Origin of the sequence: Paenibacillus sp. FSL R5-0701 (genome assembly GCF_037973995.1) — a bacterium.
Classification (GTDB): Bacteria; Bacillota; Bacilli; order Paenibacillales; family Paenibacillaceae; genus Paenibacillus.
In genome coordinates, this window is sequence record NZ_CP150230.1 from 6,514,649 (window position 1) to 6,572,319 (window position 57,671).

General features: G+C 47.6%; 42 protein-coding genes (2 of these 42 running past the window's edge). 6 read left to right on the forward strand and 36 right to left on the reverse strand.

Annotated elements, in window-relative coordinates; genetic code table 11:
- Both MKZ13_RS28640 and MKZ13_RS28645 read left to right on the forward strand, forming a co-directional pair.
- A protein-coding gene (locus tag MKZ13_RS28640) for an ABC transporter substrate-binding protein (protein ID WP_339180051.1) crosses the window boundary here: on the forward strand, window positions 1-444 show its end. Its footprint begins 585 nt before the window's first position; the window shows 444 of its 1,029 coding nt (coding positions 586-1,029); the start codon falls outside the window, past its left edge; it ends in the stop codon at window positions 442-444.
- 240 nt (window positions 445-684) lie between these two features.
- Window positions 685-2,397, forward strand: coding sequence for an ABC transporter ATP-binding protein (locus MKZ13_RS28645; RefSeq protein WP_339180054.1), 1,713 nt, complete (start codon window positions 685-687; stop codon window positions 2,395-2,397).
- 331 nt (window positions 2,398-2,728) lie between these two features.
- On the opposite strand, the gene MKZ13_RS28650 is transcribed toward MKZ13_RS28645, so the two are convergent.
- From MKZ13_RS28650 to MKZ13_RS28690, 9 genes are all read right to left on the reverse strand, one after another.
- Window positions 2,729-4,033, reverse strand: a complete 1,305-nt coding sequence (locus MKZ13_RS28650) for an ABC transporter substrate-binding protein (protein WP_339180057.1) — start codon at window positions 4,031-4,033, stop codon at window positions 2,729-2,731.
- On the reverse strand, window positions 4,012-5,787 hold the full coding sequence (locus MKZ13_RS28655) for a sensor histidine kinase (protein ID WP_339180059.1): 1,776 nt from the start codon (window positions 5,785-5,787) through the stop codon (window positions 4,012-4,014). Before MKZ13_RS28655 ends, MKZ13_RS28650 begins: the two co-directional genes overlap by 22 nt.
- Before the next feature lie 92 nt (window positions 5,788-5,879).
- A complete protein-coding gene (locus tag MKZ13_RS28660; protein ID WP_339180062.1) occupies window positions 5,880-7,529 on the reverse strand; it encodes an ABC transporter substrate-binding protein in 1,650 nt (549 codons plus the stop codon).
- A 27-nt stretch (window positions 7,530-7,556) separates the two neighbouring features.
- A complete protein-coding gene (locus MKZ13_RS28665) occupies window positions 7,557-8,426 on the reverse strand; it encodes a carbohydrate ABC transporter permease (protein ID WP_036667808.1) in 870 nt (289 codons plus the stop codon).
- Window positions 8,427-8,441: 15 nt separating this feature from the next.
- Entirely contained in the window at window positions 8,442-9,407 is a 966-nt protein-coding gene (locus MKZ13_RS28670; RefSeq protein ID WP_339180066.1) for an ABC transporter permease subunit, read from the reverse strand.
- A 229-nt stretch (window positions 9,408-9,636) separates the two neighbouring features.
- Window positions 9,637-11,184, reverse strand: coding sequence for a response regulator (locus MKZ13_RS28675; protein ID WP_339180069.1), 1,548 nt, complete (start codon window positions 11,182-11,184; stop codon window positions 9,637-9,639).
- A gap of 270 nt (window positions 11,185-11,454) precedes the next feature.
- Window positions 11,455-12,369, reverse strand: a complete 915-nt coding sequence (locus tag MKZ13_RS28680; RefSeq protein ID WP_339180071.1) for a class I SAM-dependent methyltransferase — start codon at window positions 12,367-12,369, stop codon at window positions 11,455-11,457.
- A gap of 206 nt (window positions 12,370-12,575) precedes the next feature.
- Window positions 12,576-13,799, reverse strand: a complete 1,224-nt coding sequence (locus MKZ13_RS28685; RefSeq protein WP_339185465.1) for an MFS transporter — start codon at window positions 13,797-13,799, stop codon at window positions 12,576-12,578.
- A gap of 185 nt (window positions 13,800-13,984) precedes the next feature.
- Window positions 13,985-16,048, reverse strand: coding sequence for a molybdopterin oxidoreductase family protein (locus MKZ13_RS28690; protein WP_339180074.1), 2,064 nt, complete (start codon window positions 16,046-16,048; stop codon window positions 13,985-13,987).
- 1,385 nt (window positions 16,049-17,433) lie between these two features.
- Between MKZ13_RS28690 and MKZ13_RS28695 the strand changes: the two genes are divergently transcribed.
- Window positions 17,434-17,763, forward strand: coding sequence for a hypothetical protein (locus MKZ13_RS28695; RefSeq protein ID WP_221825514.1), 330 nt, complete (start codon window positions 17,434-17,436; stop codon window positions 17,761-17,763).
- Window positions 17,764-17,823: 60 nt separating this feature from the next.
- Here the strand turns inward: MKZ13_RS28695 and MKZ13_RS28700 are convergent, their stop codons facing one another.
- Window positions 17,824-18,939 (reverse strand): DUF4179 domain-containing protein, encoded by a 1,116-nt coding sequence (locus MKZ13_RS28700; RefSeq protein ID WP_339180078.1) that lies wholly within the window; start codon window positions 18,937-18,939, stop codon window positions 17,824-17,826.
- On the reverse strand, window positions 18,908-19,492 hold the full coding sequence (locus tag MKZ13_RS28705) for a sigma-70 family RNA polymerase sigma factor (RefSeq protein ID WP_221825519.1): 585 nt from the start codon (window positions 19,490-19,492) through the stop codon (window positions 18,908-18,910). Before MKZ13_RS28705 ends, MKZ13_RS28700 begins: the two co-directional genes overlap by 32 nt.
- Before the next feature lie 304 nt (window positions 19,493-19,796).
- Here MKZ13_RS28705 and MKZ13_RS28710 point away from each other — a divergent pair, with 304 nt between their 5' ends.
- Entirely contained in the window at window positions 19,797-20,210 is a 414-nt protein-coding gene (locus MKZ13_RS28710; protein ID WP_339180081.1) for a hypothetical protein, read from the forward strand.
- Between the two features lie 145 nt (window positions 20,211-20,355).
- Here the strand turns inward: MKZ13_RS28710 and MKZ13_RS28715 are convergent, their stop codons facing one another.
- Window positions 20,356-20,646 carry an AbrB/MazE/SpoVT family DNA-binding domain-containing protein gene (locus MKZ13_RS28715; protein ID WP_339180083.1) on the reverse strand — a complete coding sequence of 97 codons (291 nt, stop codon included), beginning with the start codon at window positions 20,644-20,646 and terminating at the stop codon, window positions 20,356-20,358.
- A 738-nt stretch (window positions 20,647-21,384) separates the two neighbouring features.
- Here MKZ13_RS28715 and MKZ13_RS28720 point away from each other — a divergent pair.
- Window positions 21,385-21,660, forward strand: a complete 276-nt coding sequence (locus tag MKZ13_RS28720) for a hypothetical protein (protein ID WP_221825523.1) — start codon at window positions 21,385-21,387, stop codon at window positions 21,658-21,660.
- Window positions 21,661-21,718: 58 nt separating this feature from the next.
- On the opposite strand, the gene MKZ13_RS28725 is transcribed toward MKZ13_RS28720, so the two are convergent.
- The 12 genes from MKZ13_RS28725 to MKZ13_RS28780 all read right to left on the reverse strand — a co-directional run bounded on the left by MKZ13_RS28725 (window position 21,719) and on the right by MKZ13_RS28780 (window position 42,113).
- Entirely contained in the window at window positions 21,719-22,570 is an 852-nt protein-coding gene (locus MKZ13_RS28725) for a formate/nitrite transporter family protein (RefSeq protein WP_339180085.1), read from the reverse strand.
- Window positions 22,571-22,872: 302 nt separating this feature from the next.
- Window positions 22,873-24,234 carry an FAD-dependent oxidoreductase gene (locus MKZ13_RS28730; protein ID WP_091012820.1) on the reverse strand — a complete coding sequence of 454 codons (1,362 nt, stop codon included), beginning with the start codon at window positions 24,232-24,234 and terminating at the stop codon, window positions 22,873-22,875.
- Between the two features lie 508 nt (window positions 24,235-24,742).
- On the reverse strand, window positions 24,743-25,222 hold the full coding sequence (locus MKZ13_RS28735) for a glutathione peroxidase (RefSeq protein ID WP_062836886.1): 480 nt from the start codon (window positions 25,220-25,222) through the stop codon (window positions 24,743-24,745).
- A gap of 152 nt (window positions 25,223-25,374) precedes the next feature.
- Window positions 25,375-26,187, reverse strand: coding sequence for a (2Fe-2S)-binding protein (locus MKZ13_RS28740; RefSeq protein WP_339180088.1), 813 nt, complete (start codon window positions 26,185-26,187; stop codon window positions 25,375-25,377).
- 93 nt (window positions 26,188-26,280) lie between these two features.
- On the reverse strand, window positions 26,281-27,165 hold the full coding sequence (locus MKZ13_RS28745; protein WP_339180090.1) for an ABC transporter ATP-binding protein: 885 nt from the start codon (window positions 27,163-27,165) through the stop codon (window positions 26,281-26,283).
- Window positions 27,166-27,651: 486 nt separating this feature from the next.
- Window positions 27,652-30,873, reverse strand: a complete 3,222-nt coding sequence (locus MKZ13_RS28750) for a hypothetical protein (RefSeq protein WP_339180093.1) — start codon at window positions 30,871-30,873, stop codon at window positions 27,652-27,654.
- Window positions 30,870-32,129, reverse strand: a complete 1,260-nt coding sequence (locus tag MKZ13_RS28755; protein WP_339180096.1) for a hypothetical protein — start codon at window positions 32,127-32,129, stop codon at window positions 30,870-30,872. The genes MKZ13_RS28750 and MKZ13_RS28755 overlap by 4 nt, the downstream gene beginning before the upstream one ends.
- A gap of 90 nt (window positions 32,130-32,219) precedes the next feature.
- Window positions 32,220-32,867 (reverse strand): beta-mannanase, encoded by a 648-nt coding sequence (locus MKZ13_RS28760; RefSeq protein ID WP_339180098.1) that lies wholly within the window; start codon window positions 32,865-32,867, stop codon window positions 32,220-32,222.
- Window positions 32,868-32,886: 19 nt separating this feature from the next.
- Window positions 32,887-34,170 carry a vWA domain-containing protein gene (locus MKZ13_RS28765; RefSeq protein ID WP_339180101.1) on the reverse strand — a complete coding sequence of 428 codons (1,284 nt, stop codon included), beginning with the start codon at window positions 34,168-34,170 and terminating at the stop codon, window positions 32,887-32,889.
- An 85-nt stretch (window positions 34,171-34,255) separates the two neighbouring features.
- The gene (locus tag MKZ13_RS28770; RefSeq protein WP_339180104.1) at window positions 34,256-36,703 is read right to left on the reverse strand and encodes a transcription initiation factor TFIID; all 2,448 of its coding nucleotides are present in this window, start codon (window positions 36,701-36,703) and stop codon (window positions 34,256-34,258) included.
- A gap of 1 nt (window position 36,704) precedes the next feature.
- Entirely contained in the window at window positions 36,705-40,094 is a 3,390-nt protein-coding gene (locus MKZ13_RS28775; RefSeq protein ID WP_339180107.1) for a tubulin-like doman-containing protein, read from the reverse strand.
- 225 nt (window positions 40,095-40,319) lie between these two features.
- Window positions 40,320-42,113 carry a VWA domain-containing protein gene (locus tag MKZ13_RS28780; RefSeq protein WP_339180109.1) on the reverse strand — a complete coding sequence of 598 codons (1,794 nt, stop codon included), beginning with the start codon at window positions 42,111-42,113 and terminating at the stop codon, window positions 40,320-40,322.
- A gap of 408 nt (window positions 42,114-42,521) precedes the next feature.
- Between MKZ13_RS28780 and MKZ13_RS28785 the strand changes: the two genes are divergently transcribed.
- Entirely contained in the window at window positions 42,522-43,454 is a 933-nt protein-coding gene (locus MKZ13_RS28785; protein ID WP_047840770.1) for a hypothetical protein, read from the forward strand.
- Window positions 43,455-43,944: 490 nt separating this feature from the next.
- Here MKZ13_RS28785 and MKZ13_RS28790 read toward each other — a convergent pair whose 3' ends face one another.
- The 12 genes from MKZ13_RS28790 to MKZ13_RS28845 all read right to left on the reverse strand — a co-directional run.
- A complete protein-coding gene (locus MKZ13_RS28790; protein ID WP_237177322.1) occupies window positions 43,945-45,552 on the reverse strand; it encodes a DEAD/DEAH box helicase in 1,608 nt (535 codons plus the stop codon).
- 426 nt (window positions 45,553-45,978) lie between these two features.
- The gene (locus MKZ13_RS28795) at window positions 45,979-47,430 is read right to left on the reverse strand and encodes a SulP family inorganic anion transporter (RefSeq protein ID WP_339180113.1); all 1,452 of its coding nucleotides are present in this window, start codon (window positions 47,428-47,430) and stop codon (window positions 45,979-45,981) included.
- A gap of 516 nt (window positions 47,431-47,946) precedes the next feature.
- Window positions 47,947-49,617, reverse strand: a complete 1,671-nt coding sequence (locus MKZ13_RS28800; protein WP_221825539.1) for an AarF/ABC1/UbiB kinase family protein — start codon at window positions 49,615-49,617, stop codon at window positions 47,947-47,949.
- The gene (locus tag MKZ13_RS28805) at window positions 49,618-49,998 is read right to left on the reverse strand and encodes a phasin family protein (RefSeq protein WP_076209724.1); all 381 of its coding nucleotides are present in this window, start codon (window positions 49,996-49,998) and stop codon (window positions 49,618-49,620) included.
- Between the two features lie 72 nt (window positions 49,999-50,070).
- Window positions 50,071-50,709, reverse strand: a complete 639-nt coding sequence (locus tag MKZ13_RS28810; RefSeq protein WP_076209723.1) for a ThuA domain-containing protein — start codon at window positions 50,707-50,709, stop codon at window positions 50,071-50,073.
- 42 nt (window positions 50,710-50,751) lie between these two features.
- Window positions 50,752-51,474 (reverse strand): SDR family oxidoreductase, encoded by a 723-nt coding sequence (locus MKZ13_RS28815; protein WP_339180119.1) that lies wholly within the window; start codon window positions 51,472-51,474, stop codon window positions 50,752-50,754.
- A 178-nt stretch (window positions 51,475-51,652) separates the two neighbouring features.
- Window positions 51,653-53,152 carry a cobyrinate a,c-diamide synthase gene (locus tag MKZ13_RS28820; RefSeq protein ID WP_339180122.1) on the reverse strand — a complete coding sequence of 500 codons (1,500 nt, stop codon included), beginning with the start codon at window positions 53,150-53,152 and terminating at the stop codon, window positions 51,653-51,655.
- A gap of 206 nt (window positions 53,153-53,358) precedes the next feature.
- Window positions 53,359-54,189: a uroporphyrinogen-III synthase gene (locus tag MKZ13_RS28825; RefSeq protein ID WP_339180125.1), complete on the reverse strand. Its 831-nt coding sequence runs from the start codon at window positions 54,187-54,189 to the stop codon at window positions 53,359-53,361.
- A gap of 131 nt (window positions 54,190-54,320) precedes the next feature.
- A complete protein-coding gene (locus MKZ13_RS28830; protein WP_339180128.1) occupies window positions 54,321-55,523 on the reverse strand; it encodes an endospore germination permease in 1,203 nt (400 codons plus the stop codon).
- Between the two features lie 33 nt (window positions 55,524-55,556).
- Window positions 55,557-55,778, reverse strand: a complete 222-nt coding sequence (locus MKZ13_RS28835) for a hypothetical protein (RefSeq protein WP_221825544.1) — start codon at window positions 55,776-55,778, stop codon at window positions 55,557-55,559.
- Entirely contained in the window at window positions 55,771-56,970 is a 1,200-nt protein-coding gene (locus tag MKZ13_RS28840) for a Ger(x)C family spore germination protein (protein ID WP_237177311.1), read from the reverse strand. The genes MKZ13_RS28835 and MKZ13_RS28840 overlap by 8 nt, the downstream gene beginning before the upstream one ends.
- Before the next feature lie 4 nt (window positions 56,971-56,974).
- Window positions 56,975-57,671, reverse strand: partial view of a spore germination protein gene (locus tag MKZ13_RS28845; RefSeq protein WP_221825548.1) — the final stretch only. Its footprint extends 896 nt past the window's final position; 697 of the gene's 1,593 nt are visible here — the last part of the coding sequence; its start codon lies off the right edge, out of view; the stop codon is at window positions 56,975-56,977.

The window sequence follows — 57,671 nt, forward strand, 5'->3', positions numbered from 1 at the left end:
GATGAACGAATTGAAGCCGCTCGCGCCAAGGTGAAAACAGTCATCAAACCGGAGGAAACCTTCTCCATCCTTGAAGTATCCGACAAAAGTTATTATGGATATGGAGACAACTTTGGTCGAGGAGGACAAGCGGTCTACAGCGCTTTGCAACTTGCCCCTCTCGAAATCACCAAAAAAGAACTGATGGGTGATACCCAATGGAAAGAGATTTCTCGTGAAGTTGTTGGTGATTATGCAGGGGATCATATCTTCTTAACCGTTGGAGAGAACAATAAAAATTACAAAGGTGATGCCATCTGGCAATCCCTGCCGGCTGTGAAAAACAATCAGGTGTATGAATTATTAGAAGACCGTTACTGGTACTTCGACCCGATTGCAATTCAAGGTCAGGCTGAAGAATTCGCCGATATGATCGTAGAACGTGCCGAGCAAAACCGTAAATAACATAAGGATGAATCCAGGTGTCCGGACAGGCTAGGGCGCGTCTGAAAACTCCGAAGGAAGCAGATTTTGCCGAATTTTCGTTCCAAGCAAGAAAGTTTTCCGCAGGCGTGCCGGGGCACGTCAAGGGAAAGTGACGCAGCAGGGGGCGAAAAGGCGGTAAAAGATGCACTTCAACGAGTTTTGAGACACGCCCTAATTAGCCTGTTCGGGCATTTGTGTCATATCGAGGAGGACTTACATATGCTTCGCCGTTTTATGTCTTATTATCGTCCTTACAAAAGGCTCTTTATCTTGGACTTCTCCTGTGCCATTGCCGCCGCACTGCTGGAGTTGGCCTTTCCACTCGCCGTTAACCGAGTGGTCGATCAGCTGCTTCCGGCTGGCAATTGGTCCATGATCTTAGCGGCGTGTGTTGGGTTGCTCGGCATCTACCTGCTCAGTTCCTTTTTCCATTATGCAGTGACCTATTGGGGCCACAAACTTGGCATTAACATCGAATCCGATATGCGGCGTGAACTGTTCCAGCGTGTACAGAAACAGTCCTTCCGCTTCTTCGATAACAATAAGACCGGACATCTGGTCTCCCGCATGACCAACGATCTGATGGATATTGGTGAGATCGCGCATCACGGACCCGAGGACCTGTTCATTGCCCTCATGACACTCGCCGGAGCTTTCGGGATTATGCTGGGGATCAACTGGCAGCTCGCTGTGATGACATTCATCATCGTGCCGCTGATGATCTACCTGTCGCTGTATTTCAGTCGCAAAATGTCCAAAGCGTTCAAGCGTATGTTTGCGGATATCGCCGATTATAACGCACGGGTCGAGAACAATGTGAGCGGCATCCGTGTCGTACAAGCTTTTGCCAATGAAAAACATGAAGTAGGACGTTTCGTTGAGAATAACGAACGTTTCCGGCTTACAAAACTAATCACCTACCGCATTATGGCCTGGAACTCTTCACTCAGTTTTATCCTGATGAAATTTGTATCACTTTTTGTACTGGTATGTGGAACCTGGTTTGTCATTCAAGGCAGTATGACCTACGGGGAATTCATCGCTTTTGTGATGCTGTCCAATGTATTCCTCGGACCGATCGAGAAGATTAACTCCGTCATCGAGACGTATCCCAAAGGCATCGCCGGATTCAGACGTTACCTGGAGCTGCTTGAAGCTGTACCGGATGTAGAAGATACACCACAGGCAAAACCAATTCCGAATGTCAAAGGCGATATTGCTTTCCATAACGTTACCTTTTCTTATGGAGAACACAAACCTACACTGTCTCAGGTCAATTTGGATATCCAGGCAGGCCAGACGGTTGCTCTGGTCGGACCTTCGGGTGGGGGGAAAACGACGCTATGCAGTCTGATCCCACGTTTCTATGATGTGGATGCGGGACATATCTCCATCGATGGCATTCCGGTGAAGGACATGACGCTGGAATCACTGCGCTCCCATATCGGAATTGTGCAGCAGGATATTTTCCTGTTTGACGGAACAATTCGCGAAAATATTGCATACGGCAAACTGAATGCTTCCGATGAAGAAATCTGGCAAGCCATTCGCCGGGCCCAACTGGAAGAGCTGGTACAATCCCAGCCAGATGGACTGGACACCATGATCGGTGAACGTGGCGTGAAGTTGTCCGGCGGACAGAAGCAGCGTCTATCTATCGCAAGAATGATCCTGAAAAACCCACCTATTCTCATTCTGGATGAAGCCACTTCCGCGCTCGACACCGAAACAGAAGCTGCCATTCAACTGGCCTTGTCCGAGCTGGCTCAAGGTCGTACAACATTGGTGATTGCCCATCGACTGGCGACCATAAGACACGCCGATCGCATCGTGGTGGTGGAGAACGGTAGCGTAGCTGAACAAGGCAGCCATGAAGAACTACTCGCGCGCAAAGGCTCGTACAGCCGACTACATCAAGCCCAGTTTGGTTAAAGGCAGAGCTTAAAAGTGAAACCAAGTGGTTTGTAGGCTTAAACACATGGTCACAACAACAGAACAACCTTCCCTCTGTCCTAGAGTGAAGGTTGTTTTATATTTACTATTCGTTATATAAATTGAACTACATATTTACACGAGAACGCAGAGGACAGAAATAACCTGAAGAAGCGGAGCTAAAAGCTTTCTGAAAGAAAGCTGCATCGGAAGCATATGCTTCGCCTTTATCCCCGGATTTTACCCTTTGAAAAAGGAAATCCAAAAAAATCTGGGGATAACAGCGATCAGAAGGTTGTTCTGTCATCGAAGTGGCAAGTGTAAATGGCGTTTAGTTCAATTTATATAACTCCCCACCCAGAATGGCATTTGCTCGCTCACGAAATTCCACCGCCGCCTGCTCAGGCGTAATTTTGCCAAACAACAGCAGATCATACAACTCACGCAATACCGCAGTAACCTCGGGCGCACCAACAGGATCGGGCGGGTCCATCTGGCTACTGTTATCGGCAACCCAATCAATATAGTCAAATACCTGCGCCAGCTCCGGTTCAATCACCAGCTTCATCCGCTCTTTGACACTGGATGAGACGGGCACACCCCGCTCCCCTTTGAGCAGCAGATTGGCATCCAAATCATTCACAAAAAAGCTGATAAACTTGGCAGCCTCCTCCTTATGTCTGGAATTGCCCGCCATGGAGAAAAACATGCCTGGCTTCAAGAACAATCCATCCTGGCTGTTTGGCCCAGGCATTGGGGAGATGGTTAAGGGTTTGCCATAACGCTGAGCGGTGCTGATAAATTGGTTGGAATACCCCCAGCTAAACAAAGCCTCTCCCAGATAAAACGGGTCGTTATCAGGCTGGCCAATATCTGATGTCCAGATATCCGGTGCAAAAATAAGCTTATTCTCAGCGAGCTGCTGCATCCTGCCAAAGTAATCAATAAACAACCCATCATCCTCATACCCCAAACTCTTGCCATCCTCGGCGTATAGCTTGGAACCATACTGTCTCAAGTAATACGCGAAAAACTGTTCCGGTGTAAAATAGGTTCCCAAATAGATGCCTTTCCCGAGCAATTGCTCGCCCATCCGGTCAAAGTCCGCCCATGTCCACGTCTCCGTTGGCAATTCAATATCATTGGCCTTTAACACTTCCGGATCATAGATGCTGAGCATGGCGTTAACCCCCAAACTGAGACCATAGGTTTTTCCATTCAGGCTACCACTCTCCAACTGTTCCTTCTCAATATCTGTCGTGTCAATCAGCCCGCTCTGCATGTACGGCGTCATGTCTTCCAACAGTTGCAGCGAACTGTACTGGGACAGATAGGAGATGTCCATCTGGATAATGTCGGGCAACGCATTGCCTGCTGCATGTGGGGCAAGTTTTCTCCAATATTCATTGAAACTGCTATATTCGTATTCGATGTTCACATGTGGATTCAACTTCTCATACAGGTTGATAACAGCTATCGTTGCATTGTTGCGGAACTCCCCACCCCACCAAGCGATTCGCAGCGTTATCGGCTCTTCTTCCACAATCATGCCTGGCCTTTGATCCAACTGGTTCACGCAGCCAGGAAGAGTCAGCATAAGACAGAGCATGCCCATCATTCGCATCCATCTTCCCATAGCTTCTCCTCCTTACCTGGTGATGGGGGTGGCAGCAGCACCGTTACTCTCGTTCCACGCCCCGGCTTGCTCTCCAGCAGAACATCATATTCTTCGCCAAAAGCCAGACGCACCCGCTCCCTGATATTCAGCAGACCAATACCTGTGCCTCTGGTTTTCACTTCACCGCGCAGCACCTGTTCCACATATTCGGGTTCCATGCCGGGACCGTGATCCTCCACGATAAGGGCCAGCTTGCCACCTGATATTTCGGCATACACTCGAATCAGACATGATCCAACCTGTGGTTCCAAACCGTATTGAATGGCATTCTCCAGTAGTGGCTGTAGGGTCAACTTGGGAATGGCACAACCCAGATAGGAAGCAGGCACATCCATACGGAAATCCAATCGTTGCCGGAAACGGTAGGTCTGAATGGTGATGTAATGATTGACGATCTCCAGTTCTTCGGCAATGGTAATGATATTTTGTTTGAAGCTGATGGAGGAACGCAGCAAATATCCGAGTGACAGCACCATACTGGAGATTTGCTCCTGCCTGTTCTTTTTGGCGAGCCAATGGATCGAGTCCAGTGCATTATACAGAAAGTGGGGATTGATCTGCGCCTGCAGCGCCTTAAACTCCGTTTCCTTAATGACCAGCTGGCTTGCATAATTTTCTTTGATCAATGTATTAATATGTGTAATCATCATTCGATACGTTCGCTGTAGTAATCCCAATTCATCCATGTGCTGGTGTGTTGGAATGGACAGATTGGCGTCTATATTCTCCAGATCGCCATACTGCACTTCCTTCATCTGACTGATGAGCTGCCGGATTGGCCTTGTCAGACTGCGTGTGAACACCATACCAAGTGCGAGAACAACCAGAATGACGATAAGATAAACGACAATTAGTATATTTTTCAACCATATAATACGTTCAAAAATCTCATCATAAGAGGCCATATTATAGTAAACCCAGCCGGTGTAGGCGGATTTCTTCTGGGAAAGAAATATCTCCCTCCCATCCAGATTTTTGATCTCATATCCCCCACTGCCTGGAAGTGGATTCAGCCCCGCGGACACCGCTTCTGGAAGCTGGCGATAAGGATACACCACATCACTGCCTGCTTTTAAAATAATGTCACTGTCCTGGCTATTGATGCCCGCATACTCCTCAACGAGTCGCTCGATATTAATACGCAGAAACAGTATGCCTACCGGTTCCAGGGTCATCGGTTCGTAGGCTCGCACCTGACGGACCATAACCAGCATCGGGTCATCGTCATCCGGGTATAACCAGCGCACTGCACCATTGGCCTGCTCCGCAGCCGCAATCATCCGATCATATTTTTCCTGGGATACGGTGAGTGTCTCGCCATATTTATTCACTCTTCCCCTGGAATCAATCAGATGAACGGACTGCACATAACGTGCAGCCCCACTAATATGCTCCCATAGCCGATCCGTGATCTTCTTTCGTTCAATAAAGCTTGAATATGCGCTATCGTCATCCAGCAACGATTTCAAGGCCCTCTGAATCTGCGTATCGGAGATCATGTTTAATGATAACGCTTCCAACTTCTGAAGTTCTACATCCACTGTAGAAGAGGAAAGGTTCAGAAGTCGGGACGACTTATCAAACAGCTGTTTGTCATAAACGGAGTACGTATAATACAAGGACCCAAACGCCAGGATGATGATAAACGCCATCATGAACATAATCATTAGAAACATTTTCATTTTGATGCTCAGTTTTCGGTAGGCTGTCATGACCAAAGCGCTCCTCTGAACCACGTGATACTACTAGGTATATCACATGCAGGAAGGTTTTCCCAAAGTTTTAGCGCTCGATTTCTTACGTATTATTTGGACTGATATCGATCATAGGCAGCCTGATGAACCTCAATCGCCCGGTCAATGTCCATGCTCTTGATCGTTTCAGCCATGGTGTCAAATTCGGTGATCGGCTTCTGTCCGCTGATAATGGCAGTCATCGTCTCATTCAAATACGTATTCACCTGGCTCATGATGGACGTACTTGTGGTCACCTCATCTGTTGACAAACGAATTGGAGGAAGCGTTAAAGCTGAGCTTGCTTTCATCCATTCCGCATTCGCGGCACGCTGACCGTCGTCAAATAATAATGCATCCAGATAACGACTATCCTGATTGATCGGACCGTCCATAATGGATAAGGCATAGGAAGCCAGTGCCTGGTCATACGTCAGACCGTTCGGATTATTAATGATGGTATCTGTGAATTTGACACCTTCCCCGTCACGAACATAGCTGTCATTTTCGATACCAAAGTTGAACAGATCACTACCCTCGTCGCTATAGTTGTAGTCCATCCACTGAACAATATATTTCAATTTGTCTTCGTCTGCGGATGCCGTAATGGCCTCACCATAACTTAGTACCTTATTCTCCAGATTGAAGGTAGCATAAGAAGTTCCATCCGGAGATACGGGCCACGGTACGCCGGTTACGTTAAAGTTCGGATCGGTATCTCTCATCAGATTGAAGTATTTCCCCATGCCACTGAATACACCACCCTGATATGCGCCGGCCAGATTGCTGGTAACCTTATAGTCAAACGCTTTCCCGTCATTGGTCATGATCTCAGGATCAATCAGCCCTTCCTTGTACCACTTGGCCATGGTCTCCAAGAAATCACGGTAGCCCGGCTGAATCGGTCCAAACTCCACCTTGTCTCCATTCATCTGGAAGCCACCAATCACGCCAAAGGCCGCTGCAAAATCATGGAGCTTGGTCAGGTTACCCGGCCCCCAGTTTCCGGTGAAAGGAAGCTCATCAGGCTTACCGTTGCCGTTAGGGTCCTGTTCCTTAAATGCTTTAAGTACCGTATACCACTCATCGATATTGGTAGGTACCTTAAGGTTCAATGCATCAAGCCAGTCCTGGCGCATAATTAAACCGGAAGTGGCATTCAGCTTCAATGCATCCAGCTTCAGCAGCGGGAACATATAGATTGTGCCATCGTCGAGTGCAATCTGTTTCTTCACATCCGGATCGGATTCAATAATCCGCTTTAAGTTCGGTGCATAATTGTCGATCAGTTCATTCAAACGAATGATGCGACCGTCCTTGATCATTTTTTCCGGTCCGCCAACGGCATCCGCCCAGTTATAATAAATGACGTCCGGCAGCTCCTTCGTGGAGATCAACAGATTGAACTGGTCGCGCTGTTGTCCAAGCGGAGGATGTGTGAACTTCACTTGGATGCCAGTTAATTTCTCCTTTTCCTTGTAAGCCGCCATATCGCCAAAATTGTTCAAGGAAGCTGTCAGTTTGGCATCATTGGCGCGCCAGTAGTCAATGGTAAATGGCTCACTTGTAATCGGTAGCGGAATCTCGGTCAACGCCTGAACCGCAGGTTCTGTTCCTTCTGCTGGCTCTGCGCTACCTGGTTCATTATCACCCGTACAGCCCGCCAGTAAAGACATGGTAAGTAGCGATGACAACAGGATGGACCCCATTCTTTTTTTCACGTAATTCGCCTCCATAGGATACATTTTTTATTGTTTCACAGCACCGATTAGAGCGCCCTGAACAAAATAACGTTGAATGAACGGATATACCAGCATAATCGGCAGGGTAGAGATAATGATGGTTGCATATTTGATGTTCTCCCCAATGGCGAAGCCGGTATCAGCTCCAGCGCCCATGGCCTCCGTACTGCTGCTGATCAGAATATCACGCATAATAATCTGGATCGGATATAACTCCTGACTGCGTAGGTAGAGCATTGGTCCGACATAATCATTCCAATGGTCAACCGCATAATACAGCATCATGACCGCCAGGATTGGCTTTGACAAAGGCAGTACAATTCGGAACAAAATCAGAAAGTCATTGGCACCATCAAGCTTCGCCGATTCGATCAGACTGATCGGAATGCCTTCAAAGTTTGTTTTCATAATGAGGAAATAAAATGTGCTGATGGCACCCGGAATAATAAGCGCAAAACGGGTATCCACCATGCCCAGATTCTGAATCAGCAGAAAAGTTGGGATCATGCCCCCACCGAAAAACATCGTGAACGTAATTAACTTCATCAGCGTTTTTCTGCCCATCAGATCGCCACGTGATAACCCATAGGCAGCCAGCGAAGTCATAAGCAGATTGATGGCAGTACCCACCACAACATAGAACAAGGTGTTCATATATCCCGTATAGATGCGAGTATCCTGAAATACCGACTTGTACGCTCCCAGCTGAAAACCTTCAGGAATGAGCATCAGTGAACGGGAACGCAGCATCTGGTCCGGGTCGCTGATTGAAGAATTGAACACGTACAGCATCGGGTACAAGCATAAAACCATGATCACCAAAAGCAGCAGTGTATTGAATACATCAAAAAGTCGTTCCCCTATAGACTGTTTCATCGCTTCACCTTCCGATTACCATAGACTGGTTGAGTTAAGCTTTCTGCTGATCGCATTCGCGATAATGAGCAGCGCGAAATTAATGACGCCGTTAAATAGTCCGATGGCGGTTGAATACGTATAGTTCCCCTCCAAAATACCGGATCGATAGACAAAGGTTGATATGACATCCGATGTCTCATAGGTCGGTGCCGTTTGCATCAGCAATATTTTCTGAAAATCTGCATTCATCACTGCCCCCATACGCAGAATTAACATAATCACAATCGTTGGCATAATGCCTGGCAGTGTAATATGAAGCAGCTGTCTCCAGCGACCTGCACCGTCAATTTTGGAAGCCTCGTACAGCTGCGGATCAATCCCGCTGAGCGCCGCCAAAAAGATAATCGAGGCCCAGCCTGCACCCTGCCATATGTTGGACAGGATGTACATCGGACGGAACATATCTTTTTCCGCCAGAAACATCATCGGCTGCAGATCGAAAAAGTCACGAATGACGTTAAATAACCCACCGTCCAGAGATGAGAACGTTTTCAACATTCCGACCACGACGACAACCGAAATAAAATGCGGCATATAACTGATGGTCTGTACTGCGCCTCTGAACCACTTTTTCCGGACTTCATTCAGCAGCAGTGCTAGTAGAATCGGAGCCGGGAAACCAAACACAATACTGTAAAAACTCAAAATCAGTGTGTTCTTAATCAGTCGCCAGAAATAATAACTTTCAAAAAACATGGTGAAGTTGTCAAATCCAACCCATTCGCCTGCCAAGATTCCTTTGATCGGGTTGTAGGATTCCTGAAATGCCATCAGTAGCCCGTACATTGGACCATAGCTGAAAATCAGATAGTAGGCTACAACAGGAACGAGCATCAGATAGACGTATCTGTTGCGGACAAGTTCCTTTTTCACCGAACTCCATTTGCCAGCTGGCTTCAAACGCCCAGGTTCAATCCCCCGGCTTCGATTCAGCTCCATCCACTCGCCCTCCACTCTCGGTATTGATTCACTAACATGACACTTCTAATGATAGAAGCGAGCACCATTTCTTCCCATGCTCATTTCCGGTAAATGGATGTTCAAAACCGAGTTCTGTCCGACAAAAAAAGACCCTGCTGCCGATGAATGGCAAACAGGGCACGATCACAGATTAGATGTAGATCGGATATACAGGTAAGCTATGCAGAAGCCGGTACCAACGCTGGTCTTAAGGTACTTTTTTATACTCGGAAGGGGAGAAGCCCGTGTATTTCTTGAACATTTTGCTGAAATACGGCCAGTTGGCGCCAAACCCTGTCTGTTCAGCAAGCGAGGATACAGTGTAGTTCCCGTCCTGCTCCAGAAGCTCCAATGCTTTACGGATGCGGTAGCTCAACACATAGTTCGTAAATTTCTCACCGGTTTCTTTTTTGAACATTTTGCCGATGTAGTCTGGATTCATGTATATTTCCCCGGCGATGGACTGGAGTGTCAGTGTCTCGTCCCTGTAGCGTTTCTCTACCAACTGTTTCACACTACCTACCATCTGCGATTGTCTGGAGCGGTGTTGTTCGTAGCGACGCAGGGTGATTTCTTTGGCGACGGCAAGCAGAAACTGTTGAAAAGAATGCAGGGTACTGGATTCAATCATGCCTGGCAACTGGTCCATATACCTTTTCATCTCGGCAGAGCCACTGAGTCGAATCATCTCCATAAACATCTGAATAAGATAGGACTTCGTTTGGGAAATATCGTATCGCAAGCTGGCAAGCAGCTGAAACATCCGGTTCAGCTCTGTTCCAACTTCCTGCCAGTGCCCAGCCTTGATTGCAGTAACCATCCGCTCCGGATCGTATTCGAATTCAGGAAGACTGTGCTCCCCGGGAGAGTAAATATCCCGCTCCATAATAAGACTGCCCTCACCGAGATAAAAGCGGTAATTGAGATAAACCAGCGTCTGCATGTACAAATGGCGTGCCTGCGATAGATCTCCCGGCTCGCTCAGCGCAATCGTGAGATCGTCATGATAATATCGGGTAAATGTGGCGCGAATCTCATCGATATTATGGAACAACTGCGTTTCAGACAACTTGTCCTCCATGATTAGTAGCACATGCCCCCCAACCGTGGCACTTAAGATTGGGTTGTGAAAAATATCCTCGGCAATGTTCTTGACCGCGAACAAGTGCAAATACTCATGATCCCCCTCAATCTCTACCAGCAGCAACCGCACACGCTGATCCTGGAACTGTACATCGAATAATTCCTCGAAATACTTCCATTCCTTGACCCCGTATGTTCTGTTCGTGACCAGCTCTTTCAGAAAATATTCCTTGGCATGCGGCAGTACACGCTCCAGATTATATTGGATCGACTGCACAAAACGCTCCTGATCGGTTAACTCCCGCTTCTCACTGACCAATTCACTAATAGCCTGTACGAGATGCTCTTCACTGCAGGGCTTGAGCAGATAGTGCTTCACTCCATAATGCATGGCCGTCTTCGCATATTCGAATTCGGTGAAACCCGTAAGCATGATGAATGAGATATCCTGGTACTTCTCCGCCACTGCTTCAACCAGCTGTAAGCCATCCATTCCCGGCATGCGAATGTCCGAGATGATAATATCGGGACGTTGCCGCTCAATCGAAGCAAGCGCTTCCAATCCATCTTGAGCAATGCCGATCAGTTCTGTTCCTAATCGGGACCAGTTCACGACACTGGAGATTCCGTCCGAGATCATAAATTCATCATCGACCAACAAAACCTTGTACATTGTATGCATCCTCCTGCCTTTAACCAGTTCCATTCTATTATATGGGCATAATGTACAAATAGAGAGGAGAACGTTGAATGACATGGAATTGAACCCTAACGAGTCTGATTGTTGAACATTTGTATCAACTGCGAAGTTATTGGCTACCGAATCAGGGTTTATGCTGGTCCTTTGTTCAAACCAAACGACCTTCACCCTGCCACAGGGTGAAGGTTGGCTGCTGCTATGCAAATGGGGGCTATATAGGTGACCATACATGCCCAAATCGATTTATTTTTTTACTGCGTGAATGAAATGTATCGTTTCAAATGCCCTTAGATAATCGATTCGATCCTGGAAAAACTGTTCCTGAATCGCCTCGGGAGTCAGATGCTCATAAATAAGCAGCCCTGCTTCATCAAGCAAGGCCTCCATCTCCACATATGCGTAGCCGGATTGCATCGGCTCACCACCCATTGCAGCCAATTTAACCATATTTTCAACCCGATTAAACATTCCTTTTTCCTTAAAAAGGTGCTCATCTGCATAATCCAGAACTATAGAGCTTCCGGTTGGCAGGTTCGCAAACACATGACGAATCACGTTAAACAGATCATTTTTGGGCAAATAATACGAAACACCCAAGAGACTAGCCAACGTCTTCCGTTTCTTCAAACCTTCAAGAGCCAAGCTGTCATTCGAAAGCTCACGCGTAAAATCCATGGGTACAAAGTGAAGATTGTCCGGAATAGTCAGCTCGGCCTGATTCAGCCGCTCCTTCTTGAATTGCTGTGTAGCCGGATAATCCACTTCAATGATATCCAGCGTGTCCTTTAATTCCGGATGCCTCAAAGCAAACGTATCCATCCCGGCGCCAAGAATGACTACCTGCTTCAATCCCAACGCGACTTCATGCAAAAGTACATGCTCACAGTAAGCGGCCCGAGCCAGAGTTATTGGAGATAACTGTACCTGGGTAATCCATTTTAGAACCTTTTCCGGGTCGTCCTTGAGCTCGTGAGCCATATCCGGGTTGAAAAAATGAATGCCTTTAACCATGTTATTGCTGATATCTGAAAACTCTTGAGGAGAGATCAGCAATCTCGCCATAAAATCATCGAAAATGAGGGGTGTGTCATGTTGGCTGTGATAGGCTCGGCCAAAAGTCGAAATCAATGATGTGATACTGGATTCATTTTGCTTCATACTTATTCCTCCCGTACAAACAAAAATAAGATTCCCCTGGCCAGGAGAATCTTATTATATACGGAATATTTTTATATGTAAATTATAGCATAAATATATTTTTTTTGTCAACCATAATTTACGGATGAGCAGACAGATTACAGTGGATTTACCGTCAACTTCAACTCCTTCTTCCTTCCGCATCCTGTCCAACCCGATGAGATCTGTTAGGTGTCCATCCCATACTCCTTCACCTCACGATTACGGTTCAACACTGCGTGCAGCACAAAACCAATTACCGCAATAGCTGCTGTGCCTGTTGCCAGCCACGCTACAGGAATAAGTCCTTGCTTGTCATACATAACCCCCATCGCATAGGGGCCGATAACCCGTCCAACCGCACCGATCCCACCCGATATCCCGATGTAAAAAGGTGCTGCCCTGCCTGCATGCTCCGATATAAAGGCAGGCGTCGCAGGGGAGATCAGCATCTCTCCAAACGTGGCAAGTACCATTGCAAGCACCATGCCCGGATAGCTGTACATGGTAATCATGACAATGTAGGCCATGCCATAGAATACCGCACTCGCCGTCATCTGGGCAGTGGAGGTACGGGCCATGGTCCGTTTCACCCAGCTGGTAAAAGGTTGTCCCACAAAGATCAGCACCCCGTTCAGGGTCCAGAGCAGACCGTACATTCTTTTTTCCATACCCTCAGAGATGATATACGGGGACACGCCTGTGTTCCAGATGGAATTGCCGAATAACAGGAACAGCACGCCCAAGCTCATAAACAGATATAATCGGGTATTGCCTAGCAGTGCCCAGACGCCAGGCCCATCGGGAACGGTTTTGCGTTTGGTCAGATGTACTTCCCCCTGATCCGGTTCGACTCGCGACAGATAATACCAGAAGAAAATCGCGAACCCGGCTGAGGTCACCCCGTTCAGTACAAAGCTGAGGTGATAGGAAAAGTCAGCCAGAAAACCACTCAGCGCTGTACCAATCGCCACCCCGATATTGTTCGCCACATAGATAATATTGAATAATTCACCGCGTCGCTCCGCAAACCGGAAGCCAATAAAGGCCTGAATCGCTGGCAGCGACAATGAACTGAACAGGCCAATCCAGCCCATCGCACATATAAATATGACCCAATACGCGCTAATCCAGGGCAGCGCAAACAAACCTAACGCATTAAGCGCCAGTGAGCCAATGATCAGCTTCTTCACGCCTACCCGGTGATATAACGAACCGCCGAGCAATTGTCCGAAGATGCCACCCAGGGACTGAATGAGGATTACAAAACCGGCGTTGGCCATCGTCCGTCCAAGCTCATCAAACACATACATGGTAGTCAGCGGCCACATCAGTGCACTGCCTGTTGCGTTAACCAGACTTGCTAATAAAAATATTCTCACTTCTTTTGGATAGTTATCCAGCCATCTCATCATCTCTAATCCATTCTCCTTAGTACTATAAAAACGTATTAACATACCAAAAAAGCCTTTGCCCTGACGGCATAACCAGCCAGAGCGAAGGACTTTGGAAGTGTTACATCTATTGCTCTTTAGATCCTGCTCAAGTTCGACCCTTTGTTTCATCTTACCTCAAAAAAATCACGCTGCAAGCACACTCATTGACGCTTCACTTCGACAGTGGCCGAGAAGAAGGTAGCCCCGTTCCCCATGTCCGACAACCGATTGGACGTCAGTGAATTCGCTCGCTGTTTCTTGCCGTCACCATCCCACCATAAGCCTTGGCTGATGACGGTTCCTGGCAACATGGCTTCACTCACCTTAGCGGTAAGTTCGATGCGTCCGCGATCATTCCATACGACCACTGCATCGCCATCCTCCACGTTTCTACGGATGGCGTCCTCGGGGTGCATTTGCAATAGAGGCATCTTTTCCAAACGCTGATGTTTGGCTGAATTACCGAAGGTGGAGTTCAGAAAATTATGGTTTGGCGGCGATAGGAACATCAATGGATAGGTATCAGCAGGTCCAGCCGGATTCTCCCCATCATATCCTTCAACCAGGGCGCTATAGGTAGGGAGTGGCGGAAGGCCTCTCTGTTCCATCGTCTCCGAATACAATTCGATTTTGCCTGAAGGTGTGGGCAGCTGATCCAGAAATGCAGCATGTGGCGTCATATCCAGCTTCACGAATCGATGTTCCTTCAGTCCCTCCAACGTGACTCCATTCATATAGGGGTTGTCCGTTCCCTGAAGTGCGTCCTCAATCATCTGTTCCGGCGTTTCTCCGAAGATCACAGGGTCATACCCCATGGCCTGTCCAAGCAGGGAGAACAGTTCCACATTACTCTTGCTCTCCCCAATCGGTGCAATCACCGGCTCTTGCAGATGAACGTACTGATGCCAATAGGAGGTGTACAGGTCCGTCGCTTCAAATGATGACGTGGCTGGCAACAAGATATCTGCATATTTGGCCGTATCCGTCATGAACAGATCATGCACAACCGTGAACAGATCCTCCCTTGCAAAACCTCGCTCTACCCGCTCGGTATCCGGTGCCACCACCAGTGGATTGCTGCAGTAGACCATCATGGCCCGGATTGGCTGCTCCGCTTCCAGCAGCGCTTCACCAATCCGGTTCATGTTCACCACTCGCGGCTCCGGATTCTGCCGCAGCTCCGGACGTTCCAGCGCGTCGCTATTCGTGCTCGCGTAACTGTTGGTGCGAACGGCACCGCCGCCTTGCTTCAGCCATTGCCCTGTAATGGCAGGCAGACATGCAACGCTACGTACGTTCATCCCCCCATTATCATGGTGCTGGAGGCCATTGCCGATGTGAATATGGGCTGCCTGTGCGTTGCCGTATAGTTCGGCCAGCTCCACAATCGTCTCCTCCGGCACGCCTGTAATGCGTGCAACGCGGTCAGGCGTGTAACTGCGGACATGATCACGCAGTGCCTCATGACCCACCGTATACTTTTGCATAAACGCTTCATCCGTCAGGCCCCGTTCGAACAGAACATGCATCAAACCCAGCGCCAGTGCGCTGTCCGTGCCCGGGTACAGCGGAATAAACCAGTCGCCCCATTGGGCCGTACGATTACGATGAACGTCGATTACGACAATCTTGGCGCCTTTCTTCCGAGCTTTCTCCGCCAAAACGACCTGATGCATATTCGTACTGACGATATTACCGCCCCATACCAGGATGAGATCCGAGTGCTCCGTATCTTCCGGCACTGTTCCCCGGTTGGCGCCCATCGTATATTTCCAGCCAGTATTTCCGGCCGCATTACAGATGGTCTGCTCCAGCACACTCGCACCTAGCGCATTGAAGAAACGTCGGTCCATGCCGTCTACGCCAAGAATGCCCATGTTGCCGTAGAAGCTGTAGGGCAGGATGCTCTCCGGGCCGTAGGTTTCAGACAATGCAGTGAATTTGGTCGTAATCTCGCGAATCGCTTCATCCCAACTCATTCGTTTGAACTTGCCTTCGCCTTTGGCTCCTACACGTTTCATCGGATATTGTAGACGCTCGGGGTGATACACCCGCTCGGTCATATTTCTGACTTTATTACAGATGGCACCCTTTGTTATCGGATGGTCCGGATTGCCAGCTACCTTCACAATTTTACCGTTCTCTTTATGTAACAACAGACCACAAGTGTCCGGACAATCGAGCGGGCATACCGCTGCAAATACCCCATTCTCCTGATCGATCATCGTATGGCTCCCCCTCTTTAAAAGCTATCCCTATATCATATCTTCTTCGAGGTTATCACGTAAAGAGAACAGTATATTTTCGCCTAATATTCGCCGCTATAGCAGCTTCAAATTATTTTCAAAAAAATGTTTTTGAGTTTGATTCAACTTCAGAATTCAGGGGTAAATTAAAAATAAGGCATTAGGCTAGTGTTTCCCCACTTCCTCCTCATGCCATATCATGGACCACTCCCGAAATTCGCCATGAACAGGTTTCGTTCCCCCGAACCTTGTCATGGCGAATTTGCTTTGCGTTGAATTCCAACAAGGACCCCATACAAAAAACGATCCCGACCTTCTCCGTCACAGCATATTCGTTAGGCAGTGTGACGGTGTCTTGTTACCCTCCCTCATATGCATCCATCCCACGTCTCTAAATGAAAAAAGAAAAAAGACTTTATGCCCTCATGTTCGGTTTTGGCTCTAAATTTAAGTTGGCCATAGGCCTTCTGCTGCCCCGCGGCCTGTACGACAGACTTCTTATCATCTTTAAGCTTACGTATCCAACTGCCCACATAAGCCGTGCTGTTCTCCATCAATACCAGCTACACCGAAAAGCATCGCCGCCCCGATTTCGGCAACTAATTCCTCTTTGCTGTAGTTTTCATCTCCAAAGGCAGCAAGTTCTTTAATCCTTGAAGGCTATCGTGGCCTGTGCTGTGTACATGCTCGTGGAATAATGTGCTGTAATATTCTTCTGTTTTACTGAAATTACAGATAGGTAGCACCCTCACAATATCGTCAACTGGACGATAGAACACACGACCAGACGGACGGTTTTTTGGAACGGTGAAGGAATGAAGCGAAGCGTAATGGAGTCATGGTTCTTTATTTGCTTCGTAGTACATGGTGGGTATTGTGAAGTGGAGTGAAACGGAGCGAAGCAATGCCCATGATGTATGAGCATTGCCCCAAGTTTTTAGCTTCCCTGCTGGTTCCGTTAAGAATCCCAAGCGCCCCCGGACGGCTTATCCGGGGGCGCTTGGGATTTAGGGACGGTGAACTGCGGGAATAAACACCTGTTTTCTACACTTCTTAGATTTTTGTGTAAATAAGTTTGTCCTGGTGTTTGCTGATTGAAATAAGATCTAATTTCAGACTCCCATCGAAACAATACCCGAAACTTTAAATCTATACTCAGTTCTCGATCTTCAACAAACCAGATAACATCTATTCCTTTTTCCTCAAAATACTTCTTTCGCTTTCGAATCAATTTGCGAAACAAAATGGTCTCTCATAACAAAATTAGAAAATATTCACTTTTAAAGGATGAATTTGGACATCGAGGTCGAATTATACATTTGTAGTACTACACATTATTTTTTTAAAAGGGAGACTTCGACAAAATGAAAAAATTATTAGCAGCAGTATCTGTACCAGCCCTAGCTCTTGCATTCACACTAGGAACCGTTCCGGTTTCAGCCGCTCCAGCTGTTCAAGCTGAATCTACTACAATCGGTGGTTCAATCATTACTCCAATGGATACTACAATTCGTACTACTGTGGGTAGCGACTTCTTCATGACAGGCTCTTCTTTTACTATCTTATATGGCTCCAATGTGGTAAGTCTTTCGGGTGGCAAAGCTACTATGATCGGCGAAGGTACCGCGCAGGTAGCAGCATACAAATCTAATGGTGCACTCAACGGAGTGTACACATTTGTAGTAACTAAATAAGGCATAGTTTTTTAATCAAGGTCAGTAATTGGGGTAACCCAATTACTGACCTTTTTATAATTACTTTTTAATTTGAACTTCTACCTCAAGATTAGTTAGGTACTGTTTTAAAACCTCACCGTTTGGATCCTGTTTAAATGTTCCATTCTCATTAATTTCAATAATGTAAGGTTTGATTGTTATTTTGTCTGGTATTGTATTAAAAGGCTGGAATCGAATATCTGAGGTCAACTCGTTCCCATTCGTTTCATGCCATTCATTAGAACTAAGTAACTTTAGACTGTTTCCATCTGAATCGACAACATCATAGGCTAAGCTAAGTGTAAGTGGATCATACGCCTCTCCTTCTGGTAAACTCAAAACAGTTGATAGATTCGTTGTTACTGGTGTAATTTCAACTTTCTGAAATTTTATTGTGAAATCTTCAAACTTCTTTGTCGCATTAATATTAGTCACAAAAGCGTCTGTGGCATTTTTCTCAACAGGGACTTCAATAGATAAAGGCTTGCTTTCTCCTTTAAGATCAACATTCAAAGTCAGATCAAAGGAATTAGGCAGTATTTTCCCTTCTTGGTTACGTAAATCTGAGAATTCAAGGATAACTGAATTGTTATCAACACCGGCATATTGAAATACTCCAATGTCGTTTGAATTATCAGGACCAAAAGATTGAATATCTTCACCATTAATCAATAGACTTATATTTTTAATATCTTTTTTTAATGGATTATTTGAGATTGATAATTCACTTGTTGGATTTCGCTCTAAGCTCAAGGAAACTCTCGTCCCATCATAAATAATTTCCGGTACTACCAAAGATATGTTTTCATTTGATGCACTTACGTTAGGGAAGTTAACTAAATTCTCTTTAACTGCTACCCTTAACCCTAAGTCTCCTGCTAGCTTAAAGATACTCTTTACCCCAGGAACTTGTTGCAAAGATTCAGCCATTGTAGGTGACACAAATCCACTTGCAATCACCAGCGTTAAACTAGCAGCAACCGTTGTAGCAATAACCCTTTTCTTCACTTTTATTCTCCTTTCAATAGTGGTGATAGGTTTTATATTTTGTTCTTTAATTTTTGTCATAATGATATCTGAGAAATCCTTGTTTGGATCCATTTCACGAATTTTATTTATTACTTCATCCTCTTGTGGTTCCAAGTGTTTTTTCATGTTCTTCATAACCTCCATTTCTGTGTCTATTTAATTTTTTTCGAATACGTTCATATTTTTTTCTAGCATTTGCTGCAGTTATGTTAAGTACATGGCCCACCTCATCAAAAGAATACTCCTCTACAGCCCGTAATAGTAAAATGTATTTTTCATTGAAATTAAGCTGTTGTAATAACACATCAATGTAATTTTTCTGGTTTTCATTAGTGGATGAAACTTTGTTTAAATATTGAAAATCAAGAAGCAGTTGATAATCTCTGAATTTCTTCTTATTTAAATTTATAGAGTGGTTATAAACGATCTTGTGAATCCAAGCAGAAAAAGAAACTGTTTTAGTATAGTCACCAATATGTTGATACACTTTAATGAAAATATCTTGAACTGCGTCATCTACTTGTTCTTTATCATTCAGTAAGTAATAACTATAGAGGTAAACTCTCCTCTGGTACTTCTCAATGATGACTCTGAACTTATCAGTATCGCCTTTCTTTATTTGCTGAATTACTTGATCAATTTCCTCACTGTCAATATTGTCTGGATGTTCAGAAGTCAATTGATATCGCCTCCTTCCGTGTACTTATATAACAATTGGAAACTTCAATTTGTGACACTTAGCTATTCTTTATTTTATAAATACTTTTGACTGCCATCTCCCTCCTCTTTGCTTGCAGCGATTCGTGTGATTAGTAGGGGGAGTAGATTTGTTTGCCTTCAGACACAGGGAAATAGAGCTTGTCTTACACCAAGTCCTTGCTCGATTATGTATTACTTATTATTTAGCTTGACGAGGTCATATAAAGCCTGCGGTTGACCATCGTTTGTGCCGGAGCATCCGGTCCTGCAGCAAAGTTTGCCCAGTGGCTCGAAGCAAATTATACGCAACCAAACCCGCACAGAGGAGCCTAAAGAAGGCCTGCAATGCGCAGAAACCAGGAAAAGGGCTCATTCACGATTCGGACCGAGGCATTCATTTCACCATTTATGGTAAAGGAAATATGCAAATCCATCGTGATTGGATGTACGAACATGAAGAAAAGAAAGATTTAATTAAAATCAAAATCGTTCATTTGATGGAAATTATTCTAGGGGTAGATATTCCGGGGTTGCAAAGTGCTTATCTTATCGCAGTGTTGAACATAACAGAGGTGCACAAGAAATTTGCTCGGTGGGTGAAGTTGAACATACAAATTCATATTAATATGCCTTGGCCTATCCCGGATGTTCACGAAAAGTATCGCAATGATATTTCAAAATCTTTCGATACTTTCTAATTGTTCTGCATGGATCTCGTCTTCAGCTCATGTCCTGATGTCCTGGGTGGGAGCTGCGCGAATCTCGTCCGGATCGAAGAGAGCAGCAGCATGCCGGTCGCTTGGGGGCTGTCGTTTTTTTTCAATGGAAGGAACCACTTCTTTTTTAGAAGCTTTTCGTTCCTCTCCCTACGTAGCAGCAAGCAGACCCTAAAGCTTCTTTTATACATGAACTGCAAATGAAATAATCTTTAAAGTAGGTAAGTTGTTCCGTTGCGGAACAAAATGTACATTCACATGTTCTATACTTCCGCAAAATTATGCGTAGATCATCAAAAAAATATTCAATTGGATCTCCATGCTCGATCCCCAGGTTATGCTTCAGTTCAATAGGCAATACAATACGTCCAAGTGCGTCTATGTGGTATACCATTCCCGTATCTTTATCTTTTTTCATCACCGTTTCCTCTCCTATTTTTTCCTTATTGTACCATATTATTTATAGTTCTATCGGATACTAAGATAATGTTATCTATGGAATGTTCGGGTTTTGAACAAAAATAGGCAAGCTGCAGGAGCTGGCCAAGCATCCAAATTGCCTTAAAAGACGAACGTTGGTGGTCTTTAATATCTGTTAAGGCTCAGTGCGGGGTGTGAAGCGCGGCACAGGAACCTAAAGCGCCTTGGCCGGGACGGCTTAGGCGCTCTAGGTATCGGGCCAAGTAACCCCCCAGCAGTGCGTAGCGGCTCTTAGGTGGCCTCTCTTGCCCTAGTCTTCTTGATTGGTATAAACACTCCTTCGATCCTCCTGCAGAAGCTGAAGCCCTTCCTGATCCGAAATCCTTCCCTTAGTCTAGGCTTGTTTAAACCAAGCCTAGGTTGCAACAGGACACACAAAAGGCGTTCCCAATAATCCAGGAATGCCCTTTTCCTAGAACTTATTTGTAATTGTAATTTTTGGATTCATGTACGCGCCGATATAATTTTATCGAACGCAATCCCATCCTAATCATCGTCATAGTGAAACTTTATTTCCTTCCGTAACGTACACAAATGAGTCCAGTTAACTCTCTAAATTGGTGATAAAAACAATAATATTATGCACTAACTTCATCATGTATAATTGATGTATAGATACTTTTTGATGGTTTAGTTAACTAGCAATAAATTCTATATTCGAATGGAGGTAAGTGCTATGGAGTACCGATTTGAACAAGGTTACTTTTTGATTTATTTTCCTGCTAGAACCACCAGTACTGGAGACATTATGGTGGTTAAATTATTAGACAGACCATTTAAAGATAGAATTGAATTCCTTATAAATAGCAAAAACTATGAGTGCAAATCACGTAATAAATATTTAACGTTTGAGCCAAATTCAAACAATAAATCTGAAAAGCCCGGTGCATTCTCAGCGGTACGAAGCGAGTACAATCGAATGTGGGCAACAATGAATTCATATTTTGAATAATAAAAATTTAATTGGCAGTTGGGGACGACCTACGTCCACACATGCTACGCAATGCCCTCTATGCTTGTTTGCTCCACATCGCTCTAGCCTCCGTCTCCACAGGTTCGATCGACGTTGCTATCTCTGGCTTCACTTTCGGCTCAACTTGGCGCAGGTACACCACCCAATAGGCTGCAGCTACAAACAAAGCTCCTCCAGTCAGATTCCCGAGCCATACCGGAATGAAATTCATCACATATTGACCCCACGAATAATGTCCTTCGAAGATTGCTGCCGGGATGAGGAACATATTGGCCACAACGTGCTGGAATCCAATCGCCACAAATGCCATCGTTGGAAACCAAATGCCTAGTACTTTGCCACTCATCGTATCGGATGCATAGGATAACCACACGGCCAGCGCAACCAGCCAGTTACAGCCGATGCCGGAGATAAAAGCCTGCAGGAATCCATCATGCAGCTTATGTCCAGCCATATCCACCACTTTCGCCAGATATACACCCTCTCCAGTCAGACCAAGCACATGTCCAAACGCATACGCGACAAACAAAGCTCCAACAAAGTTACCAATCGTCACTAACGTCAGATTTTTCAACATGCTGCCCGCGGATAATTTTCGTGCAATTGTCGCGAGTGGAACAGCCATCATATTTCCCGTCAGCAACTCGCCACCACCAATGAGCACCATAATCAATCCAACTGGGAATACCGCCGCACCGATCAAATTAACCAAACTTCCCCACTCTGCTGGCGCAGAAGCAATTACCCGAATATCCAGTAGAAAACCCAGCGCGATAAAAGCCCCTGCCAGAAAACTGAGCACCAGTACAGAAGAGTCCCGATATTGTGCCTTCTTCATTCCTGTTTGCGCCGTATATTGTGCAACCTCAAGAGGTGTTTTTGCTGCCATATCATTCATCCTCTCCTTCATTGTTCATCATTGGATAAGACCATCTAAAATTCATTAGTTATGCGTTGAATACCATATCCTAATTGTATCTTGGTCTTATACAAAACTTTGTGCAAATTATCACAATGTTATGTATAAAAGTCGTTATTCATGCTTGTCATTGAATGACTCTGACAGCAAGGGATATCGTGCATGTTACTTACACCTCCATTACAGATATACAAAAAAAGACTGACGATATGCTCGCCAGCCTTTGTGCATTTTATGGTTCAGTATTTTATATCAACATCTATTCTGCTTCCTTACACCATTGCTGGTGCTTTTACTTCTATTGGAGGCAGTGCTTGCAGACCCGCCGTGTTCAGGAAGTTCCACGGTTTGTTGTAATGTGGCTGGAAGAAGAAGTCGATGAAGGCCAGCTCATCTACGGTCATGTTGTTTTGGATGCAGACCGAGATCGTATTAATCGATTGAGTCAGATCAACCTGTGACATTACTTGCGCTCCGACAATTCGACGAGTAGCCTGCTCATATACCACTTTGAGTAACAGTTTCTCAGCCGTAGGCATGAACTCCGGACGGTAGCTGTCTTCCAGTACCACGGATTCCACGATCAGACCTTCGTCAGCAGCAGATGTTTCCGTCATCCCGGTACCCGCGATATTTTGCTCGTAAATTTTGATACCCGATGTTCCTTGTGTACCCATATACGGTGTCGTAGGGCGAACCAGGTTGCGGGCTACCAGTGTACCCATCCGCACAGCGTTAGTCGCCAGTGGAATGTAAGATGCTTTGCCTGTAGGGTTATAATGGATAGCACAGCTGTCACCCGCAGCGAAGACGTCTTTTTGACTGGTTTGCATATATTTATCCACGATGATCGCACCGTTTGGCAGCATATCCACTTGGCCTTTGAGCAGCTCTGTATTTGGACGGAAGCCGATGCACAGAATAACCAGATCGGTTTCAAACTCACCTTTGGACGTGATCACCTTGGTCACTTTGCCATTTTCTCCAGTAAACTTCTGTACCGTCTGACCAAGAGCCAGCTTGATGCCGCGTCCAGTCAACGTATCTTCGATCGCATCCGTGAATTCAGGGTCCAGGTATTTGTTCAAAATACGGTCCACACTGTCGATCAGGGTAACTTCCTTGCCGTTCATCTGGAAAGCCTCAACCAGTTCTACGCCGATATATCCTGCACCTACAACGGTAACACGTTTGGCATCTTTGGCTTTTTCGATAATCGTGTTGGAATGATTGTAGTTTTTGCAAAGTAAAATGTTATCCATCTCAATGCCTTCAAGCTTCGGAACGACAGGCCATGAACCCGTTGTCACGATCAGTTTGTCAAACGTATCTTCAAATTCTTCCCCGGTTTGCAGGTTTTTAGCCTGAAGGGTATGGCCCTTAGCATCTACTGCTGTTACTTCATGAAGCATCTTGGTCTCAACACCAAGCTCTGCCAATTGATTGGGCGAAGAATAGAACAAACCGTCAGGGTCTTTCACAACCCCACCTACGTAGAGCGCAATGCCACAAGATAGGAAGGAGATATTGTCATTGCGCTCATACACGGTGATGGTAGCATCCGGGTACAATTTGGCGGTATTTACGATGGCTGCGGTCCCTGCGTGTGTACATCCGATAACTGCGATTTTCATTAAAAGTTCCTCCTCGAAATATATAAATGAGTTTGAATATAAGGTTGTTATGGTTGTGAAATATTTCACTTCTTAATCGATACTGTGTATGTGATTAATTTCACTTTACACACTCATTATAATGTGATCTTTTTCACATTGCAATAGGTTGAGCAAAAAAAGTTTGTCGAAAGAAGTCATTTCCCTGTATTCAAGCTTTTCTTCAGCTTTTCTTCAGCTTTTCTTCAGCTTTTCTTCCCTTCATTTTATTGATTTCATTTTCCCCGGATTCGGGTCGATTTATGCTATGCAAAGGCTTCCGCGATCCCTGTATGGACGCATAAAGTTAGAAGCGTGCCTTTCATTCATGTTTTAGTTGTACAAAAAATAAATGGCTTCAATTTTCATTACAGAGAGTTGATTTCATGGAGCCAACTCCTACCTGTGAAGAGAATAAATCTGCGTATATAAAATAATCAAAAAAGCCTATCCTCGTTTATACGAGGATAGGCTTCTCAACGTTCATGTATTAACCGAGCAATTTCTCGATATCTGCAATCATGGTCTCCGGGGATTCTTTCGGTTCAACACGACCTACCACTTCACCTTCACGGTTAACAAGGAACTTGGTAAAGTTCCATTGGATGTCGCTTGTTTCGCCTACGCCGGGTTGTTGCTCCTTCAGGTATTGGAATAGAGGATGTGTTTCCTCACCATTCACATCTACCTTGGCGAACACCGGGAAATTCACACCATAGTTAATCTGGCAAAATGATTCGGCTTCCTCACTTGTACCTGGCTCCTGCCCTCCAAACTGGTTACAAGGGAAACCAAGTACAACCAAGCCTTGATCGCGATAACGATCATAGAGCTTTTGCAATTCACCGTATTGCGGGGTCAGTCCACACTTGCTGGCTGTATTGGCAATGACCAATACCTTACCTTGATACAGATCCAGTGAGACTTCTTGGTTCGCGGTAGTTACCGCCTGATATGAATATACGGACATGACTGATTCCTCCCATGACATATGTTGGTTTGGACTGTTGCGAGCACGTTGGCATAACCAATGAACCTACAGCCTGTCTTATTATTATAAACCTGATCGGATGCGATTACCAAATCTCGGATCTACCCATATCCCTTTGCTCCCGACTCACTTCAACCTGACTTGGCAGCCACAATTGCATCATACCGCTCTTGCCGCTCGGCCTTGGTCAGTTTGGGACAGCTGTAACAGTAATTCTGACCACCGTACACCTGATAGTGCAGGCAACATGTCGGCTTCATCAGCATGGTCTCTCCAGGTTGATGGGGATTAGCAATCTCGACCGGTTTGAATGACAGCAAGTTCTTGCGTAACCCCAGAATCTCCGGTGGCATGGCAATGACATGCTCATATCCCTGAATTACAGCTTCTCGTTCCGATTCTGTAATGTCCATCTTTACCACCATCGTCTTGAACCATCTCAGGATGGATGCGAACTGTGCCCACATCTGACCCGTGTTTGCTTCTCCCGCAAGGGCCACCCCCTCAATCAGTGGGCGTAGTTGTTCACCGTAATATGCTGTAAGTAATTCATTCCGCGAGATAGATACATCTCCACCACCGTTGTCGACTGAACCAGGATGGGCATACTCGGTTGCATCCACAATCTGAAAATGGATTACAGGACGCCCTTCCTGAACCTCCAACTGCAAATGGATATTCTCCAACGAAATATTCAGCGATGCATCACACATAGATGTCAAGTAATGAATACCGAGCACTAAACCGCGAACAGAGTGCATGAAATATACAGCAGCAGAGCGAAGAGAATCTGTACGCAGGTGCTTATTATAGACTTCGAGCATAAGCTTTGCGTTCTCCGGATGTCTTAACAATGTCAAAGGCATGCCAAAAACCGGTTCGTTAACCGGACCGGTCGTTATACGTCCATATTGCTCTAACCACGTGTAGTTGATTGCTCCCATTGGTTGCAAACCTCCCATGAATGCGAATGAGCCGCGTGCATTATGCACAGCGGCTTCATTCTATAATGTAAGGACCACATATGGCCCATTTCGTTAACTTCCTGTCGCTTGAACACGTGGTTCTGTTCGTCCTCCAGCATGAACCATCGCACTGTTCATGACTTTCTGCTCTGGCGTCTTCGATTGCTGACGTTCGCCTGCAAGAGCGTAAGGCAAGCAGAGTGGTACACCGGAGCGTGGATCAATCACGATATCTGCTTCAATGTTAAATACTTCACGAAGTACATCCGAATTCATAACTTCCACAGGTGAACCATGAGCGATGGCTTTACCTTTTTTGATACCAATCATGTGATGTGCGTAGCGGGAAGCATGATTCAAGTCATGGACAACCATAACAATGGTACGGTTGGCTGTGGCATTCAGTTGCTCCAGTAATTGCAATACTTCGAGCTGGTGAGCCATATCCAGGAATGTAGTCGGCTCGTCCAGGAAAAGGATATCTGTTTCTTGTGCAAGTGCCATGGCAATCCAGGCACGTTGACGCTGTCCACCGGACAGTTGATCAATCGGACGATCATGGAATTCAGTCATGGCTGTCACTTCGATAGCCCATTCAATCATGCGTTTGTCTTCCGCACGCATGGAGCCAAATCCCTTTTGATAAGGAAAGCGACCATACGATACCAGTTCAGTAACGGTAAGACCTTCAGGGGCTGTTGGATTCTGTGGCAAAATCGCAAGCTGCTTGGCAACTTCACGCGTGGATTGTTTATGAATGGACTTCCCGTCGAGCAATACGTTACCTGCTTTTGGAGCCATAATACGTGCCATCGTTTTCAGGATGGTTGACTTCCCTGAACCATTGGCTCCAACAAGTGCTGTAATTTTTCCTTGGGGAATCTGAATGTTCAGATCCTCTACAATTAATCTTTCCTCATAAGCGATATCCAGCTTGGTCGTCTCCAGACGAAACATGCGATCATCCCTCTCTCATTTATCCCGGTTATGTAATCCGGCTATGGCAACAAAAACGAAATTGTAATTCTGTGTATTTCCGACGCAAATATCTTCTACACTAAAGATACTGATAATCATTATCATTTGTCAACATAAAAAACCAAATTTTCTTCTCTTTTTGTGCTTTATTTGGTCTTTCTATAGCAGAAATCGCCCTCTTTTCTCAAGTACACATGAGATCTTTTCTCATTCATTCCGCGCACTTTATCACTTCTGACTTTCTTTCAAACTCTTGAATCGCAAATTTTGTGTCCGAATTGTGAATGACTGATTTATTTTCATGCGTTTGCTATATCCGGGATGTGGAACAAAAAAAGATGACCTTGAAATTCAAGTTCAAGGTCATCTCACATACGCTTGTTTAATAAGTATGATGTCAGAATTTTTCATTAATGGATTAAAAGACACTTAATGAATCTATGCAATACGCTCAATTAATATGCTTTACAGCTTAGGGTGTGGCATCAATTGGATCACCGTCATATTGCCCTGCGTACTCTTCACACTGACAATGCTCTCGGCATCCATATTCGCTGGAAGATCAATCTGCAATCCATACGGATAGAGACGATCTACCTCTCCAATAGACATCTGTGCAGGAGTGTTCGCATCCGCACCCTGTTCATTGGATACAGATGTGTCAGGCGATGTGGAACCAGTAAATTGATCTGCATCCGTACCTTGATCCGCGTCTCCACTCGCAGCATTAGACGATGCATTCGTCCCTGTATCCGTTGTTGTATCGGTAGCAGGATCTGAAGTGGAATCACCCGATGTTGAAGGATCGGCCTGTTGATCGCCTTCCTCCGTCTGCTCTGAGTTCCCCGCGTTTCCCGCTGACGACCCATCCGTACTCCCTTCGGAAGTACTTCCTGAACTACTATCGGAAGGAACTTGCTTATCTGGCTCCTCATTCCGATTAAAACTCTCCCACTTGCCTGTAGTATCCAACTCCTGAGTGCTATCATCCTTCATCGTCAATTGAAGTTTGCCTTGCTCAAACTCAGTGCTTCCCGTATCATTCCTGAAACGGATCACCAGTTGAGCAGGTAATTCCGTACCCTCCTGGTCACTCGCAGGAATCATATAAGCAATCTGCTCCGCGAGCTGCACCTCAGGTTCAGCCGGTATGACAGGCTCCTGGGTAGATGGAGGGGATGCCGCTGGCGGCTCTACAGAATCTTTCATCCATGCATATGTACCGCCAGCAATACCAAGAACCAGGATCAAGAGGATTAATCCGAACAGATTTTTCCTTTTACCCGTTAGCATCCGCACCAGTGGAGAGGACAATTCCGTCTTCGCACGGTCATAGACCGGCTTCATTGTCTTGCTGGCTCTCACGTAATACGGTTTGAAAGCTGACTTCGACTTGAAAGCTTCACGGTCATGGGCTTTGAAATAAGCCACGATTGCATCCGCATATCCTTTATGCGCATTGGAACCCCGGACAAACATTCGATGATCTCCTGACCATTCGAAGAATGGATACAGCCCTTCAGCACGACTCGCATTGGTGCGGATGAATTCAATCAGGCCAGGATAATCCAACCGATTGCTGCCGCTTCCTCCCCGATAAAAAGCCATCGGCAAAGCTTCATATGCCGCGATCCCCGGATGATTCTGCAGCTCTCCGGCAAGCCAGCGACGCGTCCAGCGTTGAAGTTCATTGCGTTCTGCCAGGGAAAGTGCCTCCAAAGCCTCTTCTTCATTCCCCTCGCCACTAAGCCACACTCTCGCAGCCAGCATCATGTTCGTTCGAGCGGATACATCAGAGCCCTGACGTGCCGCCCAATCCCGCACCTCATTGCCATGCTGCAAAATATCGATGCTTAACAACTGTTCACGGTTAACCCGATCCAGATCGAGATCCTGAATCATAAACAAGTTAATGACATAAGCGAGCTTGTCTGCAAGGCGGGTTAACTCCTCCTGATACGCCGGATCTTGACTGGCAGACGGAGATCCCCCTTTTCGATTAGGGCGGGCTGTAGCTTCAGTTTGACCAATTCGTGCCGTAATGCCTGTATCATACGTATCTTCCATGGATACCCGGTCGAGCACACTAACTCGCTGTAGGGCTTCATTAGCAGACTGTACCGGATTAGGAGCAGAACATAACCGTTCACGCAGCTCATTGGCTGTCCGCTCCTGCAAGAAGCTGTAGTGGATCGCAGATGGATGGGACGTAACCCATCTTCGGATCACTTCCACAACGTTTGCTGCTGATTCCGTGCGTTTCAACTGATTGTCGAGATAAGGCTCGAACAACAGCTTGGTAAGCGATTCATTGGCCAGCACTTTATCAAAGAAAGCTCGATTCAGCTGCGGATCCCGATCCAGCACAGCATACAATTCCTGCACAGCACGCATACGCTTCTGGGCGCGGGCATTATTCACACCGTAGATGAAATAGTCCACAATCCGTGATTGTACCACGGGCGCGGCAACACTGAAATATTCTCCAATGCGAGCTGCGACGTCTTCTTCGGGTACGTTCTCACGCTTCACACTGTCCAGTTCCCTACTGAGCAAGGTCAGGAACAGCTCGTTCAGACGGGATCGTTGCTGCGATCCACCATCCGGCTTCAAATAGGTCAGCAAACCACTCAGGACATGACTTTTGTTATCCAGATACAGGTCTTCCATGCCTTGTTCAAGACCATAGAACACCGCAAGTTCACCATATGCTTCAATGGAAAGTTCCCGTCCAGGCTCCATTCCTGACAGCATCTCATCCGCAAACGTATAGAACGCATCCGCCGCCGCAGGTTCCTGCAATAAGGCCCAAGCGAATTCGGCGTAAGGTAACTTCGCCACAGATGCATCCGCATGTGTCACTCTGCCGGATACCAGATCAAAGGTGAAATCCTTCTCCGTATTCCTGTCTTTTGGACGCAACGTTCCTCGCTCTACAAACTGGACGTGAATGCCCTTCTTGGCCTGTGGCTCCTTGGCAAACGTCATGAATCCCAGCTGCCGCCGGAATGCGTAGGGTAAAGCCGTGTACAGCAAACGTAACAATCCTTTGGCCCCTGCGGTCACTTCCTCTGCGGGAAGGTCCAGCGCAATGTATACTTTTCTGCGTGTCGCTACAGACTGCATTACCGCATAGAGCAGGCGCTTGAACAGCACTTCGTTCATCTTCAAGGCGCTCAACAGCTGGCTTGGTGATCCTACGCCAGCATCGGTCGCCCCACCCTGTCCGCTCCTAGGTGATATAGGCAATTCAGCAAGCGCCGGCAGAACTGTACCTTGTTCGATGTCATAGGACGTGGCGAACACGGCATCCAGCCAGCCGCCTTGTTTCATCTGCTCTTCCGAGCGTTCGGGAGACAAGACGTAATTATGTGCAAAAAAGGCACTGCGCAGCCCGGTGAAATCCGCAGACTGGTACACATTTTGCCCAAGGATCGTCTCTCCACTCTCCAGATGAAGCAGGTGAATGGAAGCCGGAAACTTCGTCTCGTCCTTCTCGCTACGGCCTGTTAGCTCCGCTGGAGCGTCATAGACACAGTAGGGGTGAAGCACTTTTTTGATAAAAGAAGGGTCCAGTCCCGGCGATGCCGCAACCGTATCAAACCCCTCTGTTGTGCGAAACACCCCGCGCCGCTCTCGGGTATACAACTGTTGTTCAATGGGCGGGGTTACGGAAGAACGCATCATCCCACTCTCCCCTCAATGTACTTCAGCTTGTACAACAGCCACAGGAAGGGTTCATCCACACGGATCGGGCTAACCACACCCTGCAATTTCATATCCACCGGATTGCTGCCCAGCGCAGATACTGCGAAATAGGCTGTGTCCTTGAAGTACACATCCATCGTGCCCTTGAACGGACGATCCACCTTCTCGATAAAACGCCGGATCTCCCCGTCGATATTCTCGAACTCGGTTAAGTCGAACCAATCGCGGTGCACCATGTTGCGGAAGACATTACTGTTGGATTTGATATAATCGCCCTCTTCATCCTTGAGGGAATGCAGCATGTCGCTTTTCGTAAGCACAACGGCTGTTGGAATATTGGTCTTGGCTTTATCCTGATACGCGATAAAATCTCCGAACATCGTCAGTACCACGTCACGTGGCTCATCGTATCGTGGTGTCCACTCTCCCGGCTCATTGCCGAGGTTAATGCGGATTTTGTCCCGAATTGAACGAATCTGAAGCGGGTCCACCATAAACAGAATGCCGGCCGAGTTCTTGATGTGCTGCCCGTGAAGTCCGAGATAATCCTGCTCCACCATACCTTCACCCGCAACATCAAAGAAAACCAGTGTCAGCGGTGCTTTATCTTCATCCTTGAACACAAACTGGAAGATAAACGGCTCCTGCAACTTCTCCTTCTGCGTGGAATCCAGCAGGTCGCCCCGTTCGAACAACGGTTCTTCATAATCCGCACGGAACCGGCGGCTGATCTCCGCATTCAATGGCATGCAAGCCGCGTCAAAATGATCGGCCGTATAATGCTGCAATGTATGAATTAATGAAGTCATGTAGACGGATTTACCTACCTGGGATGCACCAATGATGGATATGATGTTGCTCGGTGCTTTACCTGCCGTAACAGGTAGCTCATTGTGACACTGCGGGCACAACCGGCGGCGTGTAACGACACCATACCGATCGTTCAGACCCATCACGATGTTATCGGAATAAATACGGTGTTCCTCCGGTACATCATGTGGAGCCAATACGGCCTCCATATCAAATACCGTATCAAGTCCGAACCTTTCGCGATACCGATTCAACTTCGTATCTTCCCCGAGTGCGTAGTCCTCATCATCATCGCGGTGATGGGCGGCGCGGAACACCACCTCTTCCGGTGAAAACTTGCTGAAACAATAAGGGCATACAATATCGTAAAACAGCGGACGTTCCTCCGGCTGTTGTCTCTTCAAAAACCGACTAAAAAAGCTCATAGCCACTCCCCTCCCCTGATCAGTCAGACTAAGGTGATTTACACTTGCACTACGATGACAGAGTAACCTTCCCATCGCTAGTCCAACTATCTAGTCTGATATAAGCCGATAGGCGGCTCCATATTTCGGTCCGTCCGTGAAGAACAATCGCACATAATCATCCTTGGCGACTTCAACGGGCGGCATCTCATTTCTTCCGGGAGCAAAATCACTCACAAAAGGATACACCGTACCGTCTTCCTTATTCAGCGGAACCCCGCCCTGTTTGCGAACATAACAGAGGGCTTCCTTCGGAACAGGTACTTCCGCTGTGACGGTGATCAATACACTTTTTCGTTTCTGAAAAAAACCGCTCTTGTAGCGAATGGAAAAGCGGATATCCGCCTTCCCTGCGCTTGCAATCACCATGTTGTCCTCGTCTCGTTGACGGATCAGTACAGGTCCCTCTTCCTCCATCTGACACACATACACGGTGTACTTGATGGCACCAAAACCTGTGATCCGATCCGTGTAACCATTGCCCGCCTTATATTCTTCTCTCGTGTACAGCTTCAGCTTGCCCTGTGCAGGTTCTTCCCCGGTACGATCATCGCTCATCATATCCAGCTCCAGCCGTTCCACATACACAGCTTCTACCCGTTCCGGCCAGAGCCAGCGAAGTGTACAACGCCCTTCATCCACCGCAAGTGTCAGTTTTCGAATCAAGGGTGTCGAAGGGTCTGCATCCGTAAACCGCATTTCCATTGACCTCCCGACGTTAGAATCCTTTGCTGCGTGTATCTCTTGGTCTCTGACCAAACCCTTCGGCAGAAGAAGTTCCGCCGCCAGCTTCACGACGACCTCGGCTCTTCCGCGGCGTGTTCTCCTTAATCGGAACAATCCAGGAGAAGAGGGTCAATACGCCAGACAAAATGAGCATCGCACCGAGTCGTACAAATGTATCACCCACGTTCGAACCGTCGAGTCCCCACTCCAGCAGAAGCCCTGCCAGTAGACCCGACACCGCACCGCCTATACCAAAGCTGAGCGCGAGATGACGGTTATCAAACACCAGTCCAAGTGATACACCCAGGGCTACTCCAATCAGTAATACTGCTGCTACACGGAAAATCGCCAGATAAACGCTATGCTCCATCATGCCTGTACGCTCCGTTACCAGCGTCCGTTCATCAATCGTATCGTAGATCTGCTGGAATGCCAGATTCAGACCACCGGAATCCGGTACATCATAGTACATGCCACCCGTTTGCTGGGCAATGTTACGCAGCAAATCCGTACCCGAAGGATCTACCAGACTAAGGCCGACTGTATTAATGGCAATCTGTTCGTTGTTATATTGGGACAAAATATCGGTCGTGTCCGCTTCACTGAAGCCATCGGATAACAAGATGACGACGGTACCGCGTTTTGGGTCCTGTTTGCCCTGAATCTGTTCCATGCCTTCCCGCAGCACGGCATCAAAATTGGTGCCGCCCGAAGTTGTGACAATACCATCGATTTTGCTATAAACCTCATTCTTGGCCGCTTCACTATCCAGCGCAATAAACGGCTGTAACAACTGCGGTTGATCATCAAACGTAATGACAGCTACCTGTTTGTCACTCTCCATTTGGCTGATTAGTGTCTTGGCGGCTTCAAAGCGTCCGTTATCCGGATCTGTATCATTCATGCTGCCCGAGTTGTCGATCATTAGTACGATGTCTTTCACTTGCTTCACACCGCCCGGATTGATCTGATACAACAATTGCAGGGCGAGTCCAGCAACAAACAACAGAGCGAGTGTTGCCGGAACAAGCAATTTCCACGACAGTCCCAGATACCGGAGCTTCCATGAAGCGCCATTCAGCTTGGGTGAGATCATCTCTGCGATCAAACAGAACAATCCAACGCTCAGCGCCAGTACGCCAAAGTATAATCCCATCAGCAACAGACGTGGCATCTCCCCAAGCCATTGACGCAGCATGATTTCTCCTGCCGCAAAGCCCACTGCCCCGCCAATCAGGCTGAATAGGACCAGGAGAAGATTAATTTTTCGCTGCATGTGTGCATGCATCCTTTCCAAACCAGCCTTAAACAGGCTGAGTTAATACAAGATTGGTGCTGGGTGTAGGACACCACCAGACTTCTTAACGAATGGGTGACAACTTTTCCACCAGACCTGCGGGGTGAAGTTCATAACCATTCTCCGTGTACGAGTCATAATATACCTTGCCGTTCCGATACACCATGAGATCCTCCAGATGGAAACCTCCCATCAGATTCAGTTTCTCCACACCACTGCTGCGTTCTTCGTACACCACACCCAACTTGTAGATGCGTGACGTCTCTTCGGCATGTGCCGCATAGTCCATGAAAGCACTATGATGGTCGCCAAAGAAGTACTTTTCTTCATACCGATGTTCCTGCGTATAATCGAATACCCGTACCCGAACAACCGCCTGATCCTCCAGCGTGTGGTACAACCTGCGGAACAGATCATCCCGGGTTAATACGTCTTTGTCTCCGTAGGCAATCGTTACATTGGCCCTTTGCAACAGCTCTTCTTCAAATGGCAATTGCAACGGCTCTGCCGTAAGCAGCAACGAGTGACATACCTCCATCAGGCGTTTCAACAGACGATCATCGCCTTCTGTGGCAAGCCGGTTCATGTCTCCCATGTAACGGTCCTCAAACCATACGTCCCGTCCGCGTTTGGCTTCCAGGTCGATGATTAGCTCTTCCGTCACTTTGCCGTAGTACTCCATCACGTTCTGTCCGATGTATTCATCGGCAGCAGCGATACTTTGGGCAGCTGTCTCCCGCAGTGTGCGTTCCAGCGCTTCAAGTGCTGCTGTGACGTGACGACTAAAACGATGAAGTTCTTCCATCTCCGTATCGTAGATGCGCAGCAGATGTAATTCATTTTCCAGCCGCAATAATTCTATCTTCGGTACATACACTCGCTCCAGCATGCAGTCAATCAGATTGCGCACATTCTGTTTATCACGGAACAACGCTCGTTTGAACGACTGATCTTCCACCCGCTCTTGCTGACGTTGCTCCAGCAGAGCACGTGCCGATTCAAGCTGCATCGATTTATCCCGAATCAGTCCGAGCAGCGCTTCACGTACACTGCCGGGCTCACTGTCACTCCAGGCTGCCCATTGGAAGTAACCAACCTCGGGATGCTCCGCGCGGGAATGTTCAGCCTGACGGCGCAGGGAACCGCTAGAGCTGCGCTCGCGCACACGCTCTTCGACAAGACGGACAACGTTATCGCGGAAGTACGCTTCAGCTCCTTGTCCAAACAACGCTCTCTCCGCTTCACGAAGTGAGAGCGGCTTCAGATCGGAGAAACTGACGTTATGCGTCATGATGCCGCTCATGCCACTAACCAGATCTTCATCGGGAAGCAGGCCTTCGACTTTACGTTCCACCGAGGCCGCGTCCAGTCCAAAGAAAGCGAGTTTGTCCTTAATGCTCCAATCCGGCTCTTGCCGCATGCGTGCGAGCAGATACCGATACATGTGATATAACACCGCCAGTGCAATCGGCTTGTTTGGCCGCCTGATCTCGGCAAAACCCGCGCTGGCATAACCATGCTGATCAGAGGTGGTACGAATATTGTTTTTAAAGGATGTATTGTTGTACGTGTTCGCTCCCGTACTTGAAACGGTACCCGAGTGATCCGTATCCTGCTTCCTGTTCTTCAGCAGGCAAATGCGGCAGATGATCTCGGCATTTTCGATCCAGCCACCGGGAACGCCGGTTCCACGCTCATTTTTGTCGGACAACAGATATACCAGATCAAACAACGGTGACGCGGGATGTGTAACCGAAATGGAGATCCCATCCTCCGTCACCAGCAGATTACCGCTGAACGTGTAGTCCAAGGACTGCATATAATCCAGTTCCCTCAGAAAAGCGAGGCCTGCTGCGCTGGCATACCCGAAGGAATCCACCTGTTCCATCTCGCTGACCAATACATGCAGATCCGTCTGCACCGACTTGAAGGCTTGGGACAAAATGGTCTCCGTCAGCTTGGTGAGCTCTGGCAACAATACATTCAACGGATCATCCGCTCTGGTTACCACCGTAACGTAAATCCGATCAAATGACGAGTACAGCCGTCCATATTCGGCAATTCGGTTACTGACCCGACGAAGCGTACGATTCAGGTCAAAGAGCGCCTGATCCGATTCGTGGAAACTGCGATGTACATCCTTACGCCGTGTTTTGGACGGTCGCTCCGTCTGCCCAGCGGACAGAGGCAAGCAGTGACGAGTCACCTGACCATCATCGGACGAGCCAACATTCCTCGTTTCAACCGGATGCTCTTTCTGATCTTCTGTCCCGATCTGAACGTAGACTACACCGTCTCCGTTATCCCATTTCAGCTGATTGATCTCCTGCACAGCAGACACGGCAGGTGCAACCAGATCACCCACAAACAGGAACAACGCCGGGTAATGGATACTGCTGCGTCCATCACCCAGGCTGCCTTGACGCTCCTGCTCTATTGCATACTGTGCTGCATACTTCTCCAGATCACGCTTCAGGGTATTGTTCGAATTGAACTCCATCCCAGCCGCCATCTTACTTCAGCCTTCTGCGAATGTCGTTCAGCTTGGACGACATCGTTCTGTAGAACTGATAGATGTCTTCTCCGTTAGCCAGTTCTACCCGCTCGTATTCGAGACGATCGCGCGATTCCATGAACAGCGCAGCCAGATCATCCAGCTTTGTCAGCAATGGGGTGATATCTTCTGAAGCCGTCAGATCAGTATCCCGACGGGAGGCTTTACGAAGCAGTGTACTGCGATCCTTCTCAGCCAGACCGCGGAAGTTGCCAAACACTTCATACTCGGCAAAGTTACGGCTCTTCATCAGGTTTGCGAATGGCTCCCATGCGTCTTCTTCCGGGTCACGGTCATAGACGTAGAGCGCACCTTTTTTGACGATGGTGTCGGTATATAACGCTTCGATGAAGCGATCATACCACTGCTCTTCGTCCTGGTACTGGGCAAGAATGCCTTCGAGTTCGGCGACTTTGGCCGAGATGGCATTCATCTTTGCCAGTTCCTCACGTACGCGCGCGATCAGCTGCGGGGAGCGTACCAGGTTTTCTTTGGCCATATCTTCATTAATACTGCCGAAAATATCCTTAACTCCCACACGTGGCAACCCTTCGGATTGCAGACGTTTCAGCTCGATCACCGCCCGCTTCACTTCGCCGAGGTTCGGCGTTGTGGACGTGAGACGCATGTCGTAGGCTCCCAGTTTGGCAGACAGATCAAACGCTTCTGTTGTCACAATCGCATACCGGTTGCTTGTATTCTCATCAATGGATTTGGCTGTCACAATGTTGTATCCAAGCGCCTGCTCGAATTCGTTACGCACACGGGCGTTATACTGCTTCACGCGGGCGTTCTCGTACACATCTCCCCATGATTTCTCTGGAATCGGAGACGGCAGATAGGTCCAGTTGTTTTTCTCCGTTTGCACCAAGTGACGACCAATGCCTTCTTTGTCCAAAATGGTACGTTCATAACTTTCCTCATATACCTTAAGCGGTGTATACACAAAGAGTGGTACCCCGTTGCGGGTATTCAGCCAGAAAATCCGGTTACGTACTTCACTTTCCTTAACGGTAAAATGTGACTTGCCCACGGCATTGTTCTGATAATTGCGAATCCCTTTCAGAATGCCTGGTGCCTGTGCCGGTACCGATACAAATCCCCATGAAGGGAAATGCAGACTGCCTGTACTGTTGCTCAGATTGAACACCGGAACAGCCTCATCATCCAATTTGCCAGCAATGAAACGTTCCACGAATTTCTCAACCGACTCATCCTGACCGTACTTGATCACCAGGAAATCTTCCATGGAACGGGTAATCAGATCACCGAATTTCTCACTTAGGAAGTCGGAGATGGAGCTGACGATATCAATCTCGTTTTCTTTCACCCACTGGCTGGAGTTTTCCAGCAATTCACGGGAGAAGTCACGGATCAGATCATCTGTATCACGTTTATCCAACAGCCCGTCCACCACACTGACGATATCCGGTACACTTACAACGTTCCAGTAATATGTTTTGTTGCCTTTGTGATCGGCTTGTTCCTCGCCGCGTGTCAGCAGATCACCGTTCTTGGCGAATATCGAGCTAAGGGCATTCAGCGTTTCGGTAAATACGTTATAAATGCGGCTGTTCTCCTGGTTCAGCAACTCATACAGATCTTCATAGAACTCGATCATCTGATCGTTGCGTTCCACGTCGGCGTGCAGCCAGTACTCATGAATTTTTGCTTCAATATAAGCATTCTTTTTCTTCTCTTTGGAGACAAAAGCACTCTTTGCATCGCCCAGCTTCTCTTCGGACTGCTCCTGAGCTGCTTCAATATCACGCGGAATGCGGAAGGCATTCTCACGCAGGGTTTCGATGTACGACTGAATCATCTTCAGTACACAGAAACCTTTTTCCGTATAAATCAGACGGGAGACATAGAACGGACCTTGTTCGGGATGCAAAAACATACGCCGGATCTGTTCAGTGAACTGACCCGCAATCTCACCAGGCAGTTGTTTCTTCGCCTTGATATATTCTTCACGGGCACGGGCCAGGAAGTTCTGCTCCAGTTCGGTGTCCATATTCACAACCTGTGATTTCACCACGTTACCATAGGATAAACGCTCGCTGTTCTGATAACCAGGCAGTGGCTCAGGCACGCGCGCTTCAAAGGACTTGACCACACTTTCGAGATCAATGCCCAGCTTGCGGGCAAACTTCTCGGTATCCTCCTGGTTTGGTGCTTTGGAGAACATGGTGTTCATTTTATCGAACATGCGATACGCCAGATAAGTGGTCATCTCTTCAATCGGCAGGACAGCCGAAGATGCACCGATGATGTTGTAATCATAGTTAGCCGGGTACACCTTGTTCATCTGTGCAATGTTGGTGCGAATGTTGCTGATATAGTCATGGATCGCAAACTCCTCACCCGACTGCTTCTCCTCACTTGCCATGAAGTTGGTAATGTTCTCGGCCGTGACATTCATGCAGTAATCATAGGCGTTCTCCAGCAATTTGCCTTCGGTATTCGTCGCAGAGATCAGATGACATAGGTTAAATGGCGGCAATGGTGAGTTGACGGTTAAAATATTGCCGTACTTCTGTGTAAACCGCTCACCGCGGCTGTCCACGTTCATCCAGTAATCCAGCTCTTTGAGTGCAGCATATCCGTTCTTGCGAATGTATTCGCGAGTGTGTTCGCTCAAGCTTTTGTTGGACAGGTTCACGTCTGGGGTGAACAGGTATCCCAGCGTATTCACGCGGTCAATCCCGGCTGAGCCATGATCACGTTCGATAATGCCGCGTACGATATAGGAAATATCGAGGAAACACCCGCTGCCTGTACCGCCGGACAGACCTGTCAGCAGGAACACCATCAGTTTTTTGTTGGTGCCTACGGATAGTGTTTTGATCTTTTTATCGATAGCCTGTACGACCTGATTAATCTTCGTGAACAGGAGTAGACGTCCAGCCTGACGCACCCCTGCGGCACCGTTCATGCCATCCGTGATGCTCAGTTCGGGAGACAGCCAGTCCGTAATATAAGGCTCCAGCACGCTGCGGTTTTGTAGAAGTCCGCCAATCTCGGCATTGGACAGCAATACGAATTCATTGATCGGATCAAGTCCGATCCCTTTATACTTTTTGGCACGATCCTGTTCGTTTGTCTCAAAAGCCAGAAACTCCACATTGTCCGGCTTGTCCATTTTTTTCTTGGATACCGGGTCCTGTGGCAGCTTGAAACGACGGTTGATCTGATATTTGAGGCGCAGCAACGCGTCAATTCCCGTTCCTCCCAGACCAATAATCAGAATGGGGTTATCAATCGTATCAACTCTGATCTTCTCACTGACAATACCTCCGCCAAGTGATACATCCAGTTGCTGAATATGTTCTCTAACAATCGGTTTCATTCGTTGTCCTCCCTTTAGTTAAACCAGTCGGAACTACAACATAATTACACTTGCCACTCCGATGACAGAACAACCTTCCGATCGCTGTTATCCCCAGATTTTTTGATTCTCTTTTTCAAAGGTGAAAATCTGGGGATAAAGGCGAACGCTTCGCTTCTCCAGCTTTTTTCTGTCCTCTGCGTTCTCGTGTAAACGGTCAGTTCCAACTTCTATTGGCAATCATTTTTAAACCAGATACTCAATTAAAATGGTCTTGTCCGCCTGTTGCAGCGGGATGCTCAGTCGGTCACCGTTCTTCAGTTCAACGCCTGAGCTTGCATCGACTGCACGACCGGATTTCTCCAACGTACCGCCTGCGGTGTTACGGATTATAATTCGATCTCCATTGCTGGGCGTAAATACATATTTTTCGGTTTCCTTCAACTCAGGGTCCAGTTGCAACAACTGATGCAGATGGAATCTGCCCCGGAAGGATACCAGCTTTTTATATTGTGGATATGACTTATCTCCCGTGTTCTCATCACGAATCTCCACAACCATCTGACCTACAAATCCCCGGTTTTTGCGTTTCAGCCAGCCCAGCAGGAACCATGCACCAACACCGACCACAATCAGGGCTACAACACCCAAAATGACAGGTAACCAAGGAAACGGCTTGTCCTGTTCTCCCCCTGAAGTTGTTGGTTGAGTTCCGCTTCCTGCTGCTCCGCTCGCGTTGATCGTAATTGGCTCACTTTCACGGTAGAAGCTGTCTTCTTCCGCACGGATGACCAATTCATAGTTATGATTGTCTGGTACTTCAAACGTTCCGGCAAAACCAGAACCTGTGTTTTCCAGCGGTTGTTCCTCGCTTTTACCTGTACCCACATCTTTCACAACCAGCGTGGCCTTCATATCTGTATACAGATCATTATCCTGAAGCGGCTGACCGCCATTCTCCAGTTTGGCTGCAAGATCAACCTTGTCCCCTTTGGTATAGGACTTGGTCTTAATTGGGTCCACAACGAGCTGAAGATCATAGTTGAACAACAGGTTGATATCGATGCTGTCTTTCGGAGCCCCTTTTACCCGAAGTTTCCAGTCACCTTCTTGGGGTTTCAACAGCTTCACAAGGGAATAACTCTTCGACGTCGAGAGCTTGGCTGCATCCGAATTCAGATCCACGGCTTGTCCGGAAGGGTCCGTCAATTGTACTTCCACCGGCTTCGAGGACATGATCGAAATGTTTGCTTCCAATACACTGTCATTCGGTACATTCACGGTAACTTCCTGATAACTGCCGTTTCCCGTTACAGAGGGTAGTTTCACGACATTCAGCTTGGCATGATCGGCGAAGATCTCACTCAGAATCTGTGGCAGATCATCCGGCGTATCGGTAATGAATGATTTACCTCCGGTCTGCTGAGCCAGGTCTGCGAGTGCATTCTTGTTCAGCTTGCCATCCGCGTTCAGTCCAATCGTATACACCGGAATACCTTGATCCTGTGCTTCCTTCACGGCTTTTGCCAGATCAGCATCAGATTGTGCCTGTGTACGGCCTTTGGTTTTGTTAAAGTCATTGTTGCCATCCGCCAGCAGCACGATCATTCGCGAGTGGGATGGGTCTGCACCATGATTCAGTATGTTCACAGCTTCGGCGACACCAACTGAGACATCGGTATATGGCCCCCGGCCGAGCTGATCAATAAAATCCTTCAGGCTGCTCTTGTCCGCATCGGACTGAATCTCCAGCATAGCCTTTTCCCGCTCCACCTGATCGGTATAAGCGACAATCCCTACCTTGTCCCCCTGGACGGGCAGCATGTCAATAAACATTTTCATGGCTTCATTACTGATCTTGTCACGGTCACTTGTATTCATCGAGTTACTTACATCGGCTACAAGTACCGCATCGATTCCGCTTGTCTGTGCCTGAGCCGCTGCAGCTTGTGGCAGCAACGCCTGAGGTAGCAGTAGCGTTAGAATTGCCAGCAGAACCATCGTTCCACTGAGCCAGCGTATTTTGCGTGTCCGCAGCATTGGGTGTACTCCTTCACGTTTGAGATTAAAATGGGAATAGTTTATTATAGGCGTCAAGCCTTAAGGAAATCTTAACAGTCTGCTAATAAATTCTGAAAAGCACCCCTATCTTGAGTTACAGTTTTGTAATGACTGACAAAAATCGACGATTTCACGCCTGTAACTGGCACAAAAGTACCAACTATGGAAATATGATATAGTTATTGCCAGCAAACTGCAATATAACAGCGCTTGATTATCAAGCTATAGAAGGGAACGGATTATGGTTACATACGGATGCCTCGCCATATTGTTTCTTTTTGTCATGATAAAGGGTTTTGCACTCCAGCTTCATCGGCGGAAACCCGTCTCCCGCGAAGACACGGATCGTACCCTCTACACTATTCTGAATGGTGAGCGTGATTGAGCATGAGTACTAAACTAGTTGTATCCATACGACCATTTCAACGAACGACCTATGCCTATGAAAAGTTGCAAGTCTGCACCCGTTGTGGACAGTATACCTGCCTGTGGGAAGAGGAGTGCACGGCCTGTGGCCGGGGTACCCTGAATTCCGTTCAAGCGAAGGCAACTTCCCGTGTGAAACGTCGAATTGCACGCGACCTGTTCATTACCATATTGTTCGGTGCAGCTGCAACCTATTTCGGTGAGACCATAGATCAAACCATGGCGGCAGCCAGCGTTTCCCTGCTGCTTCTGGCCTTACTGATCTTCATGCAGAAACGTTCGTTCGAGGTAGAGCAGCAGCGCGAGTTGAAGCGCACGTTGCAACAGGATGAGGAACTCATCCGCCAGGGTATTAACCGCAACTGGGCTCTGGTCGCCGAAGCTCGAAAGCAGGATGAAGCACTTGCCTATGAGATGCTCCGCGAGATCGGCTCACTCGTCTACAATGACCGGATTCGACTGCAACAGGTTGCGCTGTTACAATCCTTTGTCCTGCGCAGTGATATGGATCTGCAGCTCAAGCCCTTGCTGTTACGCAGCTTCGAGCGGCTACTGGCTGAATATATCGGTGAGATCGCACGACTTAAGCCGGATTTGATCCGGGAAGATGCGATTCGTTATATCGCAACCTATGAAGTGAACATTTTACAGCTCCACAATGGTATTCAGATTCTTACAGCCGTAGCTGCTGCTGCCGTGCGCAAGAGCAAATATATTGAGTTATTCCCTAGTCTTATTACCCGCTACGCCCGCTTTATGCCCAAGGATCGATTCATGAGACTTTATCACACGATTGAACGCTATCCGAGCAAGGCACGCGGGGGACTGGCGGAGTCAGTAGGCCGGGTGTATAACGAGAAATATCGGGATCAATACGCAGATGTTCAGCTGTAGGGATGATATATTGAGAAAGAAAAACGTAGTTTAGTGCAAACTCACTCCCTGTATATAGACGAATGCAATTTCATCCATCCCTGCATGCGCGTCAGCACCACAGATCGAAGGTTATGATTCTAATGATATAAGAATTAATCCAAAAACACCCCATCCTTAGGTCTAGGATGAGGTGTTTTGAATTTTATGGAAGTCTGCCAAATGCTATGCGCAGTACACGGACAGAAAGAAAAACTAGATGGGGAATACCTAAATGGCATCTTCCATGGATCAAGCAGGCGCACAAACAGGCACTCACAGATGACAAAAAGAATAAGCGGAAATGATCATCTGTCCTGGTGAAAAAGGCCGCGACATGGTTCCGTCGCGACCCTTGATCTGAAGGTTCGGTACATCTGTACCCGAACCCTCTCATATGTGCCATGCCAAACCCTGTGGCATGGCATCGTGCCTGCGCAATTGCGGCTGCATCGCCGCTTGCGCCAAGGCTTTACCGTCCGCGACGAGAATCGCGACGGTCGCCCTTTGCCGGTCCGCGTCCTGCGGATTCCGGACGGCGAGAGCCTTCGCTGCTGCGCCCGGAGGTGCGCTTGTCGGCACTACGGCCAGCCCAGCCGCTGCTAGCTGCACCGCGTCCGCTTTGGCCCGCTGCTCCGCGACTGCTGTCGCTGCTGCGCGCGGAACCACGACCTGCGCTGCGCTCGTCGCCACTGCGACCCGCACCGCGTCCACCTTGACCTGCTGCTCCACGATTGCTGTCGCTGCTGCGGCCAGCGCTACGACCACCACTGCGGCCACCTTCACTGCGGCCACCTTCGCCGCCGCGGGAACCACGACCCCCACGTCCGCCATCTCTGCGATCGTTACGGCCTGCACCGCGACGGGCACTACCAGTTCCGGAAGAGCGTCCGCCTGAACGTTCGTCATCCCCTTGACTGTTGATGGAACGTCTAGCTGCTCCAGTTGAAGCAATTGGACCTTCGCTTGTCCACTGGATACGGGACAGCTTCTGGTCGATCCCTTGTTCAATACGTGCCAGTTCCGGTCTGTCGTGCTCTGTTGCAAACGTTACAGCAAGACCTGTACCGCCTGCACGGCCCGTACGACCAATCCGGTGAATATAACTTTCCGCATCATGCGGCATATCGTAGTTAAATACATGCGTAACGCCTTCAACATCAAGTCCACGTGCAGCTACATCTGTAGCAACCAGCACTTGCAGTTTGGCATCGCGGAACGCTTTCATTACGTTCTCACGCTTGGATTGGGACAGATCTCCATGAAGTTCATCACTTGCATAACCTGCTTCACGCAGATCTTGGTTCAGCTTGGATGCACGACGCTTGGTCCGACAGAAAATAATCGCCAAGTATGGGCGATACGTATCAATCATGCCGCGAAGTGCTTCTAATTTACCACGATCCGTGCATTCCAGCACTTGCTGGCGAATTTGTTTGATCGGAATAACAGATTGAGAAGATACCTTTACATCTTCCGGATCTTTCATGTAGGTCTTCGCCAGGTTACGAATGCCCTTAGGCATCGTTGCTGAGAACAGCATTGTCTGACGTTTATGTGGTAGCTCGCTAAGAATCGTCTCCACATCGTCCAGGAAGCCCATGTGCAACATTTGGTCGGCTTCATCCAGCACCAGTTTTTTTACATTATCCAGCTTCAACGTGCCACGGCGCAGGTGATCCAGCAGACGACCCGGTGTACCAATAACGATCTGGGTACCGTTCTGCAATTTACGCAGTTGCTTGTCCACATCCTGCCCGCCGTATACGGCAAGCACGTGCAATTTATCGTCGTTAGCAGTAAGCTTCTTCGCTTCTTCCGTAATTTGCAGCGCAAGCTCACGCGTAGGCGCAATAATCAACGCTTGCGGCGAACGGTCGGATACGTTAATTTTCTGAATAATCGGCAGCAAAAATGCCAGCGTTTTCCCTGTTCCTGTCTGTGCCTCGGCGATAATATCGCGTCCACCCAGCAGTACCGGAATCGAACGCTCCTGTACCGGAGTCGGCACGGCGATGCCCTGATGTTTCAGGATCTCGCACCATTCCGGGCGAATGCCCAGTTGTTCAAAGTTTGCCAATCGTTACACCTCTGTATATTCATTTAGATAAGTCCATTTCATAATGACCTTAGTATCAGTATCTGCCATCAAGACTAGTTTTCCTTATATCAATCATGTTTATGAAATGAATTTTTTAAAAAGCAATCCACTCGTTGCTCTTCTTCTCCATACCCTGTAGTTTACACGTTAGTCAAGCAAAACAAAAGGGGATACAGCGTTACACCCTAACTTGTAGCATAAAATCTCGAGATCAGCGTGACTTGTATCAACCAAGTGACTCTAGATCTGCCTTCAGGTTGCTGATGATGTGGAAATGACCTAGCATGCCTCAGGCTCTAATAAAAATCAGCGACGCCCTCACCCCGATTTCCGGAAAAAGTGCGCCGCTGATTAAAATGCATCTTTTTATGTTATCTATTCGTTGTTTACTTCGTTGCAACCAAGTTACGAACCGTGCCCTCCAGCTGTCGCAAACCCACTCCGTTCAAGAATACGAGTGCTCTCTTCGTTCAACCCGCGCAGGTGCACAGTTTTGCCCAGCTTCGCGTATTTGAACTTCACTTTGCCAATAGCCACAACCGCAGTATTGTCCCAGATATGTGAACCTCCGAAATCAATCGTGATTTCCTTCGGATCAGCTTCTGCATCGAACTCGTCCACAAACCGGGACGAAGAACCGAAGAAGAACGGTCCATGAACCCGATATACTTTCTGCCCTTGTTCCTGGCTCGCCTGTACGCGAATCTTGGTCTGTTTCCAGCCAAAATGCAGCACACTGAGCACAACGCCGACCATAACCCCGATCGACAGATCGTGGGTATAGACCACAATCGCCACCGTCACGATCATGACAAAGGCTTCCGCGCGCGGCACGCGAGTTATATTTTTAATAGAACTCCAGTCGAATGTTCCGATACACACCATAAACATCACACCGACGAGTGCCCCCATCGGTACCTGTTTCACCACACCGCTAAACAGCAACAACAGGATCGCGAGAAACGCACCCGCAGTAAACGTGGACAATCTCCCACGTCCGCCAGACTTCACATTAATGACCGACTGCCCAATCATCGCACAGCCGCCCATGCCGCCAAACAAACCGTTCACAAAATTCGCGATACCCTGACCACGCACCTCACGGTTCTTGCTGCTCTTGGTCTCGGTCATCTCATCCACGATGGTTGCAGTCAGCAGGGATTCCAGCAAACCAACCAGTGCCATGGTGAATGAATAAGGCAGCAGAATCATCAGCGTGTCCCAAGTCCACGCAATATTCGGCAAGTGGAACATCGGCAGAGTGCTCGTTATATTCCCCATGTCGCCGACTGTTCTTACATCGAGATGAAACACCAAGGTAATAATCGTCATCACGATAATCGCAATCAGTGGAGCTGGAACGCCTTTGAAAAACCGTGGCAAAATATAAACGATCGCCAGCGTGCCCGCCACCATCGCATACATAATCCAATTCGCTCCCGTGAAGTGGGTTAACTGCGCCATAAAGATCAGTATAGCCAGTGCATTCACGAATCCGGTCAGTACCGAATGAGGCACAAACGTAATAAACCGTCCAACCTTAAATATGCCCAGTAGAAACTGAATAATTCCTGTTAATATCGTTGCTGCAAAAAGGTATTCCACGCCATAATCCTTGACGAGTCCAACCATCAGTACCGCCATGGCACCTGTTGCCGCCGAGATCATGCCTGGTCTTCCACCAGCTATCGAGATCACAATTGCAATTGTAATCGAAGCGTATAATCCGACCATCGGATCAACACCCGCAATGATGGAGAACGCAATGGCTTCCGGAATTAACGCCAGCGCTACCGTAATGCCTGCCAGCACGTCTCCGCGAATGTTGCCAAACCATTGTTGTTTTAAAGTATTCATATGTTCTTGCCGTTCCTCCTACGTGTATTCCTCAGAATGGACAATCTTACTGAAGAGTAACGGAAGACGTTCACACTAACCAACTACCCAGGACAGCACAAAACAACGGATCCCGCTCCGCATCATTCGTCTATGCTCTTGCCTGAGCTGCACCATTCTTCCCCATCCGTATAACCTTGACGGGTTCATGAGCACTCATGTCTTTTCCGTTCCAGTGTGTACCGCTGATATTCCATTACTGCCCTCAGTTGTCTTACTCGTGCGACATCAGGAGCTAATCCTGATATCATAGGTTTTCCCCTCTCAGAAAAACCGGGTCCGTTAATGTACTGACCTATTATTATAGTCACAGGACTGGATATGTACTAATACAGTTAAGGCGAAAAAACAGAACCTTTTCTTCTATTATCTTAATATTTCTATAATTTACTCACCAATTCTCTATTCACAAAAAATAACCCGCAAAGACCTTTGGAGAAAGTCTCTTTGCGGGTACTCTGTAATGTCATGCTAGTGCTAGAACCTTCCCGATTTGAATATCGAATAGAGCAGGAAAGCCACCATCAGAATCGCCACCAGGAAACCAATCTCAATGACCGGAATATCCCACAGCATCGTGGACTGATGACTGATCGACGAACCAATAATCAAACCAACCATGATGATACAAAAAGCGAGTAACACAATACTGAAAGACAGCCGATTACTGATTTGGTCCATTCTGCGCATGAGTGCATCCAGTTCAGGGACACTGATCTCCAGCCTCAACTTGCCTTTGCTAATAATGGATGATAATTGCCTTAACTGCCCTGGCAGACCAATGACACTTTCGGCCATATCAGCCGCACTGCGGAACAACCGATTCTTTATTCTTCCTGCGCTAAAACGTTCCTTGATCAGCTTCCGCCCAAAGGGCTCGGCCATATCTACGATGCTCAGGGAAGGATCGAGATGTTCGATGACACCTTCCATTGTTAGCAACGATTTACCGAGCAGCAGAATATCGGCAGGCATGACAACCCGGTGCCTCTGGGCTACGCCGAACAAGTCATTTAGCGCCTGACCCACACTAATCTTGGAAAAAGGAATATCATAATATTTGGTACGCAACTTGTCCAAATCCACATGAAGCCCACGCAGGTCCATGTCATCTGGCATCATGCCCAATTTCTCAATTGCCCGGATCATACTGTCCGTATCTTTGCGCATTAACCCAATAATAAGCGAAGCAAGCTGCTGTTTCATCTCATCACTCAGACTGCCCACCATACCGAAGTCTATAAAGGCAAGACGTCCATCCTTCAATACCATCAGATTGCCCGGATGTGGATCAGCGTGAAAGAAACCCTGAATAAAAATCTGATTCAATAATGAATCCACCAGCCGCTCGGCAATGTTATTCAGATCATGACCGCGTCTAACCAGTTCTTCACGATCATTGAGTTTGATACCTTCGATATACTCCATCGTGAGTACACGGGATGAAGTCTGATCCCAGTAAATTGCCGGGATTTTCACCTTGTTGTCCTGTTGGTATTGCTGTGCAATCTTTTCCGTATTGCGGCCTTCGACCGTATAATCCAGCTCGGCCATCAGGGCCTGAGCATATTCTTCGACCATTTGCGGAATCTGATATTGTTTTACCCAGTCCCACCGCTTCTCCGCCATGGCTGTCAGTTCACGCAAAATATCCAGGTCACGCTGCACAATACGCGATATACCCGGCCGCTGAATCTTGATGGCTACCGACTCACCGCTTCGAAGTTTGCCCAGATGCACCTGTCCAATGCTGGCCGCAGCTACAGGGGTATCCTCGAACCGGGAAAAGATCTCCTCCAGCGGTGTATCCAATTCCTGTTCCAAAATACCCCGTGCCGTCTCGGAAGAGAAAGGCGGGACCTGATCCTGCAACTTCACCAATTCACGAATGACAGACTCAGGCAATAGATCTGCCCTTGTACTTGCGAGTTGCCCCAGCTTGACGAAAGCTGGCCCCAGCTCCTGCAGCACAAGCCTGATGCGTTCACTCAACGTTTTGGTGGTGTGTGCTTCACGCGACATCCACCGTCTGGGCAGAGCCAACAGCTGGAACAAACCCAGCTCCTCGACCATATAACCGAAGCCATGACGCACTAGCGCCATGGCAATTTCACGGTATCTGCCGACATGTTTGATTCGCACTGCCATCTACTCGATCTCGTTTCCTTTGAGAGGAGGAGGAACTTCAAGTGGAGCCGGGGATTCATCAGGGTGGAGCTGTGGTGATTGGCCCAGTTCGGCAAGTTTTTTCTCCAGGACAGCAACGCGCTGTTCCAGACTGGTTACATCACTTTCGGATGCCACACCAGCTTCCTGAAGCACTCGCTTGACCTGCTCCTGAATCATTCTCTTGAACTGACCCTGCTCTTCATCGCCCCGTTCCAGCAGACGTTCAACCAAAGCTTTGGATTCACCGGGCGCAAGTTCCCCGCGCTTGACCAAATCATCCACGGTTTTCTCAATCTTTTCTTTGCTTACAACAGTAAGACCAAGCCCTAACGAGATCGCCTTTTTGAACAAATCGCTCATTTTTGTCATCCTCCTCTTCGTTGATCTCTATATTATACCCCTTATACTCTGCATGCAAAGTTGCGTGTCCGATCAGACGTAACGTGCAGCCCATTTGCCTGCTTGCAGAAGTAATTTACGGTACGTTTCGTGTGCAAAAGACGGCACATGGTGACCCGGCATCAGATACACAATACGTCCAACACCATATCGATGAGCCCAAACCGCAGGTTTTGGTCCATCTTCGGATTGATATTCCAGCAATATTTTCGTTTCAGCAAATGAACCAAATTCGAACTGATACGGCTCTTCTTCCATTGTGAAACTCGAAATGCCCTCCGTCACGGGATGGCTTTCGGCGGTTACAGTGAATTCAAGTGGTGCATACGCTGGGTGATGCAGGAACTTGGCACCGATCATCTGTTTGAGCTCATAACGATTTTGGAGCGAAATGCCGTTATGTATAATGACCAGTCCCCCTCCATTACTTACATAGGACAACAAACCTGCTGTCTGCTGTGGAGAGACTTTCCCCTTCCAATCGTCCATGTATGAGATACATACATCAAACCCGGTTATATTTTCTTGCAGCAGCATATTCCGATTCTCACTGCACTGCACAGTCATAGTATCATGGAAAATTCGGCTAATCTCCGCATCCACACCTTGAAGCGGGTGCCAATCCGGATGTGTATAATCGCCAAGTAGTAATGCTTTTTTACGATGATCCATTCAATCAATCTCCTTTCTTGTTCACCTCACTGTATCAATCAACTACCAGGGGAGCTTCTCGCCCTTGTAGTCCACATATGCGGGTTGATCTCCTTTAAACTGTTCATGGCGGTCGATAAGTACTGCGATATGCTGTGCAGATTGCTCGGGTGTGAGATCCGCAGAAACATCCAATTCGCCCCTCATATAACTCTGTACCCAACCGGGATGCACAAGCATCACTTGTCCGCCTTCATCCTTCAGACCATTGTGCACAAGACGGGCCTGCATGTTCAAAGCAGCTTTGGACATACAATAGGCATACCACCCATCCCGACTGCATTGCTCTATACTTCCAGCCTCGGAAGAGATATCAACAATCAGCTTGACCTGCCCTTGAAGAAGGAGGGGCAACAGGGAATGAGTCACACGCAGTGTACCTAAGGTGTTCACATTAAATACTTCAGCCATCTCCGCCATATTCAACGGCCCGCGGATATGATCCGTAATACTCCCTAGTATAGCCGCATTATTGATCAGCATATCCAAATGATTCGTATCCAGCTTCAACGTCTCCGTGAACAAAGCTACCGACAGGTCGTCCGCGATATCCAGTTCGATGGCTTGCAGATGGTCAGGATATCCTTCTGCAAGCATACGAATTCCCTCGGAATCCTCCACGTTCAGACCGGCCGCATACACGAGATACCCTCTCTTCAGCATCTGTGCCGTCAAAGCCAATCCCAATCCCCGGGCAGCTCCCGTTACACATACGGTTCTCATCATGATGTCCCTCCCTCGCATAATGATTCTGTCTTTTATTCATTCCACATATTCATCTGAAAACCTTTAATTCAGAATGGGATCGCCAACTTCACGACCAAAGACTCAGGAGGCAAAAGCGAGATTAGAGCCATTTTGCTTATTGAATTCAGCTATCTATTTGAGCTATAAAAAGCTGCTATTATCTCTGCATATATCGCTCCTGCCGATAGGCTAAACAATGTTCCACCCATCTTTGAGCGGCTGCCGGGTAAGAGCCCAGATGAACGTGCGTATACCCCGCCACGATGTTGCCTGCCGCATACCCTTCTTGCTTCAGGCCGCGCAACCCCTTGGTCTCATACGCATAAGGAATCGTTGCTTCATCACGATAGGTCATCGTGGAATAATGAAATTCATGACCCCGTAGCACTTCACCCTTTTTCAGCAAAAAGGAATCCTGAACGCTACTCGCTTCACGATAGCCAAGCGCAGCTCGCTTCTTCTGCATCTGCACCTGTGCGGGGATAATGCCCGCCATATCGAAAGTAACGCCCTCACGGTCGGTCAACGTTTCCCCGAGCACCATGTAACCACCACATTCTGCGAATAAAGGCATGTTGGATTGTGCTGCCTGTCGAAGTCCTTCCAAGAACCCTTGGTTACCGGCAATCTCTGCTGCAAACTCCTCTGGAAACCCGCCGCCCAAATAGATGCCATCCACATCTGTTGGAATACCTTCGCCAGCGAGCGGACTAAAGTATTGTAATCGCGCCCCGGCTGCTTCGAGCAATTCCAGATTATCGGGATAATAGAAATTAAATGCCGCATCGCGCGCAACGGCAATGACAGGCTGTACCGCATATGATACATGTCGATTATTAACGTGGATCACTGAATCGAATTGCGAATCGTAATTCGAGCCTGATTCAGCATTATCCGAATCCGCGTGGGTAGTAGCGGCAAGACTCCCTTTTTCTTGTTGAAGCGACGGGGCGCTTGCTGCCAGCTCCAGCAGAAGATCCAGATCAGTGCCTTCCATTAACACATCGGCTGCACGTTGGAATAATGGCTCCAGTTCACCGCGCTCAATGGCAGGCACCAGTCCCAGATGTCTCTCAGGGATGGACATGTCCTCGTCCCGCTGCAGCCAGCCAACCACCGGAATGCCGCACATCTGCTCAATGGCTTTTTTCACAATGGTGTAATGACCTGCACTTCCACACCGGTTAACGATCACTCCCGCAATATTTAATTCAGGCTCCAAATGTTGAAAACCCAGTACAATCGCGGCCGCACTGCGAGCCATGCTTCGTACATCCACGACCAGGATCACAGGGGTCTGCGTGACCAGAGCAATCTCTGCAGTTGAGCCTGTATTGCTAAGCGGATCTTTGCCATCGTAGAGGCCCATAACGCCTTCGATAATGGATATATCATGTCCTGCCGATGCCTTCTCGAACGTATCTCTCACATACTCAGGCGATGTCATCCATGCATCCAGATTACGTGACGGTCTGCCCGTGACTGCGGTATGATATGTCGGATCAATATAATCCGGGCCGCACTTGAACCCTTGTACACTCAAGCCACGCTGAGCGAGTGCTCTCATCAGCCCCAAGGTTACTGTCGTTTTTCCTGCACCACTCCCGGTGCCTGCAATGATCAGTCGAGGCCTGGCGTTACGATCTGCAATGGTCATCGTCATTTCCACCTTTTCTTCGAGATAAGAAAAGCTTCTGATCGAAGCACTATCAAGGATGTACATTGGTGTTTTAGTTGTAATGTATAAATTCTATAATCTAAACAAAACCGCATCATATAGCGATGCGGTTAAGCTTAATGCACACTCTTTATTCATGAAGCGACGCCAAAAGCTTTTTGTCGAACTGATCTAAAAGCAGGCCACTAATCTCTAATCTTAGCCCCACGCCCTGCTGCAAAGTAACGTCCAAGCTCAACGATGAGTGCTCCCATCTTCTCTTCCTCCGGAATGACCAGTGCCTCAATGCCTTCTTCTCGCATGGAGTTTGCTGTAACTTTACCTACAGACGCAGGAATTACACCTTGTCTGAAGGCTGCAAGCATCGGCTCAAGCTTGTCCTGGGAGGCTGCATATTGGGTCAGAAATCTGACCTGCGGTCCACTTGTGAACGCAACAGCATCTACTTCGAAATTTAGAATTTCATTCAGTAACTGTTCCAGCTCTGTCTCTTCTGGCGGTACATGGCGGTAAGGAAGCACTTGTCTGACGAGTGCGCCTTGTTCTTCCAACCATGCGACAAGTTTGGGAGCTGTCTCCCCATGAAGCTGCAACATCACCTTTTTCCCTGCGAGATCATGTGGGGCGAATTCTCGAATGAGCCCGTCCGTGCTACCGTCATCATCTCGTACCAGTGGTGTTAACTTGCGCTTTTTGAGCGCATTCACCGTCTTGTATCCCCTTGCCGCAATTGAGGATTCCGATAATACATCCAACAATTGGCCTGCCACTTCCATATCCTCAGCCATTTCAAACAACGCATCCAATCCCATACCCGTAGTTAATACCGCCCAGTCTGGCGGGTCTGAGATCCAGGATACCAGCCCGTCCCTGATACTCCGGTCATCCAGAAATACGGTCCCCTGTGCCGGTCGCACAAGCGGGATTCCACCCATTTTTTCAACCAGTACGGACATTTCTTTCGATTTTCGTGGTCCTGTCAATGCTACACGCACACCTGCCAAATGTTGAGCCATTCATGTTCCCCCCCGTTAGTTCAGCCGAATGTTCATCAGTCTGACTACAGTATACAGGGTACTTCTGTGAAGGGGAACTGTGCTTTCCCTCTTTTTGCCCGTTCATCTATAAGGATTTTTGATGGAATGCATCAGGAAGGCTGGAGTTCCCCACCATGAGAATCTTTCCGCCTTTTCTCTCCGTCCTTCTCCGAATCAGCCGATTTTTGTTCCGGCTCATGCTTCTCTTTCTTTGACTGGTCTCCCGTTCTCTGTTGGGTAGATTCTTTTTTATCCTTTTTGCGAGGACGAAGAAAAAGGAACAGCACAATGGGGAACAGCGCTTCGAAAACAATAGCAATCCATGTCCATTCCCGGGTAAAACGATTAAGCTGAATCGCGTTTCGGAAGAACCAGAAAGCACATACGAATCCAACCAAGGCCACCGGGCCTGTCATCATCTTTCCCGACACTTTCGGAATCATCCGCTTCAGTCCCCAGCAGACAAAGTATAGATCAAATGCAATCTTCGTAATCATGGTTGGCATGGTTGCTGCTGCCAGCGCAAGGTCAAACCGGTCCAGAAAATCACTGATTTGCAGCTGCCTTGCCAGTTCATAGGATGGGTATACGAGTCTGGAAGCAATAGGGACTCCGATCGCAGTTATCGTCTCCACAAGGATAAGCATCATTAGGAGTGCAGAGATGATAATTCCCCATAGAACCGACTTGAAACGAAAATCACTACCCTTGATGACAAACGGCAATGCAATCATCTCTCCATAAAACGAAAATATGTACCAACTCCCCTTGCCTACTCCTGCAACATCAACATGAAAATACGGCATGAGATTATCCATATTTACCTGCTGAATAAGCATGAAAGGTATAATCAACGAGATCAGCAGAAACAGCATAACATACAATTCCGCCATTCCGATTAAGGAACCGAGTCCGCCTCGAACGATAAAGACGCCCATGATCACCAGAGATAATACAATGATGGAAATGGGTGTGTTCTCCAGTAGCGTTATACTTATATAGTCACCTGATAGTCGGATGTCTCTTGCAAACACGAAGAAAAAAAATAGAATGTACAGAAATCCCATTACTCTCCCCAAAAACGGGAATCGCTGAACAATGGATTCGAACAGATCCTGATTGGGAAATCGTCGCTGGACCCGACTTATTAACCATAGAGATATTATCATCACAAAAACAACGGGCACATACGAGAGATAAGCATGCTGCTCCGCGTAGAAAATGGCCTGAGCGTGGGGCTGAATCAGCGTACCTGTAATACTGAGTATCAGCACGAGCAGCACAACCTGCCGATGGGTCACACTCTGATTCATACAATACCTCCTTTCCGTCAGTTAATCTGCAATCTATGGTAAAGGTAAAAATCGCTGAATAACGTGGCTTATCCATACTGTGACATAAAGCGTCTTACTCAAGTGAGTGACATAGAACCAAATGACCGTTCCCAATGCAATCAGACCATAGGATATCCAGCGATTAATGGCTGCTGCCTGCTTCATATGTCTGAAATCCATCAAGATGACCACAATTGCCATGCCCAGATAGGTAAACAAAAGCGGTTTAATCATGTACGACCTCCTCCTCCACGACACCGATCGGTTTGTTGATCACTCCTACATTTTCAATAATGACATGGGGAATAACGGTTACCTCAACTTCAGGATAAATGACTTCCCATCGATCCTTCATCTTGTCCCATTCGGCCGGCAGGTGCTGATGGATAGATCGACCGATTCCAAGAATATCGGCACGATACTTCTGCTGGACCAATCGGATGCCTTCCTCAATATCTGACTTTATTTTCTTGTGGATGGCGTCATTTATCTTTAATATCTCATCCTCCCGCCGGTCACCGTAATTCGATTCGTTATCGACGATAACTCCCTTGGCGTATAATTGAATGTTTACCTTAACCTTGTCATTCTTGACACTGGGATGCAGCGAAGAATTGTTCTCGTTCAGTTTAATGAATATATCTCCTTCTCCCCCTGGAGCCTCGACCATAACCTCTGGTGCATTGGCCTCACCCATGGCCAGAATTAGTGCATCTGCTGGTGCTTTATCGATCATGCCTACCAGCTTGTCTTTCTTGAAAATGGCCAATCCATCCATCTTGATGTTCGTTTTGGGGTCCTTCCAGTTTTTGGGCACAGTGTCAACGACCGAAGCTATGGGCAGAAAAGGATCTACGCCTTCGCTAAGAATGGAATCTATAAACGTCTTGAGCGAGCGGGGATTTCGCATATTTAAAAAACACAATTCCCGTACCATCTCAGATGGAAATTTTTCTATGGGTGCATCAGTATCCATGACCTTATATGCTTCTCCTCTTGTCACAACCGGCAACGCTGAGAAACGATTGAGCGGATAACGTGTCATCAAATCCAGCATAGGGGCAACGCCCTCCCTCGCCAAATCCTCACCGATTAGCAGAGTACGCCGATGAGCGTAATATATTCTGCGTGAGAGCGCCTTTTGCCCTTCAAGAGATGTTCCGTGAAAGGTTTTGGCTGTATTGGACAATATGAACCAGGATTTATCACCACTTGTGCCCCCTCCTCCTCCTTCACTACCCGAAGAACCAGATTGTCCTGGAAGAGCAATCTGCAGACTGGATCTGTAGTTTTGTTCCTCCTTATCCACAGCGATACCAATTACAAAGGCAACATCATTTATTTCCTCTCGATCCCAGCAACCTGAAATGAGAGAGGTACATAACAACAGGGCTATAACTGCCCGGTATTTATACATAAATTGCATGGGTTTACCACCCTTCCTCTGCTTCGGGGGAACCATTGATCTTCTCATTCATCCGTTTATGGTTATCATGGACGGTAGATGGACGATTGATCATTTTCCACCACGGCACACGAATGAGAATATCCTTGGTATCCGTTTTGCTGTATGGGCTAAGACCCGACAGATAAGGCACACCAAATGAGGTCATCTGGGTCAGATGCACCGAAATCAGGACCAGACCGATCACGATGCCATACAGTCCGAACATGCCAGCCAGTAACATGATTGGAAAACGCAATAGACGAACGGTAATCGCAAAATTAAACCGCGGAATCGTAAAGGAAGCGATACCTGTCATGGATACGATAATAACCATTGGTGCAGATACAATCCCTGCCTGAACGGCTGCCTGCCCAATTACAAGCGCACCCAAGATACTGACGGCCTGCCCTACCGTTTTCGGTAACCTGACTCCTGCTTCACGAAGTGCCTCGAAGGAAAGCTCCATGATAAGAGCCTCTACCAGTGCCGGAAAAGGGATGGCTTCCCGCGCCCCGGCAATACTCAGTATCAAAGTGGTTGGCAGCATGTCCTGATGAAATGTCGTAATAGCGATGTAAAGCGCTGGCAGAAATAGAGCGATGGCTACGAACAAAAATCGAATCCAACGCACCAGATTACTGATGAAGAATCGTTCGTAATAATCCTCGCTGGCTTGCAGC

Coding starts and splice junctions, on each gene's coding strand:
- MKZ13_RS28760 (WP_339180098.1), bottom strand. CDS start 32,867: ATGCGGTTTACGGATGCAGACCCTTCGACACCCTTGATTCGAAAACTG.
- MKZ13_RS28655 (WP_339180059.1), bottom strand. CDS start 5,787: ATGACAGCCTACCGAAAACTGAGCATCAAAATGAAAATGTTTCTAATG.
- MKZ13_RS28670 (WP_339180066.1), bottom strand. CDS start 9,407: ATGGAGCTGAATCGAAGCCGGGGGATTGAACCTGGGCGTTTGAAGCCA.
- MKZ13_RS28795 (WP_339180113.1), bottom strand. CDS start 47,430: ATGAATACTTTAAAACAACAATGGTTTGGCAACATTCGCGGAGACGTG.
- MKZ13_RS28675 (WP_339180069.1), bottom strand. CDS start 11,184: ATGTACAAGGTTTTGTTGGTCGATGATGAATTTATGATCTCGGACGGA.
- MKZ13_RS28780 (WP_339180109.1), bottom strand. CDS start 42,113: ATGCTGCGGACACGCAAAATACGCTGGCTCAGTGGAACGATGGTTCTG.
- MKZ13_RS28765 (WP_339180101.1), bottom strand. CDS start 34,170: ATGCAGCGAAAAATTAATCTTCTCCTGGTCCTATTCAGCCTGATTGGC.
- MKZ13_RS28745 (WP_339180090.1), bottom strand. CDS start 27,165: ATGTTTCGTCTGGAGACGACCAAGCTGGATATCGCTTATGAGGAAAGA.
- MKZ13_RS28650 (WP_339180057.1), bottom strand. CDS start 4,033: ATGGGAAGATGGATGCGAATGATGGGCATGCTCTGTCTTATGCTGACT.
- MKZ13_RS28840 (WP_237177311.1), bottom strand. CDS start 56,970: ATGCAATTTATGTATAAATACCGGGCAGTTATAGCCCTGTTGTTATGT.
- MKZ13_RS28690 (WP_339180074.1), bottom strand. CDS start 16,048: ATGATCGATCAGGAGAATGGGGTATTTGCAGCGGTATGCCCGCTCGAT.
- MKZ13_RS28770 (WP_339180104.1), bottom strand. CDS start 36,703: ATGGCGGCTGGGATGGAGTTCAATTCGAACAATACCCTGAAGCGTGAT.
- MKZ13_RS28755 (WP_339180096.1), bottom strand. CDS start 32,129: ATGAGCTTTTTTAGTCGGTTTTTGAAGAGACAACAGCCGGAGGAACGT.
- MKZ13_RS28835 (WP_221825544.1), bottom strand. CDS start 55,778: ATGATTAAACCGCTTTTGTTTACCTATCTGGGCATGGCAATTGTGGTC.
- MKZ13_RS28685 (WP_339185465.1), bottom strand. CDS start 13,799: ATGAGATGGCTGGATAACTATCCAAAAGAAGTGAGAATATTTTTATTA.
- MKZ13_RS28805 (WP_076209724.1), bottom strand. CDS start 49,998: ATGAGCGATTTGTTCAAAAAGGCGATCTCGTTAGGGCTTGGTCTTACT.
- MKZ13_RS28665 (WP_036667808.1), bottom strand. CDS start 8,426: ATGAAACAGTCTATAGGGGAACGACTTTTTGATGTATTCAATACACTG.
- MKZ13_RS28740 (WP_339180088.1), bottom strand. CDS start 26,187: ATGGGAGCAATCAACTACACGTGGTTAGAGCAATATGGACGTATAACG.
- MKZ13_RS28680 (WP_339180071.1), bottom strand. CDS start 12,369: ATGAAGCAAAATGAATCCAGTATCACATCATTGATTTCGACTTTTGGC.
- MKZ13_RS28720 (WP_221825523.1), top strand. CDS start 21,385: ATGGAGTACCGATTTGAACAAGGTTACTTTTTGATTTATTTTCCTGCT.
- MKZ13_RS28725 (WP_339180085.1), bottom strand. CDS start 22,570: ATGGCAGCAAAAACACCTCTTGAGGTTGCACAATATACGGCGCAAACA.
- MKZ13_RS28830 (WP_339180128.1), bottom strand. CDS start 55,523: ATGAATCAGAGTGTGACCCATCGGCAGGTTGTGCTGCTCGTGCTGATA.
- MKZ13_RS28695 (WP_221825514.1), top strand. CDS start 17,434: ATGAAAAAATTATTAGCAGCAGTATCTGTACCAGCCCTAGCTCTTGCA.
- MKZ13_RS28785 (WP_047840770.1), top strand. CDS start 42,522: ATGAGTACTAAACTAGTTGTATCCATACGACCATTTCAACGAACGACC.
- MKZ13_RS28820 (WP_339180122.1), bottom strand. CDS start 53,152: ATGACCATTGCAGATCGTAACGCCAGGCCTCGACTGATCATTGCAGGC.
- MKZ13_RS28715 (WP_339180083.1), bottom strand. CDS start 20,646: ATGAAAAAAGATAAAGATACGGGAATGGTATACCACATAGACGCACTT.
- MKZ13_RS28645 (WP_339180054.1), top strand. CDS start 685: ATGCTTCGCCGTTTTATGTCTTATTATCGTCCTTACAAAAGGCTCTTT.
- MKZ13_RS28810 (WP_076209723.1), bottom strand. CDS start 50,709: ATGGATCATCGTAAAAAAGCATTACTACTTGGCGATTATACACATCCG.
- MKZ13_RS28750 (WP_339180093.1), bottom strand. CDS start 30,873: ATGATGCGTTCTTCCGTAACCCCGCCCATTGAACAACAGTTGTATACC.
- MKZ13_RS28775 (WP_339180107.1), bottom strand. CDS start 40,094: ATGAAACCGATTGTTAGAGAACATATTCAGCAACTGGATGTATCACTT.
- MKZ13_RS28825 (WP_339180125.1), bottom strand. CDS start 54,189: ATGGCTCAACATTTGGCAGGTGTGCGTGTAGCATTGACAGGACCACGA.
- MKZ13_RS28735 (WP_062836886.1), bottom strand. CDS start 25,222: ATGTCCGTATATTCATATCAGGCGGTAACTACCGCGAACCAAGAAGTC.
- MKZ13_RS28700 (WP_339180078.1), bottom strand. CDS start 18,939: ATGAAAAAACACTTGGAACCACAAGAGGATGAAGTAATAAATAAAATT.
- MKZ13_RS28815 (WP_339180119.1), bottom strand. CDS start 51,474: ATGATGAGAACCGTATGTGTAACGGGAGCTGCCCGGGGATTGGGATTG.
- MKZ13_RS28800 (WP_221825539.1), bottom strand. CDS start 49,617: ATGGCAGTGCGAATCAAACATGTCGGCAGATACCGTGAAATTGCCATG.
- MKZ13_RS28730 (WP_091012820.1), bottom strand. CDS start 24,234: ATGAAAATCGCAGTTATCGGATGTACACACGCAGGGACCGCAGCCATC.